The sequence below is a fragment of the Klebsiella sp. KP20-425-1 genome (assembly GCF_025813515.1).
Classification (GTDB): domain Bacteria; phylum Pseudomonadota; class Gammaproteobacteria; order Enterobacterales; family Enterobacteriaceae; genus Klebsiella; species Klebsiella pneumoniae.
Genome location: NZ_CP109614.1, coordinates 283354 through 339357 on the forward strand (window position 1 = coordinate 283354; position 56004 = coordinate 339357).

56 protein-coding genes and 1 riboswitch (2 of these 57 cut by a window edge) are annotated in these 56004 nt (G+C 59.1%); of the genes, 33 read left to right on the top strand and 23 right to left on the bottom strand.

Going from position 1 to position 56004, the window contains the following annotated elements; translation table 11 throughout:
- Nucleotides 1-1129: the 5' portion of a dipeptide/tripeptide permease DtpB gene (gene dtpB / locus OHJ17_RS01295; RefSeq protein ID WP_004219006.1), read on the bottom strand. 320 nt of this gene lie to the left of the window's left edge; the window shows 1129 of its 1449 coding nt (coding positions 1-1129); it begins with the start codon at nt 1127-1129; its stop codon lies beyond the left edge, outside the window.
- A gap of 280 nt (nt 1130-1409) precedes the next feature.
- The gene (gene uspA, locus OHJ17_RS01300) at nt 1410-1847 is read right to left on the bottom strand and encodes a universal stress protein UspA (RefSeq protein WP_004145166.1); all 438 of its coding nucleotides are present in this window, start codon (nt 1845-1847) and stop codon (nt 1410-1412) included.
- A 382-nt stretch (nt 1848-2229) separates the two neighbouring features.
- On the opposite strand from uspA, the gene uspB reads away from it, so the two are divergent.
- Nucleotides 2230-2565: a universal stress protein UspB gene (gene uspB / locus OHJ17_RS01305; protein ID WP_002921203.1), complete on the top strand. Its 336-nt coding sequence runs from the start codon at nt 2230-2232 to the stop codon at nt 2563-2565.
- 55 nt (nt 2566-2620) lie between these two features.
- Here the strand turns inward: uspB and pitA are convergent, their stop codons facing one another.
- On the bottom strand, nt 2621-4117 hold the full coding sequence (gene pitA, locus OHJ17_RS01310; RefSeq protein ID WP_002921200.1) for an inorganic phosphate transporter PitA: 1497 nt from the start codon (nt 4115-4117) through the stop codon (nt 2621-2623).
- Between the two features lie 229 nt (nt 4118-4346).
- Between pitA and OHJ17_RS01315 the strand changes: the two genes are divergently transcribed.
- Nucleotides 4347-5540 (top strand): BaiN/RdsA family NAD(P)/FAD-dependent oxidoreductase, encoded by a 1194-nt coding sequence (locus OHJ17_RS01315; RefSeq protein WP_004150109.1) that lies wholly within the window; start codon nt 4347-4349, stop codon nt 5538-5540.
- Nucleotides 5541-5579: 39 nt separating this feature from the next.
- On the opposite strand, the gene OHJ17_RS01320 is transcribed toward OHJ17_RS01315, so the two are convergent.
- The 8 genes from OHJ17_RS01320 to OHJ17_RS01355 all read right to left on the bottom strand — a co-directional run bounded on the left by OHJ17_RS01320 (nt 5580) and on the right by OHJ17_RS01355 (nt 13210).
- The gene (locus OHJ17_RS01320) at nt 5580-6593 is read right to left on the bottom strand and encodes a magnesium transporter (protein WP_004181490.1); all 1014 of its coding nucleotides are present in this window, start codon (nt 6591-6593) and stop codon (nt 5580-5582) included.
- Nucleotides 6594-6650: 57 nt separating this feature from the next.
- A riboswitch (M-box (ykoK) riboswitch) is annotated at nt 6651-6832 on the bottom strand.
- A gap of 98 nt (nt 6833-6930) precedes the next feature.
- On the bottom strand, nt 6931-7329 hold the full coding sequence (gene nikR / locus OHJ17_RS01325) for a nickel-responsive transcriptional regulator NikR (protein WP_002921188.1): 399 nt from the start codon (nt 7327-7329) through the stop codon (nt 6931-6933).
- Nucleotides 7317-8108 carry a nickel import ATP-binding protein NikE gene (gene nikE, locus OHJ17_RS01330; protein ID WP_032433664.1) on the bottom strand — a complete coding sequence of 264 codons (792 nt, stop codon included), beginning with the start codon at nt 8106-8108 and terminating at the stop codon, nt 7317-7319. Before nikE ends, nikR begins: the two co-directional genes overlap by 13 nt.
- Nucleotides 8105-8869, bottom strand: a complete 765-nt coding sequence (locus OHJ17_RS01335; RefSeq protein ID WP_004186019.1) for a nickel import ATP-binding protein NikD — start codon at nt 8867-8869, stop codon at nt 8105-8107. Before OHJ17_RS01335 ends, nikE begins: the two co-directional genes overlap by 4 nt.
- Nucleotides 8869-9702 (bottom strand): nickel ABC transporter permease subunit NikC, encoded by an 834-nt coding sequence (gene nikC, locus OHJ17_RS01340; RefSeq protein ID WP_004151422.1) that lies wholly within the window; start codon nt 9700-9702, stop codon nt 8869-8871. The genes OHJ17_RS01335 and nikC overlap by 1 nt, the downstream gene beginning before the upstream one ends.
- On the bottom strand, nt 9699-10643 hold the full coding sequence (gene nikB, locus OHJ17_RS01345; protein WP_004150102.1) for a nickel ABC transporter permease subunit NikB: 945 nt from the start codon (nt 10641-10643) through the stop codon (nt 9699-9701). The genes nikC and nikB overlap by 4 nt, the downstream gene beginning before the upstream one ends.
- On the bottom strand, nt 10643-12211 hold the full coding sequence (gene nikA, locus OHJ17_RS01350; RefSeq protein ID WP_004173960.1) for a nickel ABC transporter substrate-binding protein: 1569 nt from the start codon (nt 12209-12211) through the stop codon (nt 10643-10645). Before nikA ends, nikB begins: the two co-directional genes overlap by 1 nt.
- A gap of 138 nt (nt 12212-12349) precedes the next feature.
- Nucleotides 12350-13210 (bottom strand): LysR family transcriptional regulator, encoded by an 861-nt coding sequence (locus OHJ17_RS01355; protein WP_004151421.1) that lies wholly within the window; start codon nt 13208-13210, stop codon nt 12350-12352.
- A gap of 97 nt (nt 13211-13307) precedes the next feature.
- Between OHJ17_RS01355 and OHJ17_RS01360 the strand changes: the two genes are divergently transcribed.
- The 8 genes from OHJ17_RS01360 (at nt 13308) to arnF (ending at nt 21586) form a co-directional block, all read left to right on the top strand.
- Nucleotides 13308-13814, top strand: coding sequence for a phenolic acid decarboxylase (locus tag OHJ17_RS01360; protein ID WP_004181483.1), 507 nt, complete (start codon nt 13308-13310; stop codon nt 13812-13814).
- Nucleotides 13815-14210: 396 nt separating this feature from the next.
- The gene (gene arnB / locus OHJ17_RS01365; protein ID WP_002921037.1) at nt 14211-15350 is read left to right on the top strand and encodes a UDP-4-amino-4-deoxy-L-arabinose aminotransferase; all 1140 of its coding nucleotides are present in this window, start codon (nt 14211-14213) and stop codon (nt 15348-15350) included.
- A gap of 1 nt (nt 15351) precedes the next feature.
- Nucleotides 15352-16335 carry an undecaprenyl-phosphate 4-deoxy-4-formamido-L-arabinose transferase gene (gene arnC, locus OHJ17_RS01370; protein WP_002921035.1) on the top strand — a complete coding sequence of 328 codons (984 nt, stop codon included), beginning with the start codon at nt 15352-15354 and terminating at the stop codon, nt 16333-16335.
- Complete coding sequence (gene arnA, locus OHJ17_RS01375; RefSeq protein WP_023283047.1) at nt 16332-18317, top strand: bifunctional UDP-4-amino-4-deoxy-L-arabinose formyltransferase/UDP-glucuronic acid oxidase ArnA; 1986 nt, start codon at nt 16332-16334, stop codon at nt 18315-18317. The genes arnC and arnA overlap by 4 nt, the downstream gene beginning before the upstream one ends.
- A complete protein-coding gene (gene arnD, locus OHJ17_RS01380) occupies nt 18314-19216 on the top strand; it encodes a 4-deoxy-4-formamido-L-arabinose-phosphoundecaprenol deformylase (RefSeq protein ID WP_009308746.1) in 903 nt (300 codons plus the stop codon). The genes arnA and arnD overlap by 4 nt, the downstream gene beginning before the upstream one ends.
- Complete coding sequence (gene arnT / locus OHJ17_RS01385) at nt 19216-20871, top strand: lipid IV(A) 4-amino-4-deoxy-L-arabinosyltransferase (protein ID WP_032417648.1); 1656 nt, start codon at nt 19216-19218, stop codon at nt 20869-20871. The genes arnD and arnT overlap by 1 nt, the downstream gene beginning before the upstream one ends.
- On the top strand, nt 20868-21206 hold the full coding sequence (gene arnE, locus OHJ17_RS01390) for a 4-amino-4-deoxy-L-arabinose-phosphoundecaprenol flippase subunit ArnE (protein ID WP_002920864.1): 339 nt from the start codon (nt 20868-20870) through the stop codon (nt 21204-21206). Before arnT ends, arnE begins: the two co-directional genes overlap by 4 nt.
- Nucleotides 21206-21586, top strand: coding sequence for a 4-amino-4-deoxy-L-arabinose-phosphoundecaprenol flippase subunit ArnF (gene arnF, locus OHJ17_RS01395; RefSeq protein ID WP_002920863.1), 381 nt, complete (start codon nt 21206-21208; stop codon nt 21584-21586). Before arnE ends, arnF begins: the two co-directional genes overlap by 1 nt.
- On the opposite strand, the gene OHJ17_RS01400 is transcribed toward arnF, so the two are convergent.
- Nucleotides 21583-22632 carry an AI-2E family transporter gene (locus OHJ17_RS01400; protein ID WP_004145147.1) on the bottom strand — a complete coding sequence of 350 codons (1050 nt, stop codon included), beginning with the start codon at nt 22630-22632 and terminating at the stop codon, nt 21583-21585. The two genes, arnF and OHJ17_RS01400, sit on opposite strands and share 4 nt — an antisense overlap.
- Before the next feature lie 133 nt (nt 22633-22765).
- On the opposite strand from OHJ17_RS01400, the gene OHJ17_RS01405 reads away from it, so the two are divergent.
- Nucleotides 22766-23986: an MFS transporter gene (locus OHJ17_RS01405; RefSeq protein WP_032433661.1), complete on the top strand. Its 1221-nt coding sequence runs from the start codon at nt 22766-22768 to the stop codon at nt 23984-23986.
- Here the strand turns inward: OHJ17_RS01405 and OHJ17_RS01410 are convergent, their stop codons facing one another.
- Both OHJ17_RS01410 and OHJ17_RS01415 read right to left on the bottom strand, forming a co-directional pair.
- The gene (locus tag OHJ17_RS01410; RefSeq protein ID WP_002920861.1) at nt 23987-24544 is read right to left on the bottom strand and encodes a DcrB family lipoprotein; all 558 of its coding nucleotides are present in this window, start codon (nt 24542-24544) and stop codon (nt 23987-23989) included.
- A gap of 73 nt (nt 24545-24617) precedes the next feature.
- Nucleotides 24618-25283: a 7-cyano-7-deazaguanine/7-aminomethyl-7-deazaguanine transporter gene (locus tag OHJ17_RS01415; protein WP_002920860.1), complete on the bottom strand. Its 666-nt coding sequence runs from the start codon at nt 25281-25283 to the stop codon at nt 24618-24620.
- A gap of 206 nt (nt 25284-25489) precedes the next feature.
- On the opposite strand from OHJ17_RS01415, the gene tusA reads away from it, so the two are divergent.
- Nucleotides 25490-25735 carry a sulfurtransferase TusA gene (gene tusA, locus OHJ17_RS01420; protein ID WP_002920858.1) on the top strand — a complete coding sequence of 82 codons (246 nt, stop codon included), beginning with the start codon at nt 25490-25492 and terminating at the stop codon, nt 25733-25735.
- Nucleotides 25736-25838: 103 nt separating this feature from the next.
- Here tusA and zntA read toward each other — a convergent pair whose 3' ends face one another.
- Together zntA and OHJ17_RS01430 are read right to left on the bottom strand one after the other, a co-directional pair.
- On the bottom strand, nt 25839-28049 hold the full coding sequence (zntA, locus tag OHJ17_RS01425) for a Zn(II)/Cd(II)/Pb(II) translocating P-type ATPase ZntA (protein WP_032433659.1): 2211 nt from the start codon (nt 28047-28049) through the stop codon (nt 25839-25841).
- Nucleotides 28050-28127: 78 nt separating this feature from the next.
- Complete coding sequence (locus OHJ17_RS01430) at nt 28128-28754, bottom strand: lysoplasmalogenase (RefSeq protein ID WP_004173987.1); 627 nt, start codon at nt 28752-28754, stop codon at nt 28128-28130.
- 150 nt (nt 28755-28904) lie between these two features.
- Here OHJ17_RS01430 and OHJ17_RS01435 point away from each other — a divergent pair, with 150 nt between their 5' ends.
- Nucleotides 28905-29255: a DUF2500 domain-containing protein gene (locus OHJ17_RS01435; protein ID WP_004173989.1), complete on the top strand. Its 351-nt coding sequence runs from the start codon at nt 28905-28907 to the stop codon at nt 29253-29255.
- Nucleotides 29256-29268: 13 nt separating this feature from the next.
- Here OHJ17_RS01435 and OHJ17_RS01440 read toward each other — a convergent pair whose 3' ends face one another.
- Nucleotides 29269-29544 (bottom strand): DUF1145 family protein, encoded by a 276-nt coding sequence (locus tag OHJ17_RS01440; RefSeq protein WP_002920822.1) that lies wholly within the window; start codon nt 29542-29544, stop codon nt 29269-29271.
- On the bottom strand, nt 29534-30130 hold the full coding sequence (gene rsmD, locus OHJ17_RS01445) for a 16S rRNA (guanine(966)-N(2))-methyltransferase (protein ID WP_002920820.1): 597 nt from the start codon (nt 30128-30130) through the stop codon (nt 29534-29536). The genes OHJ17_RS01440 and rsmD overlap by 11 nt, the downstream gene beginning before the upstream one ends.
- Before the next feature lie 182 nt (nt 30131-30312).
- Here rsmD and ftsY point away from each other — a divergent pair, with 182 nt between their 5' ends.
- The 4 genes from ftsY (at nt 30313) to rpoH (ending at nt 34679) form a co-directional block, all read left to right on the top strand.
- Nucleotides 30313-31836 (top strand): signal recognition particle-docking protein FtsY, encoded by a 1524-nt coding sequence (gene ftsY, locus OHJ17_RS01450; RefSeq protein ID WP_004173992.1) that lies wholly within the window; start codon nt 30313-30315, stop codon nt 31834-31836.
- Nucleotides 31837-31838: 2 nt separating this feature from the next.
- Entirely contained in the window at nt 31839-32507 is a 669-nt protein-coding gene (gene ftsE, locus OHJ17_RS01455) for a cell division ATP-binding protein FtsE (protein WP_002920817.1), read from the top strand.
- Nucleotides 32500-33555, top strand: coding sequence for a permease-like cell division protein FtsX (ftsX, locus tag OHJ17_RS01460; RefSeq protein ID WP_004173994.1), 1056 nt, complete (start codon nt 32500-32502; stop codon nt 33553-33555). The genes ftsE and ftsX overlap by 8 nt, the downstream gene beginning before the upstream one ends.
- Before the next feature lie 269 nt (nt 33556-33824).
- Nucleotides 33825-34679, top strand: a complete 855-nt coding sequence (rpoH, locus tag OHJ17_RS01465; protein ID WP_002920815.1) for an RNA polymerase sigma factor RpoH — start codon at nt 33825-33827, stop codon at nt 34677-34679.
- A gap of 52 nt (nt 34680-34731) precedes the next feature.
- On the opposite strand, the gene OHJ17_RS01470 is transcribed toward rpoH, so the two are convergent.
- Nucleotides 34732-36255 (bottom strand): MocR-like pyridoxine biosynthesis transcription factor PdxR, encoded by a 1524-nt coding sequence (locus OHJ17_RS01470; protein WP_023283044.1) that lies wholly within the window; start codon nt 36253-36255, stop codon nt 34732-34734.
- A 118-nt stretch (nt 36256-36373) separates the two neighbouring features.
- On the opposite strand from OHJ17_RS01470, the gene OHJ17_RS01475 reads away from it, so the two are divergent.
- From OHJ17_RS01475 to livJ, 3 genes are all read left to right on the top strand, one after another.
- Complete coding sequence (locus OHJ17_RS01475; protein ID WP_004181475.1) at nt 36374-37639, top strand: 4-aminobutyrate--2-oxoglutarate transaminase; 1266 nt, start codon at nt 36374-36376, stop codon at nt 37637-37639.
- Between the two features lie 147 nt (nt 37640-37786).
- Complete coding sequence (locus tag OHJ17_RS01480) at nt 37787-39031, top strand: aromatic amino acid transport family protein (RefSeq protein ID WP_004150081.1); 1245 nt, start codon at nt 37787-37789, stop codon at nt 39029-39031.
- 257 nt (nt 39032-39288) lie between these two features.
- Nucleotides 39289-40392: a branched chain amino acid ABC transporter substrate-binding protein LivJ gene (gene livJ, locus OHJ17_RS01485; protein WP_032433656.1), complete on the top strand. Its 1104-nt coding sequence runs from the start codon at nt 39289-39291 to the stop codon at nt 40390-40392.
- A 764-nt stretch (nt 40393-41156) separates the two neighbouring features.
- Here livJ and panM read toward each other — a convergent pair.
- Nucleotides 41157-41540 (bottom strand): aspartate 1-decarboxylase autocleavage activator PanM, encoded by a 384-nt coding sequence (gene panM, locus OHJ17_RS01490; RefSeq protein WP_002920810.1) that lies wholly within the window; start codon nt 41538-41540, stop codon nt 41157-41159.
- A gap of 423 nt (nt 41541-41963) precedes the next feature.
- Here panM and livK point away from each other — a divergent pair, with 423 nt between their 5' ends.
- The 12 genes from livK to ugpQ all read left to right on the top strand — a co-directional run bounded on the left by livK (nt 41964) and on the right by ugpQ (nt 52798).
- The gene (gene livK, locus OHJ17_RS01495) at nt 41964-43073 is read left to right on the top strand and encodes a high-affinity branched-chain amino acid ABC transporter substrate-binding protein LivK (RefSeq protein WP_004150079.1); all 1110 of its coding nucleotides are present in this window, start codon (nt 41964-41966) and stop codon (nt 43071-43073) included.
- 61 nt (nt 43074-43134) lie between these two features.
- On the top strand, nt 43135-44061 hold the full coding sequence (gene livH, locus OHJ17_RS01500) for a high-affinity branched-chain amino acid ABC transporter permease LivH (protein ID WP_002920807.1): 927 nt from the start codon (nt 43135-43137) through the stop codon (nt 44059-44061).
- On the top strand, nt 44058-45335 hold the full coding sequence (gene livM, locus OHJ17_RS01505) for a branched chain amino acid ABC transporter permease LivM (RefSeq protein ID WP_004174005.1): 1278 nt from the start codon (nt 44058-44060) through the stop codon (nt 45333-45335). The genes livH and livM overlap by 4 nt, the downstream gene beginning before the upstream one ends.
- Nucleotides 45332-46099: a high-affinity branched-chain amino acid ABC transporter ATP-binding protein LivG gene (livG, locus tag OHJ17_RS01510; RefSeq protein ID WP_002920803.1), complete on the top strand. Its 768-nt coding sequence runs from the start codon at nt 45332-45334 to the stop codon at nt 46097-46099. Before livM ends, livG begins: the two co-directional genes overlap by 4 nt.
- A gap of 1 nt (nt 46100) precedes the next feature.
- Nucleotides 46101-46814: a high-affinity branched-chain amino acid ABC transporter ATP-binding protein LivF gene (livF, locus tag OHJ17_RS01515; protein ID WP_004145133.1), complete on the top strand. Its 714-nt coding sequence runs from the start codon at nt 46101-46103 to the stop codon at nt 46812-46814.
- A gap of 163 nt (nt 46815-46977) precedes the next feature.
- Nucleotides 46978-47199, top strand: a complete 222-nt coding sequence (locus OHJ17_RS01520; RefSeq protein WP_004174006.1) for a type II toxin-antitoxin system Phd/YefM family antitoxin — start codon at nt 46978-46980, stop codon at nt 47197-47199.
- Entirely contained in the window at nt 47196-47564 is a 369-nt protein-coding gene (locus OHJ17_RS01525) for a type II toxin-antitoxin system death-on-curing family toxin (protein ID WP_002920800.1), read from the top strand. Before OHJ17_RS01520 ends, OHJ17_RS01525 begins: the two co-directional genes overlap by 4 nt.
- A gap of 272 nt (nt 47565-47836) precedes the next feature.
- Entirely contained in the window at nt 47837-49153 is a 1317-nt protein-coding gene (gene ugpB, locus OHJ17_RS01530; protein ID WP_004174008.1) for a sn-glycerol-3-phosphate ABC transporter substrate-binding protein UgpB, read from the top strand.
- A 106-nt stretch (nt 49154-49259) separates the two neighbouring features.
- The gene (gene ugpA / locus OHJ17_RS01535) at nt 49260-50147 is read left to right on the top strand and encodes a sn-glycerol-3-phosphate ABC transporter permease UgpA (RefSeq protein ID WP_002920792.1); all 888 of its coding nucleotides are present in this window, start codon (nt 49260-49262) and stop codon (nt 50145-50147) included.
- Complete coding sequence (gene ugpE, locus OHJ17_RS01540) at nt 50144-50989, top strand: sn-glycerol-3-phosphate ABC transporter permease UgpE (protein WP_004145129.1); 846 nt, start codon at nt 50144-50146, stop codon at nt 50987-50989. The genes ugpA and ugpE overlap by 4 nt, the downstream gene beginning before the upstream one ends.
- Before the next feature lies 1 nt (nt 50990).
- Nucleotides 50991-52061 (top strand): sn-glycerol-3-phosphate import ATP-binding protein UgpC, encoded by a 1071-nt coding sequence (locus OHJ17_RS01545; protein ID WP_032433652.1) that lies wholly within the window; start codon nt 50991-50993, stop codon nt 52059-52061.
- Nucleotides 52058-52798 (top strand): glycerophosphodiester phosphodiesterase, encoded by a 741-nt coding sequence (gene ugpQ / locus OHJ17_RS01550; RefSeq protein WP_019704661.1) that lies wholly within the window; start codon nt 52058-52060, stop codon nt 52796-52798. Before OHJ17_RS01545 ends, ugpQ begins: the two co-directional genes overlap by 4 nt.
- A 23-nt stretch (nt 52799-52821) precedes the next feature.
- On the opposite strand, the gene OHJ17_RS01555 is transcribed toward ugpQ, so the two are convergent.
- Nucleotides 52822-53142, bottom strand: a complete 321-nt coding sequence (locus tag OHJ17_RS01555) for a DUF2756 family protein (RefSeq protein WP_004150073.1) — start codon at nt 53140-53142, stop codon at nt 52822-52824.
- Nucleotides 53143-53265: 123 nt separating this feature from the next.
- Here OHJ17_RS01555 and ggt point away from each other — a divergent pair, with 123 nt between their 5' ends.
- Nucleotides 53266-55011: a gamma-glutamyltransferase gene (gene ggt, locus OHJ17_RS01560; RefSeq protein ID WP_004150072.1), complete on the top strand. Its 1746-nt coding sequence runs from the start codon at nt 53266-53268 to the stop codon at nt 55009-55011.
- A gap of 89 nt (nt 55012-55100) precedes the next feature.
- Here ggt and yhhY read toward each other — a convergent pair whose 3' ends face one another.
- Together yhhY and OHJ17_RS01570 are read right to left on the bottom strand one after the other, a co-directional pair.
- The gene (gene yhhY, locus OHJ17_RS01565) at nt 55101-55577 is read right to left on the bottom strand and encodes an N-acetyltransferase (protein ID WP_072145336.1); all 477 of its coding nucleotides are present in this window, start codon (nt 55575-55577) and stop codon (nt 55101-55103) included.
- 239 nt (nt 55578-55816) lie between these two features.
- Nucleotides 55817-56004, bottom strand: partial view of a bactofilin family protein gene (locus tag OHJ17_RS01570; protein ID WP_032433648.1) — the 3' portion only. Its footprint extends 466 nt past the window's final position; the window shows 188 of its 654 coding nt (coding positions 467-654); its start codon lies beyond the right edge, outside the window; its stop codon occupies nt 55817-55819.

Consider the following 56004-nt stretch of genomic DNA (forward strand, 5'->3'; position numbering starts at 1 on the left):
CCAGCACAATAAACCACGGCGAGGTTAACCCCTGGGCGTCGGCGAACCACATCCCGGCGGCTGCGGCGGTCAGGAAGCCCAGCGCGCAGAGGAACATCCCGAGGGTAAATTTCACCGGCATGGTCAGGTCTTTACCCTTATGACCGAGATGGGTGTAGATCGCCGCCAGCACCGGGCTGGCGACCACTACCCAGAAGGGATTCAGCGCCTGGAAGCTGACCGGGTTGATGGTAAAGCCAAGGATCTCATGATGGACGTTGTTGATGGCGAAGAAGTTCAGCGAGGTCGGCATCTGGGCATACAGAATGTAAAACAGCACCGCCTCGATCATCAGAATAAAGGCGACGAACATTTTGTTGCGTCCAGTTTTATCGAGGCGAAACGCCTCACGGAAAAAGAACGCAATAACCACGACCGACAGAACAATCAGCACCAGGTTGGCGATCATCACGTTATGCATCAGCCAGGCGCAGAGAAAAATCATTACCACCGTACCGGCCAGCACCAGCGCCAGATTGCGTAGGCTGAGGGGGCGATGATCCGGCTCGGAGCCAATATCTTTCACCATCCCGCGGCAGGCGAAGTAGACCAGCAGCGCGATAATCAGCCCCGCGCCGCACAGGTTATAGGTTACCGCGTAGCCAAATTTTTCGGCGATCACCGGCGCCAGCGACAGCGACAGCAGCGAACCGATGTTTATCGACATATAGAACAGGGTAAATGCCCCGTCGAGACGGGCATCCTTCGGCGGATAGCATTTGGAGAGCAGGCTCGCCGGGTTGGCTTTAAACAAACCGTTGCCGACGGCGATGGTGCCGAGAGCGATAAAGATCAGCTGCGGTTTCAGCAGCGACATCCCGGTCATAAAGTAGCCGATAGCCAGCACAATGGCGCCGAGCACCAGCGTGCGTTTGGTCCCCAGCAAATGGTCGCCCACGTAGCCGCCGATGGAGATCAGCCCGTAAACCAGCGCCGCGAAGGCGCCGAAGGTGATAAAGGCCTGTTCCTGAGAGAAGCCCAGCTGTTTAACAAAGAAGACCGCCAGGATCCCCTGAACGCCGTAATAGCCAAAACGTTCCCAGAGCTCCACAAAGAAGATCATAAAGAACGGACGAGGTTGCTGCAGCAAGCCCGTAGGTGCAGTTGTATTCATATTCCTTCGCCTTGTATTACTTTCCCAAAAAGTATGAACGCGTATGCCAGAACGCGCCGAAAATGTCTGATAACTCGCCATGCTGCGGTTATTGGCTTATGGAATAGATTATTATATAGATATTTCGCCGAATAACTGGTTGATCACACTAATTGAATGGCGATTTTATGGATTGAAGTTCTGCCGCATGGCGAGGGAAAGCGAAAATAAAAAACGCCCGCATCGGCGGGCGTATTGCGCGGATAAAACGAGACGGTTATTCGTCTTCTTCGTCGCGCAGCGGGACGATCAGCATGTCGACATGAACGGTGTTAATCAGCTGGCGGGCAGAGGACATCAGCTTGCTCCAGAAGTCCTGATGATGGCCGCAGACCACCAGGTCCATATCGTATTTTTTAATCGCATCGACCAGCACCTGGCCAAGGTCGCCGCTGCCGCTCAGGGTCTCGGTGATGGGATAGCCTGCGTTGGTCGAGAGCTCGGTCAGCGCGTGATGGGTCTCTTCGGAGATGCGTTTTTGCATGTCGCCGAGGTTAACGTCAATCAGCCCGGTGTAGAGGTCGGAGTAATTCACATCCACATGGATCAGGGAGACTTTCGCGTTATACGGGCGGGCCATAGAAACGGCTTTTTCAACCAGTACTTTACTCTCCGGGGACAGGTCTACTGCAATCAGAATATGTTTGTAAGCCATAGTGTTACTCCTTCCATAAGTTTGTCGATGACCATTGGACCTGACAGCTGGCGCTGCCGTTTCGCCCGCGTCCTGCGTGCTACATTCGCGGGAGGGTAGCCTTTAAGGACTTCATTGTAGAAGATATTTCCTACCTTATAGCGCCCCCCGCACTCCGTCAATGCACTGGGTTCACCTAAAAGTTAAACAAATTTATCCGTCTTACGTATTGATAACGAATAACCTTGTGGTAAAAAAATTAATGGATCTCCTACACTATTTAATGAGCCGGTCGGAAAAATAAATGTGATCGGAATCGCACTCTTTACGGTATCGTCGTGGGTTATTTGGGGAGCGGTAGCCGCGGAGGTTTTCTCCGTAGGCGGGTCGCCGGGGAGGAGGTATGATCAGCACTATTGCGCTGTTTTGGGCCCTGTGTGTCGTTTGTGTGGTGAATATGGCACGCTACTTCTCATCGTTGCGTGCATTATTGGTGGTGCTACGTGGTTGCGATCCCTTGCTCTATCAGTATGTTGATGGCGGCGGCTTTTTTACCTCGCACGGGCAGCCCAGCAAACAGATGCGGCTGGTGTGGTATATCTATGCCCAGCGCTACCGTGACCATCACGATGATGAATTTATTCGTCGCTGCGAACGTGTTCGTCGCCAGTTTATCCTGACCAGCGCCCTGTGCGGCCTGGTGGTGGTGAGCCTGATTGCGCTGATGATCTGGCACTAACGTTTCAGAATAAAAAAACGGGCCAGCAAGCTGGCCCGTTTTGAACGAATAACGCTTAAATCAGTTTCAGGGAGAGCCAGTAAAGGACGCCTGAAAGGATAATCGCTGCCGGCAGGGTCAGCACCCAGGCCATCAGAATGCTGGTCACCGTCTTTTTCTGCAGACCACCGCCATCCACCAGCATCGTCCCCGCTACCGAGGAGGAGAGTACGTGGGTGGTGGAAACCGGCATCCCGGTGTAGCTCGCCAGACCGATAGAAACCGCTGCGGTCATCTGAGCCGACATCCCCTGAGCGTAGGTCATGCCTTTCTTACCAATCTTCTCACCGATGGTGGTCGCCACGCGGCGCCAGCCGATCATGGTGCCGATACCCAGCGCCAGCGCGACAGCCATGATAATCCAGATTGGCGCGTACTCGATGGTGCTCAGCATATCGGTTTTCAGTTTCTTCAGCAGACGCTGGTCGTCAGCGCTCACATCCGGCAGCTTCGCCACCTTGTCGGTGGTGTCGGAGATGCAGAGCATGATGCGACGCAGCTGGCCGCGCTGTTCCGGTTTTAGCGACTCGTAGTTCTCAACGCCGGTCAGCATGGTTTTGACGCGGTCAAGGGCGTTGATGGTGTTCGCCGGATGGCAGTGGAACTCGCCATTGGCCGCGGTATTGGTATCCGGAGAAGGCACCAGCTGATCGACGCCGGTGGCTTTTTTCAGCAGTTCAGGACGCTGCTGGAAGAAGGTTTCCACGTTGTTGACCGCATCGCGGGTACGGGTGATTTCGTAACCAGAGGCATTCATATTCACCACGAAACCCGCCGGCGCGACGCCGATCAGCACCAGCATCACCAGGCCAATGCCTTTCTGCCCATCGTTAGCACCGTGAGAGAACGACACGCCAATAGCAGACAGGATCAGCGCGATACGGGTCCAGAACGGCGGCTTTTTCTTACCGTCTTTCTTTTCACGCTCTGCGGGCGTGAGGTGGATACGCGCGCGTTTTTTGGTTCCGCTCCAGTAGCGACGCAGCAGGAAAATCAGGCCGCCCGCGATCACCAGACCGACGATCGGCGAGATGATAAGCGAAGCAAAAATACCGATGACTTTCGGGATATTCAGCGCATCAACCACGGAAGTACCGGTCATCAGCGCATTGGTTAAACCAATGCCGATGATGGCGCCAATCAGGGTATGAGAACTGGAAGCTGGAAGACCGAAGTACCAGGTGCCGAGGTTCCAGATGATCGCCGCCAGCAGCATAGAGAACACCATGGCGAGGCCATGTGCGGAACCCATGTTAAGCAGCAGATCGGTCGGCAGCATATGCACGATGGCATAGGCTACGCTGAGACCGCCCAGCAGAACGCCGAAGAAGTTGAAGAGCGCCGCCATCGCCACAGCGAGCTGTGAGCGCATTGCGCGAGTGTAGATAACCGTAGCCACCGCGTTTGCGGTATCATGGAAACCGTTAATCGCTTCGTAAAACAGTACAAAAGCTAAAGCAAGCAATAATAATAGTCCGGTATGTAAATCCAGACCGGCAAATAAATGTAGCATAGGACGTTACGCCATTTTGAGGACATGAACGCGGCGCATTATCAGTGACTTTAGCGGCGCGGGCAAAGTGAAATATAGACTTTTTTTGATTTTCTTCCTGTTTAGGTTTTACCCTGTTGGGAGTAATCCTATATCTTTCAATGATGTATATAATGCGGGATTTTTCCCGCTGGTGTGACCAGAGTGAAATATTTACAAAACCCGACAATTGGGGAACGAGGAACGCGGTGTGGAAAGGTTTGATGCCATTGTCGTTGGCGCCGGAGCGGCGGGAATGTTTTGCGCAGCGCAGGCGGGCCAGCTTGGCTGCCGCGTCCTGCTGCTGGATAACGGCAAAAAGCCGGGGCGAAAAATTCTGATGTCCGGCGGCGGCCGCTGCAACTTTACCAACATGTATGTTGAACCGGCGGCCTATTTGAGCCAAAACCCGCATTTTTGCAAATCTGCCCTGGCGCGCTACACCCAGTGGGACTTTATCGAGCTGGTCGGTAAATACGGCATCGCCTGGCATGAGAAGACCCTCGGCCAGCTGTTTTGCGATGATTCGGCGGAGCAGATCGTCAATCTGCTGCTCGCGGAATGTGAAAAGGGCGGCGTGCAGATCCGTCTGCGCAGCGAAATCCTCAGCGTGGAGCGCGATGAACAAGGCTACCGGCTACAGGTGAACGGCGAAACGCTGGTGACCAAAAAGCTGGTGATCGCCTCCGGCGGTCTGTCGATGCCGGGGCTCGGCGCCTCGCCGTTTGGCTATAAAGTCGCCGAGCAGTTCGGCCTGAAGGTGCTGCCGACCCGCGCGGGGCTGGTGCCGTTTACCCTCCACAAGCCATTGCTTGAGCAGCTGCAGGTCCTCTCCGGCGTGTCGGTGCCGTCGACCATTACCGCCGAGAACGGCACTCTGTTTCGCGAAAATCTGCTGTTCACCCACCGCGGCCTTTCCGGACCGGCGGTGCTGCAAATTTCCAGCTACTGGCAGCCCGGCGAGTTCGTCACCGTTAATCTGCTACCGGACTGCGATCTTGATGACTTCCTTAACGAGCAGCGCAGCGCGCATCCCAACCAGAGCCTGAAGAACACCCTGGCGATGCAGCTGCCGAAGCGGCTGGTGGAGTGTCTGCAGCAGCTGGGGCAGATACCTGATGTGACGCTCAAGCAACTGAACGTTCGCGATCAGCAGACGCTGGTGGAGACGTTAACCGCCTGGCGCGTGCAGCCGAACGGCACCGAAGGCTACCGGACGGCGGAGGTGACCCTCGGCGGCGTGGACACCAACGAACTCTCGTCGCGTACTATGGAGGCGCGTAAGGCGCCGGGTCTCTACTTTATCGGCGAAGTGATGGACGTTACCGGCTGGCTCGGGGGGTATAACTTCCAGTGGGCGTGGTCAAGCGCCTGGGCCTGCGCGCAGGCGCTGGTGGAAGGGTAATCTACGCGTCCGGGCGCCCTGGTGCCCGGACGTATATGATCAGTTCAACCCAAGAAAATACTGGGCGATTTTGAAATAGATAATTAGCCCGGTGCCATCAATCAGCGTGGCGATAAAGGGCGCGGAAACTACCGCCGGGTCAATGCCGATCCGCTTAAGCACCATCGGAATGACCGAGGAGACAATCGCGCTCCACAGGGTAATGCACACCAGCGTCAGGCTGACGATGAGCGTGATTTCCATGCCAATCCCCATCATCCAGGCGCGCAGGCAGCCCGCCAGGCCCAGGGTCAGGGCAATCAGAAACGAAGTCGATACCTCTTTGCGGATCACCCGCCCCATATCGCGCAGTCGCACTTCCCCCAGCGCCATCGAGCGCACCAGCGTCGAGGTGATCTGCGTTCCGCTGTTGCCGCCGGTGCCGATGAGCAGCGGAATAAAGAAGGCCAGCGCGATGGCCGATTCCAGGGCTTCTTCGAAATGCTGCAGTACGCTGCTGGTGTAGGCTTCGGCCACGAACAGCAGCAGCAGCCACACCGAGCGTTTTTTCCACAGCGTCCAGGGGCTGATCTCGAGGTACGGTTTTTCCAGCGGCAGCGTTGCCCCCTGCAGCTGAGCATCTTCGGTGACGTCATCCTCCAGCAGATGGGCGATCTCCTTCTCCATCAGGCAGCCGACCAGCTCGCCTTTATCGACGACGGGGACCAGGTCGAGGCCGCGCTCGCTGAGCTCGGCAATCACCTGCTGGCGCTCATCGTCAGGTTTGACGCGAAACAGGCAGCTGTCCATCAGGTGGCGGATAGACTGGTTGATATCCGTTTCCTGGAGTAGCTTTTTGACCGACAGGCTGCCACGCAGCTTCTTGCCGGCGACGACAAACACCTGCCCGGGAATATCATCGCTGGCCAGCTGGGAGATAAAGTGTTCGCGCGCCTCATGAACGCTGAGATGTTCCTGCAGCGTAATAAAATCGGTACGCATGTACTGGGCGATCGCATCGCCGTCGAAGCCAGAGGTCGCCTGATGGGCGGCGCAGAGTTGAATGGAAGACATGTTTAAAAATCCCTATAAAAAATCACTCATAGGGGCGAACAAGACAGGGTTAGCGCAGGCAGATCCCTACGTCCTGGTTTTAGCACTGCATAACGTATCTGAACGGTCATGACCGCCAGAAGTTACCTTGGCAACACCTTGATTCGATGGAAGCCTGTATTTCCCTGAGTGGTCTCTCTCGATACCAACAGGGCGGTAACTTGTATTTATGCAGGAGCCTCGCCATAACGAGATCGTTAAATGAGGCGCCATTATTGGCGAAGAGGGATAATTCACAAAGCGTATAGTTTATGTGGTTTATCAACTGTTGATAAACCACCCAAGAATTTTCAAATAATTAATCATCCGCTAAACACTGCAAATGCCCATGGCGCACGCCGCGCTGGGCAATCACGTCGTCGGCAAAATGCTGTACCTCGGCCATATCACCTTTCAGCACCGCAATCTCCAGGCAGTCGTCATGACTGATATGTACATGCAGCGTGGCGACGGAGAGATCGTGATGATGATGCTGGGTGGCCACCAGCCGGCTCGCCAGTTCGCGTTTCTCATGTTCATACACGTACGACAGGACGGCATACCCGCGCCGTGATTCCGGCGACGGAGGATCCTGGTTGAGGGCGTCGCGCAGAATATCGCGTACCGCCTCCGAACGGTTGTGGTAGCCGCGGCGGGCGCTTAGCGCATCGAGGGCGGCCAGCAGGTCATCATCAAGGGTCAGGGTTACGCGCTGCATGGCATGGCCTCGTTAAGCAGAGTGGCAGGAAAAGGGGGGAGCACCGCCTGCTGGAGCGCCTGTCCGGCAGGGGAACGCAGGCGTAGCGGTAGACTAACCGTTGCGGTTTCGACGATGCGCCCGTGCTCCATCACCAGCACTCGCTGGCAAAAGCGCTCCACCAGCCGCAGGTCATGGGTGATGAACAGGCAGGCGGTGTCAAACTGCGCCTGTAGACGCTTCAGCAGGGCGATAATCTCCGCCTGCAGCAGCAGATCGAGATTTGAAACCGCTTCATCAAGGATCAACAGCTGCGGCCGTACCGCCAGGGCGCGTGCCAGGCAGACGCGCTGCAGCTGTCCGCCGCTGAGCTGCGCCGGGCGCTTATCGAGCAGCGACGGCGCGAGGTCGACGGCCAGCAGCATCTCTTCCACCCGCCGCGCACGCGCCTCACGCGACAAGCACAACAGATGGCGCAGCGGCTCGCTGACGATCTCGCGCACCGTTTTGCGCGGATTCACCGCGCTGAAGGCATCCTGAAATACCAGCTGAATATCACGGCGGAAGGCGCCGATGGCCTCGCCCTTCAGGGCAGTCAGCGGCGCGCCGCGCCAGGCAATATCGCCGTGCTGCGGCGTTTCCAGACCCACCAGCATCCGCGCCAGGGTGCTTTTCCCACAGCCGCTGCGTCCGAGCAGGGCCACCGTTTCGCCAGGGGCGATGGCGAGATGGATCGCATGCAGGACCCTGCCGTGGTGAGGATAATCGTGACTCACCCCGGTAGCGCTGAGTAAATTCATGGTGTTTTCTCCAGACCGTATAACGCCAGATGCGCGGCCAGCAGGCGCTGGCTGAGCGGGTGCCGCGGGGCGCTAAATAGCGTATTCACATCGCAGTGTTCAACGAGGCGACCGTTCTCCATCACCGTTACGTGATGCGCCAGCCGCGCCACGACGCCCATGTCATGCGTCACCAGCAGCAGTCCCAGACCGCGCCTGGCGACAATATCCGCCAGCAGGTCGAGGATGCGCGCCTGGGCGATGGCATCGAGATCGGTCGTCGGCTCGTCGGCGATGATAAAGGGCGCGCGGCTGAGCAGGGCGAGAGCGACCATCATCCGTTGCAGCATGCCCCCGCTCATTTCAAAAGGGTAGCGCTTCAGCAGCGCCCGCGGATTGTCCAGACCGACCTCCTCCATCGCTGCCAGCAGCACGGCGTCATTCGCTTCACGACCGACTGCCCGGCAGGTTTCCCGGGCGTGCGCGGCCATGGTATGCAGCGGGTTAAAGGCGCTGCGCGGGTTCTGCATGATGGTGGCGATGGTCGCCCCGCGCAGCTGTTCGCCGTGCACCGGAATGCCGTCGAGAAGCACCCGGCCGGCGGTTTGCCTGACGCCGGGCGGCAGCAGGCCCAGCGCGGCGGCGCAGGTCAGCGATTTTCCGCAACCACTGCTGCCGAGCAGCGCCAGCACCTGGCCGCGGCGCAGGGTGAAGGAGACGTCGCTGACCAGCGGTCGGTCAGCGGCAAGCGAGATCTGTTCCAGTTGGATCTTCTGCGGCATCAGTGGCTATGCTCCGCGATCAGGTGGGGATCGAGACGATCGCGCAGCGCGTCGCCCAGCAGGTTAAAAGCCATCACGCTGATGAACAGCGCCAGCCCCGGCCAGACCATTTGCAGCGGCTGGGTCCAGATATACTGCCGGGCGTCGTTGATCATCACCCCCCATTCCGCCGTCGGTGCGCTGACGCCGAGACCGAGGAACGACATGCCGGCTACGTGAAGCATCATATGGCCGATATCCAGCGAGGCGAGCACCAGCAGCGAGGGGATCACCGCGCCGGCCAGATGGTCGCTGAACAGCCGCCACTGGCTGGCGCCGCTCAGACGGGCGGCGAGGATAAATTCGCGCTGGCGCAGGGAAACCACCAGGTTACGCACCATTCTGGCGTACCAGGCCCAGTGTGACAGCGCAATGGCGAGGATCACGTTGGTCAGCCCGGTACCCAGCACTCCCACCATAAAGAACGACAGGATCGAGGTCGGAAAGGTCATAAACAGTTCGGCGATGCGCATCAGGCCGCGGTCGGCGCGGCCGCCCAGCAGTCCGGCGCAGCCGCCGACCGCCAGGCCGATCAGCAGCACCAGCAGCAGACAAGCCATCACCGCCCCCAGCGAAACGCGGGTGGCGGCCAGCAGGCGTGAGAAAATATCCCGGCCGAGATGATCGGTGCCGAGCCAGTGCGCTGCGCCCGGCGGTAGCAGCCGCTGCTGAAGGTCAATCGCCGCTGGATCCCAGGGCAGCCACCAGCCGCTGCCGATGGCGATGACCGCCAGCAGCGCGATAACCAGCATGGCCAGTTTTACCGGCCAGCGAAAGCTTTGTAGCCCTCTCATGCGCTCACCTCCTCGTGGCGGCGCAGGCGCGGGTCGAGCGCCGCGTTAAGCACATCTACCGCCAGATTAGCCAGCACGAACACCGTCACCATCATCAGGGTAAAGCACTGGATCACCGGGTAATCGCGATTGAAAATGGCGGAAACTGCGTAGCGGCCGACCCCGGGCCAGGCAAAGATATTTTCGATAATCATGGTGCCGCCGATCAGCTCGCCAATGTGCATGCCCATGGCGGTCACCACCGGCAGGGTGGCATTGCGCAGGATATGTCGGCGCTCCACCTGGCGCGCGCTCAATCCGCGCAGCCGCGCCCATATCACGTGACGCTGGCTGGCGGCGTCCAGCATGCTGGCGCGCAGCAGGCGGGCGTTGATCGCCAGCGACATAAAGGCGATGGAGACGGCGGGCAATATCAGGTGCTGCCAGTCGCCATACCCCATCGCCGGGAGCCACTGCAGATGCACGGAAAAGAGCATCACCAGCAGAAAGGCCAGCCAGAAGTTGGGCATTGAGACGCCGAGGAAGGCAATCAGCCGTACGATATAGTCCGGCAGGCGATCGCGATGGCGCGCCGCCCAGATGCCCAACGGCAGGGAGGTGACGAGGATCAGCGCCAGCGCCGCGCCGGTGAGCAGCAGGGTGGCCGGCAGGAAGTGCAGCAGGTCGTCCAGCACCGGGCGCTGGGTGGCATAGGAGAGACCGAAATCCAGGTGCAGCGCCCGCCATAGCCAGTGCAGATACTGCATTGCCAGCGGCTGGTTGAGCCCCAGCAGCTCGCGGGTCGAGGCAACCATCTCTTCAGTGGGCGGCAGGTTCGACAGACGTAAATAATCCAGCGCCGGGTCGCCGGTGCCGAGCCGCAGCAGCAGAAAGATGATGGCTGAGGCGGCGAGCAGCAGCGGGATCAGCAGCAGCAGGCGGCGTAAAATATAGCGTAGCATTATGGCGTTACCGGGGTAATCTGGTCGAAAGGGATCTCGCTGGTCACCGGGGCGAACGGGATCTCCCCGACCTCCTGGCGCGCGACCGACATCAGCGAGACATAGCTGATGGGCAGATACACCGCGTCCTGATGCAGACGGGTCAGCACATCATGGTACAGTTTTCTCCGCTGCGCCTCGTCCCCGGTGGTCAGCACTTCACTAATCTCTTTATCAATCAGTGCCTTGTCTGGCAGGCCGCGCTGGGCCTGGTAATCCGCATGCGAAGGGACGCGCATCGAGCTTAAAAAGGCATGCGGATCGTAGGGCGCGCCCCAGGTGCGATTGAAGATCATGCCGAAGCGGCCTTCGCGCTGGCGCGCGTAAATGCTGCTTTCCTCCTCGCCCACCAGGGTGACCTGCACGCCGACCTGCCGCAGATTGGCCTGAATAATTTCGGCCATCGATTTAGCCAGCGCGTCGGTGCCAATAAACGCCAGCTCAATCGCCAACGGTTGCCCGGCTTTTTGTCGCCAGGGCTGGCCCTCCAGCTGCTGCCAGCCGGCCTGTTCCAGCAGGGCGCGGGCTTTTGTCGGGTCGTAACGGCGCGGCGTCAGATTCTGCGGGGCGTAAGGGACGGAGGGGGCAAACAGGGTGTCGGCAACCTGCTGGGTGCCATACAACACGCTATCGACAAGGGTCTGTTTATCGACGGCGTAGTTGAGCGCCTCACGAACCGCCTGCTCGCGGGTCGGGCCCTGGCTGGCGTTTAGCGCCAGCATTACCGTCTCCGCCGGGGCGGACAGGCGCGCCACGTAGCCGGGGTGATGGCGAAAGCGTTCGAAGGTGTCCAGCGGCAGCAGCCCTTCATCGCCGTAGAGCATATCGATTTCCCCGGTTTCGAACGCCACCGCCCGGCTGGTGGCGTCAGGGATCACCTTGATGGTGATTTGCTGTAGCGCGGGTTTGCGACCCCAGTAGCGCTCATTGCGCACCAGCACATCGCGCTGATTGAGCTGCGAGCTTGCCAGCCGCCACGGGCCGGTGCCGATCGGGGCTTTAATGCCCCTGGCGGTGCCGCCATCGATAAACTGCGAGGGGGCGATGAAGCGGAACGGGCGGGGCAGGGCCAGCTCTTGCAGTAAGGGGGCGTAGGCGCTTTTCAGGGTGATCTGCAGCTCGGTGGCGCTGAGGGCCCGCACGTCGGTTATTTGGTTGGCGAGCTCAAGCCAAGCGTGGCGTTGGCGGTTGGCCAGCACCGCCTGAAAATTGGCCGCCGCGGCCTGGGCATTAAACGGTTCGCCGTTGGAGAAGGCCACATCGTCGCGCAGGGTGAACCACCAGGTTTTGCCGTCGGCGGAGTGACGCCAGCGGGTTGCCAGCCAGGGCTGTACGCTGCCGTCAGCCTGATACTTCACCAGCGGTTCATAGACCATGCTTTGGGCAAACATCTGGTTGGGCGTATAGAGATGGGGATTCAGCGGGCCGACGTTAACCGGCCAGGCGGTGGTGAGCTGGTACGGCGCGGCCTGAGCCAGCAGAGGGACGCAGGCGAGCAGCGCCAGCAGGGTGAGGCGGATAATAGACAAGACGGCAATCTCAACGACAGGAAAGTATGACGATTTTAGTGATTCATCATACTTTGGGAGTAACCTGGATCAATATTGCGCCGGAAAGTATAAGAAAATCGTATCATTACGCCCAGGCGACCAGCGCCGCCTTACCCCTCAGGGCGTCCGGAACAACGCCAGCAGCGTGGCCACCTGTTCGTCGATCGGCGCCAGGTCCCGCTTGACGATCAGATGCAGCGGCGTCGCGCGGCGCGCGCCATGGCTGAGGGGCAGCCGCTTCAGCACGCCCTGGTCGAGATGGGGGCGAATGCGCTCCTCCGGCAGCCAGCCGAAGCCGACCTGATACATCACCGCATCAATGGCGGCATCAATGGTGGAGAAGGTCCAGGCGTCTCGCGGCGCCTGGCTATCGCCGCCCTGATCGGCAATGCGCACCAGCGGCCACGGCGCCAGCGCGCTATCCTCCAGCGGTCCGTCCAGCGCGGCGAGAGGGTGGTCGCGGTGGGCGACGGCGATGAAATCAATATTCATCAGCCACTCCCCGCGGCCGGTAATATCCTGGCGGCGGGTCAACACCATCACATCGGCTTCCGTCCGCGCCGCGCTCTCGTCATCCAGGTTTTCCAGCACTTCGGTGAGCCTGACCTGGGTCTGCGGATAGCGCTGCTGAAACTGGCGTAAAATCGCGAACAGCCGCTGGCGCGGGAAAATACTGTCGACCACCAGATCCAGGCGGGTCCGCGCCCCGTTGCGCAGAGTGGCGGCGTGCGTCTCGACGTAGGCGAAGGCCTGCAGCAGCGGCTTGACCTGATTCAGCAGTAGTTCGCCAGCCGGCGTCAGCACCGCCCGCCGGCCGGACGGCGCCAGCAGCGCCACGCCTAAGCGCTCCTGCAGCAGCGCGAGGTTATAGCTTACCGATGACTGACTGCGATTGGTCTCCTCCGCCGCTCTGGCAAAGCTCCCCAATTCCACTACCTTTTCGAGTAACGCCCACTGCTCCAGGGTTGTCTTGTGCATAATCAATCTAAAATTTGAATGTATTTAATCCAAACATAGCGTTATTCATTCATTTTTTAAAGACGTATGCTGTCCTCAACAAAACAGAGGAGAATAAATGATGAGCACTTTCGACAAACATGACCTCAGCGGCTTTATCGGTAAACATCTGGTCTATACCTACGACAACGGCTGGAACTACGAGATTTACGTCAAAAATGGCCACACCCTCGACTACCGTATTCACAGCGGCATCGTCGGCAATCGCTGGGTGAAAGATCAGGAAGCGTACATTGTGCGGGTGGGGGAAAGTATCTACAAAATCTCCTGGACCGAACCGACCGGCACCGACGTCAGCCTGATCGTCAATCTGGGCGACAAACTGTTCCACGGCACTATTTTCTTCCCGCGCTGGATCATGAATAACCCGGAAAAAACTATCTGCTTCCAGAACGACCATATTCCGCTGATGAATTCGTATCGCGATGCCGGCCCGGCCTACCCGACGGAAGTGATTGACGAGTTCGCCACTATCACCTTCATTCGCGACTGTGGCGCGGATAATGACGAGGTCATTAATTGCCCGGCGAGCGAATTGCCTGCGGATTTTCCTGCAAATTTGTAATTCAGCAGAAATAACTTTGTGATCTGCGCTAACTTTTTGTCATTAAGCGTGACAATGACAGAATAATAAATTGTGAACTGGTTTAGTTCTCGTTTAATTTCAACTATTGCGTTCCTGTTCTCTTTTTCGTGACAGGAACGCATCTCCGTCAAATTTCTGCCATAAAAAAACCCTATCATACTGTTTATTAAGAATTTATTTCTTATTCCGAAGAAATATTAATTTCTTAATATTATCCTAAGCAAGGTCGACTACATTAATAGTGGTCGAGATACCCTGAAATGGAATGCCGTGCTGAACTCACTTCATTTTAATTTCGTTTAAGTCCGCAGGCGCAGGATATTTTATTCTAACGACCCAGATTCGTGCGTGGGTCATCTACAGAACAGGATGATGATGAGCGATTTTTTGCCTTTTTCGCGCCCGTCGATGGGCGACGCAGAGCTGGCTGCGCTGCGTGAAGTTTTAGCGTCGGGCTGGATCACCACCGGACCGAAGAATCAGGCACTTGAAGCGGCATTCTGCCAGCTGACCGGCAACCGCCACGCGATTGCCGTCAGTTCAGCGACCGGCGGGATGCATGTGACCCTGATGGCGCTGGGTATTGGCCCCGGCGATGAAGTCATTACGCCGTCCCAGACCTGGGTCTCCACTCTCAATATGATCTGCCTGCTGGGCGCCACGCCGGTGATGATCGATGTCGATAACGACAATCTGATGATTACCCCTGCAGCGGTGGAAGCGGCGATCACCTCGCGTACCAAAGCGATAATTCCCGTGCACTACGCCGGGGCGCCAGCCGACATCGACGCCATTCGCGCGGTGGGCGAGCGCCATGGCATTTCGGTGATCGAAGACGCCGCCCATGCGGCCGGTACCCATTATAAAGGCCGCCACGTGGGCTGGCAGGGGACCGCCATTTTCTCGTTCCACGCGATCAAAAACATGACCTGTGCCGAAGGCGGGCTGATTGTCACCGATGACGACGAGCTGGCCTCCCGCATCCGTAGCCTGAAATTCCATGGTCTGGGCGTGGACGCTTATGATCGCCAGACCCACGGCCGCGCGCCGCAGGCGGAGGTGATCACCCCGGGCTTCAAGTACAACCTTGCCGATATCAACGCCGCTCTGGCGCTGGTCCAGCTGGAAAAACTGAGCCACGCCAATCAGCGCCGGACCGAGATTGCCCAGCGCTACCTGCGCGAGCTGGCGGACACGCCGTTTAAACCGCTGAGCGTCCCGACCTGGGATCACCAGCACGCCTGGCATCTGTTTATCATCCGCGTCGATGAGGCCGCGTGCGGCATCAGCCGCGACGCGCTGATGGAAAAGCTGAAGGCGATGGGCATCGGCACCGGCCTGCACTTCCGTGCGGCCCATACGCAAAAATATTACCGCGAGCGCTTCCCTGAGGTTTCCCTGCCGAATACCGAATGGAACAGCGCCCGCATCTGCTCTCTCCCGTTGTTCCCGGATATGACCGATGACGATGTCACTCGCGTTATCTCCGCACTGCGCCAGTTGTCAGGACGTTGATATGCTTACTTACCCTCCCGTGAAGAAGGTCTCGGTGGTTATCCCGGTTTATAATGAACAGGATAGCCTGCCGGAGCTGCTTCGTCGTACGGATGCCGCCTGCGCCACCCTGGGGCGGCAATATGAAATTCTGTTGATCGACGATGGCAGCAGCGACGATTCGGCGCGCATGCTCACCGAAGCCGCCGAGGCGGAAGGCAGCCACGTCGTCGCCGTGCTGTTAAACCGTAACTACGGCCAGCACTCGGCGATCATGGCCGGCTTCAGCCATGTAACCGGCGATCTGATTATTACCCTCGACGCCGACCTGCAAAACCCGCCGGAGGAGATCCCGCGGCTGGTGGCGAAGGCTGATGAAGGTTACGACGTGGTGGGCACTGTCCGCCAGAACCGTCAGGACAGCATCTTCCGTAAAACCGCGTCGAAGATGATCAACCGCCTGATCCAGCGCACCACCGGCAAAGCGATGGGCGACTACGGCTGCATGCTGCGCGCTTACCGCCGCCATATCATCGACGCCATGCTCAACTGCCATGAGCGCAGCACCTTTATCCCGATCCTGGCGAATACCTTCGCCCGGCGCGCGGTGGAGATCCCGGTGATGCACGCCGAGCGCGAATTCGGCGACTCCAAATACAGCTTTATGCGCCTGATCAACCTGATGTACGACCTGGTGACCTGTCTGACCACCACGCCGCTGCGTCTGCTCAGCATTTTCGGCAGCGTGATTGCCCTGCTGGGCTTCGCCTTCGGCCTGCTGCTGGTGGTGCTGCGTCTGGCCTTTGGCCCGCAGTGGGCGGCGGAAGGGGTGTTTATGCTCTTCGCCGTGCTGTTCATGTTCATCGGCGCCCAGTTTGTCGGTATGGGCCTGCTCGGGGAGTATATCGGCCGCATCTATAACGACGTGCGCGCCCGCCCCCGCTACTTTATTCAACGTGTTGTTCGCCAGCCGGAAACGGCATCTAAAGAGGAAGATCGTTCATGAAAGCCGTAGTCTTCGCTTATCACGATATGGGCTGCACCGGTATCCAGGCTCTGCTGGACGCCGGGTATGATATCGCTGCTATTTTCACCCACCCGGATAACCCTGGCGAAAACCATTTCTTTGGCTCCGTGGCGCGCCTTGCCGCCGAGCAGGGCATTCCGGTGTGGGCGCCGGAAGACGTGAACCATCCGCTGTGGATTGAGCGTATCCGCGAGATGAAGCCGGACGTGCTGTTCTCCTTCTACTATCGCAACCTGCTGGGCGATGAGATCCTCAATCTGGCGCCGAAAGGGGCGTTCAACCTGCACGGTTCGCTGCTGCCAAAATATCGCGGCCGCGCGCCGCTGAACTGGGTGTTGGTCAATGGCGAAAGCGAAACCGGCGTCACCCTGCACCGGATGGTGAACCGCGCAGACGCTGGCGATATCGTCGCCCAGCAGGCCGTGGCGATTGGCGCGGATGACGCCGCCCTGACGCTGCATCGTAAGCTGTGCGCCGCCGCCACTGAGCTGCTGAGCCGGGCGCTGCCGGCGATCCTCGCCGGCACCGCCGATGAGCGTCCGCAGGATCACAGCCAGGCAACCTATGTGGGGCGTCGTACCCCGGAAGATGGCCGGCTGGACTGGGAGCTGCCGGCGCAGACCCTGCACAATCTGGTGCGTGCGGTCTCGGATCCGTGGCCGGGCGCCTTCGGCTACGCCGGAGCGAACAAGTTTATCGTCTGGAAATCCCGCGTTCGCCACGATTTGCCAGCAGCTAAACCGGGCACCGTGCTCTCCATTGCGCCGCTGATCGTCGCGTGCCAGGACGGGGCGCTGGAGATTGTCACCGGCCAGACCGAACGCGGCGTGTACATGCAGGGCGCTCAGCTGGCGCAGGCGCTGGGCCTGGTGTCCGGGGCGGTGATCAGCAGCAAACCGGTGGTGGCGATTAAGCGTCGCACCCGGGTGCTGATCCTCGGCGTCAACGGCTTTATCGGTAATCACCTGACCGAGCGCCTGCTGCAGGACGACAACTATGAGATTTACGGTCTGGATATCGGCTCCGACGCCATCAGCCGTTTTCTCGACTGTCCGCGTTTCCACTTTGTGGAAGGCGATATCAGCATTCACTCTGAGTGGATCGAGTATCACATTAAGAAATGCGACGTGGTGCTGCCGCTGGTGGCCATCGCCACGCCTATCGAATACACCCGCAACCCGCTGCGCGTGTTCGAGCTGGATTTCGAAGAGAACCTGAAAATCATCCGCGACTGCGTGAAATACAATAAGCGCATTATCTTCCCGTCGACCTCGGAAGTGTACGGCATGTGCACCGACAAAAACTTCGACGAAGATAGCTCCAACCTGGTGGTGGGGCCGATCAACAAACAGCGCTGGATCTACTCGGTCTCCAAGCAGCTGCTCGATCGCGTGATCTGGGCCTATGGCGATAAGAACGGCCTGAAGTTCACCCTTTTCCGTCCGTTCAACTGGATGGGGCCGCGGCTGGATAACCTCAACGCCGCGCGTATCGGCAGCTCCCGCGCCATCACTCAGCTGATCCTCAACCTGGTGGAAGGGTCGCCGATCAAGCTTATCGAAGGCGGCAAGCAGAAGCGCTGCTTCACCGACATCAGCGACGGTATCGAAGCGCTGTTCCGCATCATCGAGAACAAAGACGGCCGCTGCGACGGGCAGATCATTAACATCGGTAACCCGGATAACGAAGCGAGTATCAAAGAGCTGGCCGAAATGCTGCTCGCCTGCTTCGAACGTCATCCGCTGCGCGATCGCTTCCCGCCGTTCGCCGGCTTCCGTGAAGTGGAAAGCAGCGATTACTACGGAAAGGGCTACCAGGACGTTGAGCATCGTAAGCCGAGCATCCGCAACGCCAAACGCTGCCTGAACTGGGAGCCGAAGGTGGAGATGGAAGAAACGGTCGAACACACGCTGGACTTCTTTCTGCGCACGGTTGAACTGGTGGACGATAAAAATCCATGAAACAGGTCGGCTTACGCATAGATGTCGATACCTTTCGCGGCACGCGGGACGGCGTTCCGCGGCTGCTGGAGCTGCTGGGCCGGCATGGGATCCAGGCAAGCTTCTTCTTCAGCGTCGGGCCGGACAATATGGGGCGCCACCTGTGGCGCCTGGTAAAACCGAAGTTTCTGTGGAAGATGCTGCGTTCCAGAGCCGCCTCGCTGTACGGCTGGGATATTCTGCTGGCCGGCACCGCCTGGCCGGGGCGCCGCATCGGCGCAGGGAACGAAGCGGTGATCCGCGCCGCCGCCGAATCTCATGAAGTCGGCCTGCACGCCTGGGACCACTACAGCTGGCAGGCGTGGAGCGGCGTCTGGCCGCAGGAAAGGCTGGCGCTGGAGGTTGAGCGCGGCCTGCTGGAGCTCGAGCGCATCATCGGCCGGCCGGTGACCTGCTCGGCCGTCGCCGGCTGGCGCGCCGATCAGCGGGTGGTTAAAGCCAAAGAATCCTTCGATTTTCTCTACAACAGCGACTGTCGCGGCACGCGGCCGTTTCTGCCCCAGCTCGGCAGCGGCGTCTCTGGTACCGTGCAGATCCCGGTCACGTTGCCGACCTGGGACGAGGCGGTGGGCACGGCGGTGGATATCGCCGGCTTTAACCGCTACCTGCTGGATTGCATCCATCGCGATGCGGGCGTGCCGGTCTATACCATTCACGCTGAAGTGGAAGGCATTGCCTACGCCGATCAGTTCAATGAACTACTGACCATGGCGGCGGAAGAAGAAATTCAGTTTTGCCCACTGAGCCAGCTGCTGCCCGCTGACTTTAGCGAGCTGCCCTCAGGCAAAGTGGTTCGTGGTGAACTGGCTGGCCGGGAAGGCTGGCTCGGACGTGAACAATTACTGACTTCGGGTATTTGATGAAAAGCATTCGCTATGGCGTCTCTCTGATTGCGCTGTTTGCGCTGTATTATCTGCTGCCGCTCAATTTCCGTTTGCTCTGGCAACCCGACGAAACCCGCTACGCGGAGATCAGCCGTGAAATGCTGGCCACCGGCGACTGGGTGGTACCGCATTTTCTCGGCCTGCGCTACTTCGAAAAACCGATTGCCGGTTACTGGATCAACAGTATCGGTCAGTGGCTGTTTGGCCATAATAACTTCGGCGTACGCTTCGGGTCGGTCTTCGCCATCACCATGACCGCCCTGCTGGTGGCCTGGCTGGCGTGGCGGATCTTTCGTGATAAGCGGGTAGCTATCATGTCGCCGGTTATCTTCCTCACCGCGATGCTGGTGTATGCGATTGGCACCTATGCGGTGCTGGACCCGATGATCACCCTGTGGCTGGCGCTGGCGATGTGCAGCTTCTGGGGTGCGGCGCAGGCGCAGAGCCGCAGCGGCAAAATACTGGGCTACGTGCTGCTGGGCGTCGCCTGCGGGATGGGGGTGATGACCAAGGGCTTCCTGGCGCTGGCGGTGCCGGTGGTGGGCGTTCTGCCGTGGGTGATCGCCCGTAAACGCTGGCGTGAAGTGCTGACCTACGGCTGGCTGGCGGTAATCGTCTGTACGCTGGTGGTGCTGCCCTGGGGGCTGGCTATCGCTCAGCGCGAGCCGGACTTCTGGCGCTACTTCTTCTGGGTCGAGCATATTCAGCGTTTTGCTGAAAAAGACGCCCAGCACAAAGCGCCGTTCTGGTACTACATCCCGTTCCTGATCGCCGGCAGTCTGCCGTGGCTGGCCCTGCTGCCGGGGGCACTAAAGCGCGGCTGGCTTGAGCGCGATGAGGCCCGCGGCGCGCTGTATCTGTTAGGTTGGGTGGCGATGCCGTTCCTGTTCTTCAGTATCGCCAAAGGCAAACTGCCGACCTATATTCTGCCGTGCTTTGCGCCGCTGTCGATCCTGATGGCCCGCTACGCGCTGGAGGCCGCAAAGACCGGCGCGAAAGCGTTGCGCATCAACGGGATGATCAACCTGGGCGTTGGTTTGCTGGGGCTTATCGCCGTGCTGGTGGTCTCGCCGTGGGGCTTCATGCATAAGCCGGTGTGGACCAAGATTGAGCTGTATAAATGTCTGCTGGCGGCGATCGCTTTTGCCGTCTGGGCGCTGATGGGCTGGCTGGCGATGAAAGACTCTGGCCGCCGCTGGAGCCTCGCCGCGCTCTGTCCGCTTGGCCTGGCGCTGCTGGTGGGCTTCGCCATCCCGGACCGGGTTATCGACAGCAAACAGCCGCAGTTCCTCGTGGATATCGTCAGCGAATCCCTGCAGCCCAGCCGTTACGTCCTGACCAACAACGTTGGGATCGCCGGCGGCCTGGCCTGGGAGCTGAAGCGAAGCGATATTATTATGTTCGACAAACAGGGTGAGCTGAAGTACGGTCTCGACTGGCCGGATGCTCAGGGAAGCTTTGTCAGCCAGGCCGGTTTTGCCGACTGGCTGGCCGCGCATCGTCAGCAGGGGCCGGTCTCGCTGGTGCTGTTGATGGATAAAGGAGAGAGTATGCTCGACTTACCGTTACCGAAACCGGATAACGCCTACGAGCTGGGCCGGGTCGTTTTCCTTCAGTACCTGCCGCAATGAGCGTCTGGATCTGTCTGGTGTGCGCCAGCCTGCTGAGCTGCGCCGGACAGCTCTGCCAGAAACAGGCGACCCGCCCGTCCCGTCGCGGACGGCGGAGTCGCCATATACTCTTCTGGTTGGGGATGGCGCTGTTATGTCTGGGCTGCGGCATGCTGCTGTGGCTGAGCGTCCTGCAGTCTATTCCGGTCAGCATCGCCTATCCGATGCTGAGTCTGAATTTCGTCTGGGTTACCCTCGCGGGCTGGGGCATCTGGCATGAGCCGGTCGCCCGTCGCCACTGGCTTGGCGTCGGGTTGATCGTCGTGGGCATTGTCATTCTGGGGACCAGCGTCTGATGGGCTTTTTCTGGGCATTACTCAGCGTCGGCCTCGTCAGCGCCGCGCAGTTGCTGCTGCGCAGCGCCATGGTGGCCTTGCCGCCGCTGACCGATATTGTGGCATTTCTCCAGCATCTGCTGCATTTCCAGCCCGGGACTTTCGGCCTGTTTTTCGGCCTGCTGGGCTACCTGCTGTCGATGGTCTGCTGGTACTTTGCCCTCCATCGCCTGCCGCTGTCGAAAGCGTATGCGCTACTGAGCCTGAGCTATATCCTCGTGTGGGCCGCCGCCATCTGGCTGCCCGGCTGGCATGAGCCGTTCTACTGGCAATCGCTGCTGGGCGTGGCGATCATCGTCGCCGGCGTATTGACCATCTTCTGGCCGGTGAAACGCCGCTAGCCGGGGAGCCGGCTTTTGGGACGGCCCGGGCCGAGCAGGATCGCCAGCTTGCTGCCTCCGACGGTGGTTTCCATCCAGATTTTACAGACGCTGGTTAACGGCACCGAGAGCAGCATTCCCACCGGCCCCAGCAGCCAGCCCCAGACCAACAACGACAGGAACACCACCAGGGTCGACATCCCCAGCCGGTGGCCCATCATGCGCGGCTCCACCATGTTGCCCAGCACCATATGCACCACCAGAAACAGCGCCCCTACCAACAGGCACTCATAGATGCCGCTGAACAGCAGCGCCTGCAGCATGGGGGGGATAGCGGAGATGGCGGAGCCAATGTTCGGCACATAGTTCAGCAAAAACGCCAGCACCCCCCACATCAGGGCGAACTGTACCCCCATCGCCAGCAGCCCCAGCCAGACAATCAGCCCGGTCCACAGGCTAATCAGCGTCTTCAGCGCCAGATAATGGGTGACGCCTTTCAGCGCCCGGTGCAATCCGGCGATATGCAGGCGCGGGTTATTGAGGGCAAAACGCAGTTTGTAGGGCAGGTGGCGAACCTCAAACAGCATAAAGATCACCGTCATCACCAGCAGCACGATGCTGGCCATCGCCCCGGAAAGCTGGGTCATCAGCGTCGTGGCCCAGGTCATCAGCCGTTCTGAATCCATGCGCCGCAGCATCCGCTCCGGATTGATATGCAGATTAAGGAAGGGGAGATACTCCTGGAGCTGGAGGATCTTGCGCGTCAGGGCGCGGTTGAAATCGGGCAGCATGGCGACAAAGTCATTGAGCGACGCCGCCAGCACGCCGAGCAGCGCGGTGAGCATCACCAGCATCGCCGTCACCACCAGGGTAATGGCGAACGGACGCCGCACCCCGCGGCGAATGAACCAGGTGACCAGCGGGTTGAGAACGATAGCGAAAAACAGCGCCAGCAGCAGCTGCACCAGGATATCGGCGGCGGCGTGGATCCCGGCGAGGATAATCACCAGCGCCGCCAGCTTAAGTAAAATATGAAGCCCGGCTTTATCAGCCTGCGGAGGGGACATAGGTATTCCTTTTATGAGTCGCGCCAGATAAGTGTAGCGGTTCGCCGACTGCCAATATTCCGAAAGGAGGGCTGCTTTTCCGCCGACAGCGTGGTAATAGTGAAAGCTGGTTGTCGAAATCTGGTGGAACCTGATGCCCGAACCCGTCGCCGAACCGGCGCTTAATGGACTGCGCCTCAATCTGCGGATTGTCTCTGTCGTTATCTTTAACTTTGCCAGCTACCTCACCATCGGCCTGCCGCTGGCGGTGCTGCCCGGCTATGTTCATGATGTCATGGGCTTTAGCGCTTTCTGGGCCGGGCTGGTGATTAGCCTGCAATACTTCGCCACGCTGCTCAGCCGCCCGCATGCCGGGCGCTATGCCGACCTGCAGGGGCCCAAAAAGATTGTCGTCTTCGGCCTCGGTGGCTGCTTTTTGAGCGGTTTAAGCTATCTGCTGGCCGCCTGGGGCAGCGGCTGGCCACTGATTAGCCTGCTGCTGTTATGCCTCGGACGGGTGATCCTTGGTATCGGCCAGAGCTTCGCCGGCACAGGCTCGACGCTGTGGGGCGTCGGCGTGGTCGGTTCGCTGCATATCGGGCGGGTGATCTCGTGGAACGGGATTGTGACCTATGGGGCGATGGCGATGGGCGCGCCGCTCGGCGTGCTGTGCTATTCGCACATTGGCCTCAGCGGTCTGGCCGGGGTCATTATGGCGGTAGCGCTGGTGGCTATCCTCTGCGCGCTGCCCCGCGCGGCGGTGAAGGCTGCCAAAGGCAAAGCGATGTCGTTTCGCGCGGTGCTCGGCCGGGTCTGGCCCTACGGCATGGCGCTGGCGTTGGCCTCCGCCGGCTTTGGGGTGATCGCCACCTTTATCACGCTATTTTATGACGCCAAAGGTTGGGACGGCGCGGCTTTCGCGCTGACATTATTCAGCTGCGCGTTCGTTGGCGCGCGGCTGCTGTTTCCCAACGCCATTAACCGACTCGGCGGGCTGAACGTGGCGATGCTCTGCTTTAGCGTGGAGGCGATCGGCCTGCTGCTGGTCGGCTTTGCCGATACGCCGATGATGGCGAAAATCGGTACTTTCCTTACCGGGGCTGGCTTTTCGCTGGTCTTTCCGGCGCTGGGCGTGGTGGCGGTGAAAGCGGTGCCGCAGCACAATCAGGGGTCGGCGCTGGCGACCTATACCGTGTTTATGGATTTGTCGTTGGGCGTCAGCGGGCCGCTGGCCGGATTGCTGATGGCGTGGACCGGGATCGCGATGATTTATCTCGCCGCGGCGGGGCTGGTGATGGCGGCGCTGCTGTTGGGCTGGCGGCTAAAAAAACGGCCCCCGGTTAGCGAACCGGAGGCCAGCGCACCAGGCCAGTAATTACTGGATGGTGAGGGTGTTGATGATGCTTTCCGCTTCGGTCTGCGCCTGCTGCTGGTTATCCGCCGGCAGGGTGACCTGCAGGGTCAGCAGCTTGTCATCCACTTTGCCGAGGATCACGGAAGACCAGGCGGTCTGCCCCTTGGCGGAGATGATGCTGTCCAGCTGCTGCAGGGTATGGCCTTTAATCTCCAGCGGTTTATTGCTCACCACCTGCAGCTGCGGGTCGCGGCTGCGCTGCTGATCTTCCAGGCGTTTCGCCAGCACCGCCAGATCTTCATTGGTGCTGTCGCCGACGATGACGATGACCGCTTTCTGGCCGGTAGCGTCAGAGTAGACGTGCATATTGTTCGCCTGGGTACCCAGTTTGCCGCTCTGGTCGGCCATGCCCGCAGGCAGGGTGAAGCTCAGCTTGCCATCCAGCAGGCTGATTGCCTGGCCGCTGGCATTGCTCTCCGCTGCTGCGCCAACGGTTGGCGCTTTTGAATCGCTGTTATCGCAGGCGGCAAGCCCCATCACCAGCAGGCCAATACCGACATATTTAACCAAATTGCGCATTGACATCTTCCTTTCGATAAACGGCCACTAATGGCTCATCCGGCTATCTTAACACATCAGCCCGCGAGTACCTTTAACTCGGCTGTAATGCCGACAAATCAGATTTATCCGCCAGTCTTTTCAACAGCATATTTAACAGCACGCCGTACATCGGCAGGAAGAAAATGATGCTGATAAGCACTTTAAAGCTGTAGTCGACGAGGGCGATTTCCCCCCAGTGGGCGGCCATAAACGGGTCCGGGCTGCGCCAGAAAGCGATAAAGAAAAACGCCACGGTATCGCTGATGTTGCCGAACAGCGTCGAGGCGGTAGGGGCCAACCACCAGCGGCGGCTCTGCCGCAGGCGGTTAAAGACGTGAACGTCGAGGATCTGCCCCAGCGCATAGGCCATAAAGCTGGCGACGGCGATGCGCGCGACGAAGAGATTAAAGGTGCCCAGCGCGGCAAAGCCCTGCCATTCGCCCATGTAGAACAGCGCGGAGATGCCGTAAGAGATGGCCAGCGCCGGGACCATCACCGCGAAAATGATGCGTCGCGCCAGCGGGGCGCCAAAAATTCGCACCGTCAGGTCGGTGGCGAGGAAAATAAACGGAAAACTAAACGCGCCCCAGGTGGTATGGAAACCAAAGATGGAGATCGGCAGCTGAACCAGATAGTTGCTGGAGGTGATGACCAGCAAATGAAATAGCGAAAGCCAGACGAGCGCTTTTTTGCGCTGTACGGTAGTAAACGGATTCATATTGTGACCTTTTTATGCCCGTCATGCTTCAGGTGAATGAGCAATCGGCAGCGGAACGTTGGGGTGAGGGAACCCAATTAAAAACGGCTGCATGATACTGCGTTGCCGGCGTAATGCAATGGTTGTTTTTCGCGCAAACGTTAACCTGGCTTGCGTACTGGCGAGCAGGGGGTAAACTAGGGCCGTTTTATTGACGTGAGACTAAAATGAGCGAACTTTTCTCCACTCCTGACCACACCCTGGATGCCCTGGGACTCCGCTGCCCGGAGCCGGTCATGATGGTGCGTAAAACCGTGCGGACGATGCCGGTGGGCGAGACGCTGCTGATCATTGCTGACGATCCGGCCACCACCCGCGATATCCCGGGATTCTGCCGCTTTATGGAGCATGAGCTGGTGGCCCAGGAAACCGAAGCCCTGCCGTACCGCTACCTGATCCGCAAAAGCCACTGAGCCTCTCCCGGATGGCGGCGCGTAGCGCCTTATCCGGGCTACCCGACGGTCTGGAACCGTAGCCCTGCTAAGCGTAGCGCGAGCAGGGAAGCCGGTATCGATGCTACAACTTCTTACGCAATAACCGCAGCGCGTTAGCCGTTACCAGCACGGTGGCGCCGGTATCCGCCAGCACCGCCAGCCACAGACCGGTCAGGCCGAGCAGGGTGGTGACGAGGAAAATCCCCTTCAGCCCTAAGGCAATCGCGATGTTCTGGCGGATATTGGCGTGGGTGGCGCGCGCCAGGGAAATCATCTGCGCCAGGCCGGTCAGACGGTTATGGGTCAGCGCGGCGTCGGCCGTCTCCAGCGCCACGTCGGTTCCGCTGCCCATGGCGATGCCGATGGTGGCCGCTTTCATCGCCGGCGCGTCGTTGATACCGTCCCCGACCATCGCCAGCGGCGCGTCGGCATTCAGCGCTATCACCGCGTTGACCTTGTCCGCCGGTAGCAGACCGGCGCGGAATTCCAGCCCCAGTTCGCTGGCGATGGCCGCCGCGGCGCGCGGGTTATCCCCGGTAAGGATCACCCCCTGAACGCCCAACTGATGCAAAGCATCCACCGCCTGACGCGCGTCGTCGCGCAGGGTATCGCGCAGCGCCAGAATGCCGAGCAGCGTCTCGCCGCGCATCACCAGCACTACCGTTTGCCCGGCGCTTTCCAGCTGCTGGATCTGCGCCTCATGCTCTGCCGGGGCGGCTTTGCTGGCGGCGCAGATCAAGATGCGGCAGCCGTTCACCTCGGCTTCGATACCAGAGCCCGCCAGCGCCCGCTGGCCGCTGGCAAGCGGAATACTCAACTGACGCCGCTGTGCTTCACGGACGATAGCCTGCGCCAGCGGGTGGCTGGAGCCTTGCTCCACTGCCGCCGCCAGCGCCAGCAGCGCGTTGTCGTCAACCTCAGCCGTGGCGATCACCGAAGTCACCTGCGGCTGGCCGACGGTCAGGGTGCCGGTTTTATCGAACGCCACCTGGCGCACCTGGCCCAGCTGCTCCAGCGCCGCGCCGCCTTTGATTAGCGCCCCGCGGCGGGCGGCGACCGCCAGGCCGGAGGTGATGGCCGCCGGCGTGGAGATGACCAGCGCGCACGGACAGCCGATCAGCAGCAGCGTCAGCCCTTTATAAATCCACGGCAGCCAGGCGCTGGCGAAGAACAGCGGCGGGACAATGGCGACCAACAAGGCCACCACCATAATGGCCGGGGTGTAGATCCGGCTGAAGCGGTCGATGAAGCGCTCGATCGGCGCCCGACGCTCCTCAGCCTCTTCAATCAGCTTCAGGATGCGGTCGATGGCGCTGTCGCCCGGTTCGGATATCACGGTAAGCTGCACCAGGCGGTCGACGCTGGTGGCGCCCGCCGCTACCCGTTCCCCGGCCTGACGTTCCACCGGCACCGACTCGCCGGTCAGGGCGCTTTCATCAAAGCTGGCAAACGGCGACAGCAGCTGGCCATCCGCCGGCAGACGCCCGCCGGCAGCCACTTCAATCACATCTCCGGGACGCAGGTCGCGCTGGGCGACGGTTTCCCGTACGCCGTTGCGCAGACGGATGGCGGTGTCGGGCTTCAGCGCCATCAGCGCGCTCACCCCCTGCCGTGCGCGGCTGGCGGCCCAGCCTTCGAGACGCTCGCCGATCAGGAACAGCAGCAGGACCATCGCCGCCTCCGCGGTGGCGCCGATAAACAGCGCCCCGATGGCGGCGACGCTCATCAGCGTTTCAATGGCGAACCAGCTCCCGCTCTTGATCAGGCGCAGCGCCTGGCGGGCAACCGGCCACAGGCCAACCAGGGTGGTGGCAATAAAGGCCAACTGACCGGCAGGGTGGTTGGCCTGCTCCAGCCCCCAGCTCAAGGCCATCATGATAACCAGCGTCAGTAACGGCAGATTGTCGCGCAGCAGCGACCCTCGGGTTTGCTCTGCTGCGGGAGCATCGGCATCGCGCAGCGTATACCCCGCCTGGCGGACCGCGTTCTCAACCTGAGCGCGGACATCGCCCTCGGCGTTAACCAGCAGCTTTTCTGTGGCGAACAGCACCTGGACCTGACTGACCCCGGGCACCTGACAGACCGCGGTTTCCACCTTGCGGGCGCAGGCGGCGCAGTCCATGCCATCAACTTGCCAGCTATAGCGGGCGTCGCTAAGCGCTTCGGCGGCAGGGGCGGACTCTGTGGCGCAGGCGTGATCTGTACAGCAGCTCTCCGCCGGGGCGGTTGCTGGCCGCATGGTGAAAGACGAGAATTGTGGAACTTTTTTATCCTGCGCGTCTGGAGTCGACATGGCACCCTCCGGGAAATGATAATTTTCTCATTAGCCGTAGGATACACTCTGGAGTCGACTCCAGAGTCAAGGACTAAATTACAGGTACAGCGCGCGCACGATCAGAAAGTGACCGGCAAAGTAGAACGCGGCGGCGATGGCGTTATCGGCGCGGAAGCGGCGACGATAGTGGCTCACCAGCCACACGGCATTGCTCAGCAGCAGCAGGGCTGCGCCGGCGAAACCGGACAGCGCGGTGTTGGTGGGGCGGGCAAACCACAGCTCACCGGCCAGCCAGACCATTACCAGCGTCATTCCGATAAAGGTCAGCACCGGCATTTTCATCTCTTCCAGCCGACTCCAGATCACCGCCATTAGCAGGGCGCCGAATACCAGCAGCACCAGCGGCAGCGGCCAGAAGAACGACAGCGTCAGCTGGCTGGCGAACCAGATGGTATACAGCAGATGTGACAGGAAGAAAGCGCCCACCGCGTACATCACCCGCTGGCGCGGCAGCAGGGTCAGGGCGTCGCCGAGCAGCGAGGCGCACAGGCCAGCCAGCACCAGATAGCTGATGGCATTGAACATCGGCGCCTGCCAGGCCAGTAACAGCAACAGAATCAGGGTGACAGGTTTAAAAACCCAGCGTCGCCATGCCGGCCCACGATAGGATGCATCGACATAAAGCCATGCGGAGAAACAGACAGCAATAAATGACCAAAGCATAGTAAGTCCCTGTATCTGTTATCATAAAGAAAGTTACGGATGCGTGATGCTACTACTCAGTGTAGTGGTTTGGCGTAGCAGATGACAATGTTATTCCCGACGCAGTATGCTGATTCCTGATATTTTTTATGGGTAACCCTAATGAGTAAAATGCCCCTCTTTTTTGTTCTGGTCGTCGCGGTGATTGTGGTGGCGGCTTCGTTTCGCTATGTCCAGCAGCGCCGTGAGAAACAGGCGAATGACGCCGCGCCGTTGCTACAAAAGCGGGTTATCGTCAGCAATAAACGGGAAAAAGTGATTAACGATCGGCGCTCGCGGCAGCAGACGGTGACGCCTGCAGGCAGTGAGATGCGCTATGAAGCGAGCTTTCGCCCCGAAAACGGTGGGCTGGAGGTGGTGTTTCGCCTTGACGCGCCGCAATATCACGCGCTGAGCGTCGGCGATCGTGGGATGTTGAGTTATAAGGGCACAGCGTTCGTGGCGTTTACGCCCGATCCCTGAGCCCTTTTCAGGACTATTTTTTCAGCGTCGCCTTCAGTTTTTTCTGCCAGGCGACGAGCTCAAACACGCCGAAAATAAAAATGCGGATTTGCTCAAAGCGGCTCAGCGGCGGCGCCTCTTTCGGCTGCGTCGCCTTGAGCAGCGTCAGCTGCAGACCGTGCATCAGGATCATGAAAATCAGCGCGACGTTGACAAAGATATTCAGCGGCTTCGGGAAGGGCTGAAACAGATTCAATAACAGAAAGGCCCAGACGCACAGCATCAGCAGGCGGCCTAAATTAATCAGCATGGTGCTCTCCTTGGGCCTCACGTTGGTAAAGACGGTAGGCGACCTGTCCGGCCACTTTTTCACGATACAATTGCCAGTTAGCCGGCACCGGCGGTAAGCCGTTTTCGACTTCGCTTTCGACGTACACCAAGGCCTCATCGGCCAGCCAGCCTTGTGTCTCCAGCAGACGTAGCGTCTCCTCCAGCAGCCCCTGACGGAACGGCGGGTCGACGAACACGATCTGGTGCGGGGTCCCCGGCTGGCTCAGGAAGCTGAGGGTGTTGGTGGTGATCACCTTGCCGCGATCCGCTTTCAGGGTGGCGAGATTTTTTTGCAGCTGCTGGGCTACGCCGCGCTCCATCTCCAGCAGCGTGGTGCTGGCCGCATAGCGGGACAGCGCTTCCAGCCCCAGCGCGCCGCTGCCGGCAAAGCAATCGAGGCAGTGCGCGTCAACAATGGACGGCGCCAGCCAGTTAAAAAGGGTTTCGCGAACCCGGTCGGTGGTCGGCCGCAGGCCCGGGCTCTCCGGCACCGGTAATTTACGGCCGCGCCATTGCCCGCCGATGATGCGGATCTGACCGCTGCCCGCGTGGTTTGGTTTTTTCATCTCTCTGCTCAAGTCTCAACTTCCAGCCTGCTATTCTAGCGATCGACGGCGGTTGACGAAACCTTAATCCGGGGGCGGTGCTGCGAGTTAAGTTAAGTGATAGACTATCCAACTAATTTCATCATTTTTTCAGCTTCTGATGAAGCTGCGCCATGAATAAACAGCGAGGAGTGTGGTCGCAAATGGCAAAAGAGAAAAAACGTGGCTTCTTTTCCTGGCTGGGCTTTGGACAGAAAGAACAGGCACAGGAAACCGAGACTGAGCAAAAAGTAGAAGAACAGCAAGCGGTTGCCGAAGAGATACCGGCGGTTGAAACCCCTGCTGAGCCGAGCGCGCCGAAAGCAGACCCGGAGGCGTTTGCCGAAGACGTCGTCGAAGTGACCGAGACGGTGGTCGAAAGCGAAAAAGCGCACCTCGCGGAGCCTGCCAGCGCGCAGGAAGAAGAGTGGGTGGAAACGCCTGCTCTGACCGAAGAAACGCCTGTTGTTGAACCGGAGCCCGCGGTCAGCGAACCGCCTGAACAGCCTGCGGTGGTTGAGCCGCTGGCGGAAGAGGTTATCGCCGAACCGGTGGTGGCGGAAGCCGTAGCAGAGCAGCCTGTGGAAGGCATCGTTGTCCAGCCGCAGGAGACAGAAGCGCCCGAAGAGGACGCGCCGTTAAGCGATGAAGAGCTGGAAGCGCAGGCGCTGGCGGCCGAAGCGGCAGAAGAGGCGGCGGTAGTGGTGCCGGCGCCCGAGGACGAGGCGCCGCTTGAAGCGCTGGCTCAGGAGCAGGAAAAACCGACAAAAGAAGGTTTCTTCGCCCGCCTCAAACGTAGCCTGCTGAAAACGAAGCAAAATCTCGGTTCCGGATTTATCAGCCTGTTCCGCGGTAAGAAGATCGACGATGATCTGTTTGAAGAGCTGGAAGAACAGCTGCTGATCGCCGACGTCGGGGTGGAAACCACCCGCAAGATCATTACCAACCTGACGGAAGGCGCCAGCCGTAAGCAGCTGCGCGATGCGGAAGCGCTGTACGGCCTGCTGAAAGAAGAGATGGGCGAGATTCTTGCCAAAGTAGACGAGCCGCTGAACGTTGAAGGCAAAACGCCATTTGTTATTCTGATGGTCGGCGTGAACGGGGTGGGGAAAACCACTACCATCGGCAAGCTGGCGCGTCAGTTTGAACAGCAGGGTAAGTCGGTGATGCTGGCGGCGGGGGATACCTTCCGTGCGGCGGCGGTGGAACAGCTGCAGGTCTGGGGCCAGCGTAATAATATCCCGGTGATCGCCCAGCACACCGGCGCCGACTCCGCCTCGGTGATTTTCGACGCCATTCAGGCGGCGAAGGCGCGCCATGTTGACGTACTGATTGCCGATACCGCCGGGCGTTTGCAGAATAAATCGCACCTGATGGAAGAGCTGAAGAAGATTGTCCGGGTAATGAAAAAGCTGGACGTCGACGCGCCGCACGAGGTGATGTTAACCATTGACGCCAGCACCGGGCAGAATGCTATTAGCCAGGCCAAACTGTTCCATGAGGCGGTAGGTTTGACCGGGATCACCCTGACCAAGCTGGACGGTACCGCCAAAGGCGGCGTGATCTTCTCGGTGGCCGATCAGTTCGGCATTCCGATTCGCTATATTGGCGTCGGCGAGCGTATTGAGGATCTGCGTCCGTTTAATGCGGGCGACTTTATTGAGGCACTTTTTGCCCGAGAGGATTAAGAATGATTCGCTTTGAACAAGTCAGCAAAGCCTATCTCGGTGGGAGACAAGCGCTGCAGGGGGTGACCTTCCACCTGCAGCCGGGCGAGATGGCGTTTCTGACCGGCCATTCCGGCGCAGGGAAGAGTACCCTGCTGAAGCTTATCTGTGGTATCGAACGGCCCAGCGCCGGGAAAATCTTCTTCAGCGGTCATGAAATCAGCCGTCTGAAGAGCCGTGAGGTGCCGTTCCTGCGCCGCCAGATCGGTATGATTTTCCAGGACCACCATTTGCTGATGGATCGTACCGTGTATGACAACGTGGCGATCCCGCTGATTATCGCCGGCGCCAGCGGCGATGATATTCGTCGTCGCGTCTCGGCGGCGCTGGACAAGGTTGGCCTGCTGGACAAAGCGAAGAATTTTCCCATTCAGCTCTCCGGCGGTGAGCAGCAGCGCGTGGGAATCGCTCGCGCGGTGGTCAACAAGCCGGCGGTGCTGCTGGCGGATGAACCGACCGGCAACCTCGACGAGGCGCTCTCGGAGGGGATTTTACGTCTGTTTGAAGAGTTTAACCGCGTCGGGGTGACGGTACTGATGGCCACGCACGATCTGGGGCTTATCTCCAGTCGTCCGTACCGCGTGCTGACGCTTAGCGACGGCCATCTGCATGGAGGCATTCGGGGTGAATAAGCGCGACGCAATGAACCAGATTCGCCAGTTCGGCAGCAAGTTCGATCGCCTGCGCAACGCCGCGGGCGGCGGCGGTGGCGGGCGCAATGCGCCAAAACGGCCGAAAGCGGCGCCTAACCCGGCCTCGCGTAAGAGCAACGTATTCAACGAGCAGGTGCGCTATGCCTGGCACGGCGCGCTGCAGGATCTAAAAAGCACGCCGCTGGCGACCTTCCTGACGGTAATGGTCATCGCCATTTCGTTGACCCTGCCAAGCGTCTGCTACATGGTCTACAAAAACGTCAGCAGCGCGGCGTCCCAGTATTATCCCTCGCCGCAGATCACCGTTTATCTGGAAAAAACGCTGGATGACGATGCCGCGGCGCGGGTGGTGGGCCAGCTGCAGGCGGAGCAGGGCGTCGACAAGGTAAACTATTTGTCCCGTGACGAGGCGCTGGGGGAGTTCCGTAACTGGTCAGGCTTTGGCGGCGCCCTGGATATGCTGGAGGAGAACCCGCTGCCGGCGGTCGCCATCGTGGTGCCGAAGCTGGATTTCCAGAGCACCGAGGCGCTGAATACCCTGCGCGATCGGGTAACGCGGATCCAGGGCGTTGATGAAGTGCGGATGGACGACAGCTGGTTTGCCCGTCTCTCTTCGCTCACCGGGCTGGTAGGACGCGTGTCGGCGATGATCGGCGTGCTGATGGTGGCGGCGGTGTTCCTGGTGATCGGCAACAGCGTGCGCCTGAGCATCTTCGCCCGCCGCGATACCATTAACGTTCAGAAGCTTATCGGCGCCACCGACGGCTTTATCCTGCGTCCGTTCCTCTACGGCGGAGCGATGCTGGGCTTTTCCGGCGCGTTTTTATCGCTGATCCTGTCGGAGATTCTGGTAATGCGCCTCTCGTCGGCGGTGACCGAAGTGGCGAAAGTCTTCGGCACCCAGTTTGAGCTGAGCGGCTTAGGCTTCGACGAGTGTCTGTTGATGTTGATCGTCTGCTCGATGATCGGGTGGGTAGCCGCCTGGCTGGCGACAGTGCAACATTTACGTCACTTTACTCCCGATTAATAAAAGCGTGATATAATCTTTCCCTGCTGCAATGAGTTCCTGTTCGCAGGGAAAGATACCGCAAGCTTGTTCCCCTTTTCCTGCCCTCACTTTTTCATCGTGGTGTCACATTTTGTGCGTAATTTATTCACACCGTTGCATGGAACTTGTGGATAAAATCACTGTCTGATACTAATGTGAGTGATATTCTCGTTGCTCATGAATGCTGGCATGCTTGTTGCCTGATGGGGACAAGAACGCGTCAGAAGATATCAATTGAGAGGATTTGAATGACCAAAGAAATGCAAACTTTAGCTTTAGCCCCCGTTGGTAACCTGGAATCGTACATCCGGGCCGCTAACACTTGGCCGATGCTGTCGGCTGATGAAGAGCGGGAGCTTGCTGAAAAGCTGCATTACCAGGGCGATCTGGAAGCAGCGAAAAAGCTGATTCTGTCTCACCTGCGCTTTGTTGTTCACATTGCTCGTAACTACTCGGGCTATGGCCTGCCGCAGGCGGATCTGATCCAGGAAGGCAATATCGGCCTGATGAAAGCCGTGCGTCGCTTCAACCCGGAAGTGGGTGTGCGCCTGGTCTCCTTCGCCGTGCACTGGATTAAAGCCGAAATTCACGAATACGTGCTGCGCAACTGGCGTATTGTGAAGGTCGCTACCACCAAAGCACAGCGTAAGCTGTTCTTTAACCTGCGTAAAACCAAACAGCGTTTGGGTTGGTTCAACCAGGATGAAGTGGAAATGGTGGCCCGTGAGCTGGGCGTGTCGAGCAAAGACGTCCGCGAGATGGAATCCCGTATGGCGGCCCAGGACATGACCTTCGACATGTCGTCCGACGATGAGTCCGACAGCCAGCCGATGGCGCCGGTCCTGTATCTGCAGGACAAAACGTCTAACTTTGCCGACGGCATCGAAGACGATAACTGGGAAGAGCAGGCGGCGAATAAGCTGACTGACGCGATGCAGGGCCTGGACGAGCGTAGCCAGGACATCATCCGCGCCCGCTGGCTGGACGAAGATAACAAGTCCACGCTGCAGGAACTGGCCGACCGCTACGGCGTCTCCGCAGAGCGCGTGCGTCAGCTGGAAAAGAACGCCATGAAAAAACTGCGTGCCGCTATCGAAGCCTGATACGCCACGCCTGCCTGATACCTGATATCAGGCTCCCCGATAACGCCCCGCCTCAGGTTGGGGCGTTTTGTTTTTCTGCGTCCTCCCGGAGCAGGAGCATCTGCGGGCAGTGCGTCTGCAGGCAGCCGAGTAAGACGCTGAACGCCGACGCCATCTGCTCTTCGGGCTGGCTGGCGAATCCCATCAGTAATCCTTTCTTGCGCGCCGCCGTCAGGTAGTAGCGCGACAGCGGCCGCACCAGAATGTGCCGCGCATTGGCCTCTCTGGCGATCGCCACATCGTCAGCCTCTGCGGGCAAATTGAGGATCAAATGCAGTCCGGCATTATCGCTGAAGTCAGACAGGGCGTACGGCATACAGTGCCGCTGGATAAGCTCAGTTAAAAAGACCCGGCGACGGCTGTAGAGCAGCCGCATACGGCGGATATGGGCCGAATAGTGGCCGGCGGTAATAAACTCCGCCAGCGCCATCTGGATCAGCGAATGGCCGCCGCGGTAAAGCTCGGCATGGGCGTGCTTCAGATCGCTGACCAGCGGCCGCGGGATCACCACGTAGCCCAGGCGCAGGCCGGGATAGAGCGTCTTGCTGAAGGTGCCGATATAGACCACCGGGGCGTCGGCGACCAGACCCTGCAGGGCGGGGATCGGCTGACCGGAAAAGCGAAACTCGCTGTCATAATCATCTTCGACGATCCAGCTCCCCTGCTGACGGGCGAGTGCCAGCAGGCGCTGGCGGCGCTCAAGGCTCATCACCGCGCCCAGCGGATACTGGTGGGAAGGCGTAACGAAGATCAGCCTCGGCGCATCGTCAACCGTCTCCGGCGGGCACAGGCCGTTGGCATCCACGGTCAGGGGCTCTGCCCGAACGTCGTTCATCGCCAGCACGTGGCGGATCCCCCAGTAGGAAGGCTCCTCCACCCACGCCAGATCGCCGTTATCACACAGCATGCGGGTGACCAGATCGATCGCCTGGTGGATCCCCTCGGTGATAAGAATTTGATCTGACTGACAGTGGACGCCGCGCGACACGCGCAGATAATCCACCAGCGCCTGCTGCAGTTCCGGGGTGCCGCCGTTGCAGCTATAGCTGAGCCGCTCCGGTTTGGGCCGACGGCTGATGCGGGCCTGGATCTTACTGAACAGCGGGTGGGGAAAGGCGTTAACGTCCGGCACGCCGGGTATAAACGCTCCCCACTGGCGCGGGCTGGCGCTGACCTGGCCGAGCAGATGCTGGCCTCGGCGTGAAAGATGCGCCGTCGGTGCTGCGATACTGCTGTTTTCTTGCTGACCTTTAGCCGTCAATGAGCTCTCAGGGGCGGTTTGGGCAACGAATGTTCCGCTTCCCCGACGGGAAACCACATATCCTTCCGCCAGCAATTGTTCATAAGTTGTTAATATGGTGTTTCTTGATACGCCAAGTTCGCCCGCCAGGTCCCGCGACGGCGGCAGACGGCTTTGCGGCGCCAGCGAACCGTCGAGGATCGCGCGGCGTAGCGCGTTATATAAGCGTTTGTGCAGAAGAGGATCCCGCTCTTCCTGCAGACGGACCAGCACCAGGTCACCCACCAGCGAACGCAATTGGATCCCTCAGATATTCAAAATTGGTACTCGATTATAGGGCCAACTCCTGTGTAAATAAACGACATCGTTTCTAATTTGTTGCGATAACGTGACATACACGACAGGAGATTCGCAGGTGAAAAGCTCAGAACTGAATCAACGTCGCCAGCAGGCGACGCCGCGCGGCGTAGGCGTAATGTGTAACTACTTTGTCGAGAAGGCGGAAAACGCCACGCTGTGGGATATCGAAGGCAATGAGGTGATCGATTTCGCCGCCGGGATCGCCGTGTTAAATACCGGTCACCGCCATCCGAAAGTGGTCGCCGCGGTTGCCGACCAGCTGCAGGCGTTCACCCACACCGCCTATCAGATTGTGCCGTACGAAAGCTATGTTTCGCTGGCGGAGCGTATCAACGATCTGGCGCCAATTGACGGGCCGGCAAAAACGGCTTTCTTCACCACCGGCGCGGAAGCGGTCGAGAACGCGGTGAAAATCGCCCGCGCTTACACCGGTCGTCCGGGGCTGATTACCTTCGGCGGCGGCTTCCACGGCCGTACCTTTATGACCATGGCCCTCACCGGTAAGGTCGCGCCCTACAAAATCGGCTTCGGGCCGTTCCCGGGCTCGGTGTATCACGGCGTTTACCCCAATGCGGCGCATGGCGTGACCACCGCGGATGCGCTGAAAAGCCTGGAGCGCATTTTCAAAGCGGATATTGCGCCGGACCAGGTAGCGGCCATCATTCTCGAGCCGATCCAGGGGGAAGGCGGCTTTAACGTCGCGCCGGCCGATTTTATGCAGGCGCTGCGCGACCTGTGCGATACCCACGGCATTCTGCTGATCGCCGATGAAGTGCAGACCGGTTTCGCCCGCACCGGCAAGCTGTTCGCTATGCAGCACTATGAGGTGAAACCGGATCTGATGACGATGGCGAAAAGCCTCGCCGGCGGTTTCCCGCTGTCGGGCGTTGTCGGCCGCGCCGAAGTGATGGATGCGCCAGCGCCTGGCGGGCTGGGCGGAACCTATGCCGGTAACCCGCTGGCGGTGGCCGCGGCGCACGCGGTGCTGGATGTGATTGCCGAAGAGCAGCTGTGCCAGCGCGCTGAACAGCTGGGTAGCCATCTGCAGGAAGTGCTCAACCAGGCGCGCGCTACCTGCCCGGCGATCGTTGATGTCCGCGGCCGGGGGTCGATGGTGGCGGTGGAGTTTAACGATCCGCAAACAGGCGAACCGTCGCCGGAATTCACCCGCCAGGTGCAACAGAAAGCGCAGGAGAACGGCCTGCTGCTGCTGAGCTGTGGCGTCTACGGCAACGTGATCCGCTTCCTGTATCCGTTGACTATCCCCGACGCCCAGTTCTCGAAAGCGCTGGATATTCTGGCGCGCGTACTGAAGAGCTAACGTCTCCCCGGCGGGCTGCGGCGGCAGGGAAGCCGAACAGAAACAGGACGCCGCAGCCGGCTGTTTATGCTCAGCGTGAGTGGTTTATCACCCTGATATCACCTTTTTTCCGGCGGTGACAACCGCCGGAGTAAAACGGAAAGTATTATGTCTGAAAACTCCACCTTTTCTCCCGTCCTCACCGGCCGGGAACGTACGGCTGTCCCTGCAAAATCTCTGAGCTTCGTCGAAGGGGTATCGATGATTGTCGGTACCAATATTGGCGCGGGCGTCCTCTCTATCGCCTATGCGTCAAGCAAAGCGGGCTTTTTACCACTGCTGTTCTGGCTGGTGCTGGTGGGTAGTCTGACCACGGTGACTATGCTCTATGTCGCGGAATCCACGCTGCGCACCCGTAAACATCTGCAGCTCAGTGGATTATCGAAGCGCTACGTCGGCGGCTTTGGCGCGCTGATGATGTTTCTCTCCGTCTGCGTCAATAGCGTCGGGGCATTGACGGCGTATATGACCGGCAGCGGTAAGCTGCTGCACTCCCTGTTTGGCATCTCGCCGGCGCTGGGTAGCGTGCTGTTTTTCGTTCCGGCGGCAGGGGTACTCTACCTGGGGCTGAAGGCGATCGGCCGCGGTGAGAAATTTATCAGCATCGGCATGGTGGTGATGATCTCGGTGCTGGTGATTGCCACGCTGTTGAAAGAGACCACCCGCGTCGGCTATCTGCTCGACGGCAACTGGCTGTATATGGTTCCGGTCTTCAACGTCGTGGCATTCTGCTTCTCGGCACAGTATATCGTGCCGGAGATGGCGCGGGGCTTCGCCGACAAACCGGAAAAATTGCCTAAAGCCATCATGGTCGGCATGGCGCTGACCTTTACCCTGCTGGCGCTGGTGCCGTTGTCGGTGATCTCGCTTAACGGTCTGGACAATATCTCGGATGTGGCCACCATCTCCTGGGGGCGGGCGCTTGGCGAATGGGCCTTCTTCTCAGCCAATCTGTTTGCGCTGTGCGCGATGCTGACCTCCTACTGGGGACTGGGCGGCAGCTTTCTGACCAATATCTTCGATCAGTTCCGCCTGGGGAATGACGAACAGCCCGCCCGGCGCCTGATGGTGCTGCTGGTGGTGGCGATCCCGCCGTTCGTACTGGCCTATAGCGGCATGGTCTCCTTCGTCAACGCGCTCTATTTTGCCGGGGTGTTCAGCGGCGTCATTTTATCGATTATGCCGATCCTGATGCTCAAGGGCGCCCGCCAGCGTGGCGATCTGACCCCGGGCTGGACCTGTCCGGCCTGGATGACCCATCCGCTTATCCAATGCTTCATTGTGTTGTTGTATCTTTGCAGCGCCGCCTACGCGATAGCATCCGCGGTGGGCTACCTACCCGCAGGCTGGTAATCAGGCTCTGTTTTGCACCGCGTCCGGTTCATGCTGGCGCGGTTTTTTTATTTGTCACTTATCTGTTACATAGCCCGCAATTTAGTCGTTTCAAATTCCTCAGAATGACGGTATGTTTAGCATAGTGTGCTGCAAAAGCGCGGGCAGCACCCGGTTGATTAGCTATCATATGCTTTTCCTATCGGTATAAACAAAATAATGCGCTAATAAACAACATCACAACAAATGCAAAAACCATAATAATGGGGAGCCTCAGGATGAATATGAAGGGTAAAGCGTTACTGGCAGGATGTATTGCCTTAGTTATGAGCAGCGCGGCGCTGGCGGAAGATATCAAAATCGCGGTAGTCGGGGCGATGTCCGGCCCGGTGGCCCAGTACGGCGACCAGGAGTTTACCGGCGCAGAGCAGGCGGTAGCGGATATCAACGCTAAGGGCGGCATCAAGGGCAATAAGCTGCAGATCGTCAAATATGATGACGCTTGCGACCCGAAACAGGCGGTGGCGGTAGCCAACAAAGTGGTCAACGACGGCATCAAATACGTTATTGGTCACCTGTGTTCCTCTTCCACTCAGCCGGCGTCTGATATCTATGAAGACGAAGGCATTCTGATGATTACCCCGGCAGCGACTGCTCCGGAGCTGACGGCGCGCGGCTATAAGCTGATCCTGCGCACCACCGGTCTGGACTCCGATCAGGGGCCAACCGCGGCGAAATACATTCTCGACAAAATGAAGCCGCAGCGTATCGCAGTGGTACATGACAAACAGCAGTACGGCGAAGGTTTGGCCCGTGCGGTGCAGGATGGCCTGAAAAAAGGCGGGGCAAACGTGGTCTTCTTCGACGGGATCACCGCCGGTGAGAAAGATTTCTCCACCCTGGTGGCGCGCCTGAAGAAAGAGAATATCGATTTCGTCTACTACGGCGGCTATCACCCGGAAATGGGCCAGATCCTGCGTCAGGCGCGCGCCGCCGGTCTGAAAACCCAGTTTATGGGCCCGGAAGGCGTAGCGAACGTCTCCCTGTCTAACATCGCCGGCGAGTCGGCGGAAGGCCTGCTGGTAACCAAGCCGAAGAACTACGACCAGGTGCCGGCGAACAAACCGATCGTGGATGCGATCAAGGCGAAGAAACAGGATCCGAGCGGCGCCTTCGTGTGGACCACCTACGCGGCGCTGCAGTCGCTGCAGGCAGGCCTGAATCAGTCTGACGATCCGGCGGAAATCGCTAAATACCTGAAAGGCGCGACAGTAGACACCGTGATGGGCCCGCTGTCGTGGGATCAGAAAGGCGACCTGAAAGGCTTTGAGTTCGGGGTCTTTACCTGGCATGCGAACGGTACGGCGACCGACGCCAAATAATTTAACCGGCGCCTTTCACGCTGCAAATGCGTTGTCTGCGGCCCTCAACCCCGGTCACTTACTGATGTAAGCTCCCGGGGATTTCGGGTCTTGACGCCTTTTTGCAACGCGAAATGCTGGGTTAAATGGGGGGCGCCTTTCCCACTGCAAATGCGTTGTCTGCGGCCCTCAACCCCGGTCACTTACTGATGTAAGCTCCCGGGGATGTCGGGTCTTGACGCATTTATGCAACGCGAAATGCTGGGTTAAATGGGGGGCGCCTTTCACGCTGCAAATGCGTTGTCTGCGGCCCTCAACCCCGGTCACTCACTGATGTAAGCTCCCGGGGATTTCGGGTCTTGACGCATTTATGCAACGCGAAATGCTGGGTTAAATGGGGGGCGCCTTTCACGCTGCAAATGCGTTGTCTGCGGCCCTCAACCCCGGTCACTCACTGATGTAAGCTCCCGGGGATTTCGGGTCTTGACGCATTTATGCAACGCGAAATGCTGGGTTAAATGGGGGGCGCCTTTCACGCTGCAAATGCGTTGTCTGCGGCCCTCAACCCCGGTCACTTACTGATGTAAGCTCCCGGGGATTTCGGGTCTTGACGCCTTTTTGCAACGCGAAATGCTGGGTTAAATGGGGGCGCCTTTCACGCCGCAAATGCGTTGTCTGACCCCGGTCGCGCTGCGCTTACCGGGGCTACAGTCGCCAGGTAGCCCGGCTAAGCGAAGCGCCGCCGGGTTCTTCCTTGGGCATGCTCCGCTTATTGGGGCTACGGCTTAATGCTTTTCCCAACCATTCTGCTGGGCGCTAAAGCCGAGCGCCTGCATAAAGGCCGCCATCACGCCGCGGTCCTCCACCCCATGGTCGGCGACGCGCCAGCTATTGATCGCCGGGTTATCACGCAATGTCTCTTCCACTAAGTATTGCCCGACGCCGCGGCGGCGGGTCACTTCACGCACGCACAGATCGCTGAGCTCACCTTCGACGCCGCGCAGGGTAACGCGCACGGCGCCCAGCAGGCGCTCGTTAAAGCGGGCGGCGTAGAGACGATGGTTTTCATCAAGGGTCAGCGTCGACAGATCCTGTGACGGCCAGATTTTCCCCAGATCAATGCGATCCTGATCGCTGAAGTGCTGTAAACGGATAATGGTCAGTTTCATGGGCGGCAAATCCAGTGCAAAACAGAGGCGCCAGTGTACCCAAAATTGCTGTCTGGCGGAGCGCTGTTTTTTGCGCGTACATCAGGGGATTCGTTTTCCTGGCGTTGTCAGGGTAGCGCAATCCGTCATGGATCGAAAAATAAGCAGAATTTTAACCTAATGTGCAGCGTTTTATTCCGCCTTATGTATCGTTATTTTATGCTGCAGGATGGACTTTTTTTTGTTTATCTTCACCAAAATACAGAATATTATCTTTGCTTAATCGACTGAAAAATAGAGGTTTTAATCTGTTTTTTAGTGAAAAACTGCGCTAAACCATTAAACTCAATGGTAAAAATGGCGTTGTTTAATAAAAGCACAGAATGCTTTTTAACCATAAAAATACAAAACATTTACACCACATCACGAACGGGGTTCTGCAGCATGAAAAGGAACGCGAAAACCATCGTCGCGGGCATTGTCGCATTAGCGATGTCGCACGCGGCGATGGCCAAGGATATTAAGGTCGCCGTGGTCGGCGCGATGTCGGGTCCGGTGGCCCAGTGGGGCGACATGGAGTTCAATGGCGCGCGTCAGGCGATTAAAGACATCAACGCCAGCGGCGGCATTAAGGGCGACAAGCTGGTGGCCGTCGAATATGACGACGCCTGCGATCCGAAGCAAGCGGTCGCGGTGGCCAACAAAATCGTCAACGACGGCATTCAGTACGTTATCGGCCACCTGTGCTCCTCTTCCACTCAGCCGGCTTCCGACATCTATGAGGATGAAGGCATCCTGATGATCTCCCCCGGGGCGACCAATCCGGAGCTGACCCAGCGCGGATACCAGTACATCATGCGTACCGCCGGCCTCGACTCCTCGCAGGGGCCGACCGCGGCGAAATATATCGTCGAGAAAGTGAAACCGCAGCGTATCGCCATCATTCATGACAAGCAGCAGTACGGCGAAGGGCTGGCGCGTTCGGTGCAGGACAACCTGAAGAAAGCCGGGGCCAACATCGTCTTCTTCGATGGCATCACCGCGGGGGAAAAAGATTTCTCCGCCCTGCTGGCGCGCCTGAAGAAAGAGAACATCGACTTCGTCTACTACGGCGGCTACTACCCGGAAATGGGCCAGATGCTGCGCCAGGCGCGCTCCGTCGGGTTGAAAACCGTGTTTATGGGGCCGGAAGGGGTCGGCAACGCCTCGCTGTCCAATATCGCGGGCGCCGCGGCGGAAGGCATGCTGGTGACAATGCCAAAACGCTACGATCAGGACCCTGCCAACAGCGCCATCGTCAACGCGCTGAAAGCGGAGAAGAAAGATCCGAGCGGACCGTACGTCTGGATCACCTATGCCGCCGTTCAGTCGCTGGCGCAGGCGATGGACAGAACCGGCAGCCAGCAGCCGCTGGATTTAATCAACGATTTGAAAGCGCACGGGGCGAAAACCGTGATTGGGCCGCTGACCTGGGATGAAAAAGGCGATCTGAAGGGATTTGAGTTTGGTGTCTTCCAGTGGCACGCCGATGGCTCTTCGAGCGCGGCGAAATAAGCGCTGAAGACGAGTTATCCCTCCGCCCGCGAACCGCGGGCGGTTTGAAAAAGGTTACCTTATGTCCGAGCAGTTTCTCTATTTTCTGCAGCAGATGTTTAACGGCGTCACGCTGGGCAGTACCTATGCGCTGATCGCCATCGGCTATACGATGGTGTACGGCATTATCGGCATGATCAACTTCGCCCACGGCGAGGTCTATATGATTGGCAGCTATGTCTCCTTCATGATCATCGCCGCGCTGATGATGATGGGCATTGACACTAGCTGGCTGCTGGTCGCCGCCGGATTCGTGGGCGCCATTGTGATTGCCAGCGCCTACGGCTGGAGCATTGAGCGCGTGGCCTATCGGCCGGTGCGTAACTCCAAGCGCCTGATTGCGCTGATCTCCGCCATCGGGATGTCTATCTTCCTGCAGAACTACGTCAGCCTGACCCAGGGCTCCCGCGACGTGGCGCTGCCGAGCTTGTTTAACGGCCAGTGGGTCGTCGGCCACAGCGACAGCTTCTCCGCGACGATCACCACCATGCAACTGGTGATCTGGGTGGTGACCTTTATCGCCATGCTGGCCCTGACGCTGTTTATTCGCTACTCGCGGATGGGGCGCGCCTGCCGCGCCTGCGCGGAAGATCTGAAAATGGCCAGCCTGCTCGGGATTAACACCGACCGCGTCATTGCCCTGACCTTTGTCATCGGCGCAGCGATGGCGGCGGTGGCCGGCGTACTGCTGGGGCAGTTCTACGGCGTGATTAACCCCTACATCGGCTTTATGGCCGGGATGAAGGCGTTCACCGCCGCCGTGCTCGGCGGGATCGGCAGCATCCCTGGCGCGATGATCGGCGGCCTGATCCTGGGTATTGCCGAGGCGCTCTCTTCCGCCTATCTCAGCACCGAATATAAGGACGTCGTTTCCTTCGCACTGCTGATTCTGGTGCTGTTAGTGATGCCGACCGGCATTCTGGGCCGCCCGGAGGTGGAAAAAGTATGAAACCGATGCAAATTGCAATGGCGCTGCTGTCTGCCGTGATGTTCTTCATTCTGGCGGGCGTCTTTATGGGCGTGCAGCTGGAGCTGAACGGCACCAAACTGGTGGTCGATACCGCCGCCGATATTCGCTGGCAGTGGATCTTCATCGGTACCGCGGTGGTCTTTTTCTTCCAGCTGCTGCGGCCGCTGTTCCAGAAAGCGGTTAAGAACGTCTCCGGGCCGAAATTTATTATGCCGGCGATTGACGGGTCGACGGTGAAGCAGAAGCTGTTCCTGATCGCCCTGCTGGTGATTGCCGTGGCCTGGCCGTTTATGGTGTCGCGCGGCACGGTGGATATCGCCACCCTGACGATGATCTATATCATCCTCGGCCTCGGGTTGAACGTGGTGGTCGGCCTTTCCGGCCTGCTGGTGCTGGGCTACGGCGGGTTCTATGCCATCGGCGCGTATACCTTTGCGCTGCTGAACCACTATTATGGTCTCGGCTTCTGGACCTGTCTCCCGCTGGCCGGCCTGGTCTCCGCGGCGGCCGGTTTCCTGCTGGGCTTCCCGGTGTTGCGTTTGCGCGGCGACTATCTGGCGATTGTGACCTTAGGCTTCGGCGAGATCGTGCGCATTCTGCTGCTCAACAATACCGAGATCACCGGCGGGCCGAACGGTATCAGCCAGATCCCGAAACCGACCTTCTTTGGCCTCGAATTTAGCCGCAGCGCCCGCGAAGGCGGCTGGGATACCTTCAGCAACTTCTTCGGCGTCAAATACGATCCCTCCGACCGGGTGATTTTCCTCTACCTGGTGGCGTTGCTGCTGGTAGTGCTCAGCCTGTTCGTCATCAACCGCCTGCTGCGAATGCCGCTGGGCCGGGCATGGGAAGCGCTGCGTGAAGATGAGATCGCCTGTCGTTCGCTGGGCCTGAGCCCGACGCGCATCAAGCTGACCGCCTTTACCATCAGCGCCGCGTTTGCTGGCTTCGCCGGCACGCTGTTCGCCGCGCGCCAGGGCTTCGTCAGCCCGGAATCCTTTACCTTCGCCGAGTCAGCCTTTGTGCTGGCGATCGTCGTGCTGGGCGGGATGGGCTCGCAGTTCGCGGTGATCCTCGCGGCTATTCTGCTGGTGGTCTCGCGCGAGTTGATGCGTGACTTCAACGAATACAGCATGTTAATGCTCGGCGGCCTGATGGTGCTGATGATGATCTGGCGTCCGCAGGGGCTTCTGCCAATGACGCGCGTGCAGTTGAAGCTGAAAAACGGTCAGGCGAAAGGAGAGCAGGCATGAGTCAGCCATTATTATCCGTTAGCGGCCTGATGATGCGTTTCGGCGGTCTGCTGGCCGTCAACAATGTGTCGCTGGAGCTCAGAGAGCGCGAGATCGTCTCGCTGATCGGCCCCAACGGCGCCGGGAAGACCACCGTCTTTAACTGCCTGACCGGTTTTTACAAACCCACCGGCGGCACTATTCTGCTGCGCGACCAGCACCTGGAAGGGCTGCCGGGTCAGCAGATTGCGCGGATGGGCGTGGTGCGGACCTTCCAGCACGTGCGCCTGTTCCGCGAAATGACGGTGATTGAAAACCTGCTGGTGGCGCAGCATCAGCAGCTGAAAACCGGGCTCTTCTCCGGCCTGCTGAAAACGCCGGCCTTCCGTCGGGCGCAGAGCGAAGCGCTGGACAGGGCCGCCACCTGGCTGGAGCGTATCGGCCTGCTGGAGCATGCCAACCGTCAGGCCAGCAACCTGGCCTACGGCGACCAGCGTCGGCTGGAGATTGCCCGCTGCATGGTGACCCAGCCGGAAATTCTGATGCTCGATGAACCGGCGGCGGGGCTGAACCCGAAAGAGACCAAAGAGCTGGACGAGCTTATCGCCGAGCTGCGTAACCATCACAACACCACCATCCTGCTTATCGAACACGATATGAAGCTGGTGATGGGCATTTCCGATCGCATCTACGTCGTGAACCAGGGAACACCGCTGGCCAACGGGACGCCGGAAGAGATTCGTAATAACCCGGATGTGATCCGCGCATACCTTGGTGAGGCATAAGATGGAAAACGCGATGTTAACTTTTGACAACGTCAGCGCCCACTACGGCAAGATTCAGGCGCTGCACAACGTCAGCCTGCATATCAAACAGGGCGAGATCGTCACGCTTATCGGCGCCAACGGCGCGGGGAAAACCACCCTACTTGGTACGCTGTGCGGCGACCCGCGCGCCTCCAGCGGGCGCATTGTCTTTGACGGTAAGGATATTACCGACTGGCAAACCGCGAAGATCATGCGCGAGGCGGTGGCGATCGTTCCGGAAGGGCGGCGCGTCTTTTCGCGTATGACGGTGGAAGAGAACCTGGCGATGGGCGGTTTTTTTGCCGACCGCGATCAGTTCCAGACCCGCATCAAATGGGTGTATGAGCTGTTCCCGCGTCTGCATGAACGCCGTATTCAGCGCGCCGGCACCATGTCCGGCGGCGAGCAGCAGATGCTGGCGATCGGTCGCGCCCTGATGAGCCAACCGCGCCTGCTGCTGCTGGATGAACCGTCGCTGGGGCTGGCGCCGATTATCATTCAGCAGATTTTCGACACCATCGAGCAGCTGCGCGAGCAGGGAATGACGATCTTCCTGGTTGAGCAGAACGCCAACCAGGCGCTGAAGCTGGCCGATCGCGGCTACGTACTGGAAAACGGTCACGTGGTGCTGGAGGATACCGGCGACGCGCTGTTGGCCAACGAGGCGGTGCGCAGCGCCTATCTCGGCGGTTAATTCATCGCAACCCGGCGTCGTTCACTTCGCCAGTTTGTAGCCCGGGCGAGGCGCTTGCGCCGACCCCGGGAGCCGATCGCACGAATACATTTAAAAGAGCCTGTTGGCTCTTTTTTTGTACATGTATGTTGTACAATAAAAGAGTACAGCTTTGGAGGTTTTTATGAGAACGGTTAACTATAGCGAAGCCCGGCAAAATCTGGCCGATGTGCTGGAAAGCGCAGTGACAGGTGTACCTGTGACCATTACCCGTCGTGGGCATAAATCTGCAGTCATCATTAGTGCAGAAGAGTTTGAACGCTACCAGGCGGCCAGAATGGATGATGAGTTCGCGGCTATCATGGCGGTTCATGGTGATGAGATCAGGGAGCTTGCGGATAAATGACGCTGCAGATTATCTCAGCGGAAGAGATAATACAGTTTCACGACAGGCTGCTCCGCGTCACGCCTGGCGTTGCCGGTATGCCCGATCCGGGGCGTGCCGAAGCGATAATGTATAGGGTGCTAAACAAAATTGAATATGAAGGTGTGACAGACGTGTGGCGACTCGCTGCGATGCATCTGCTGGCGATTTCTCGCGGTCATATATTTAATGATGGTAATAAGCGTACGGCACTGTTTATCACCCTGCTTTTTTTAAAGCGAAATGGAATTATATTGCCAGCGAATCCAGACTTCGTCGGCATGACCGTCGAGGCAGCAGCAGGACAACTTACCCTGGAACAGATTGTCGCGCGTTTGCGTGGATGACGGTTAACTCGTTGCAACCCGGCGGCTTCGCCGGTTTGTAGCCCGGGCGAGGCGCTTGCGCCGACCCCGGGAGCCGACCGCACGAATATTATCCGTGTCTCAGCTCCCACTTTACTTCCCCCGTCCTTTCATCGGCTTGTCATCTCTCTGACCCGTTACTATCTTTTTTTTGTAATAAAAAAGTTATTTTTCTGTAATTCGAACATGTCATGTTACCCCGCGAGCATAAAACGCGTGAAATCGCGCATCCGGCACAACAAGAGAGATAACCGATGATATCGTTACGACATACAGCTTTAGGACTGGCGCTGAGCCTGGCTTTTGCCGGTCAGGCCCTGGCGGTTACCACCATCCCATTCTGGCACTCAATGGAAGGCGAGCTGGGTAAAGAAGTGGATTCTCTGGCGCAACGCTTTAACGCAGCCAATCCTGATTACAAAATCGTTCCGGTATACAAAGGCAACTACGAGCAGAGCCTGAGCGCCGGTATCGCCGCCTTCCGTACCGGCAACGCGCCGGCTATCCTTCAGGTGTATGAAGTCGGCACCGCCACCATGATGGCGTCAAAAGCCATTAAGCCGGTCTACCAGGTGTTTAGCGAGGCGGGCATCAAGTTTGATGAATCGCAGTTCGTACCGACGGTGGCCGGGTATTACACCGATTCGAAAACCGGCCATCTGCTCTCCCAGCCGTTTAACAGCTCTACCCCGGTGCTCTACTACAACAAAGACGCCTTCAAAAAAGCCGGCTTAGATCCGGAGCAGCCGCCGAAGACCTGGCAGGATCTGGCGGCCTATACCGCGAAGCTGAAAGCCGCCGGGATGAAGTGCGGCTACGCCAGCGGCTGGCAGGGCTGGATCCAGATTGAAAACTTCAGCGCCTGGCACGGTCTGCCGGTGGCCACGAAGAATAACGGCTTCGACGGTACCGACGCGGTTCTTGAGTTCAACAAGCCGGAGCAGGTGAAGCATATCGCGCTGCTCGAAGAGATGAACAAGAAGGGCGATTTCAGCTACTTCGGGCGTAAAGACGAGTCTACCGAAAAGTTCTATAACGGCGACTGCGCCATTACCACTGCCTCGTCCGGCTCGCTGGCCGATATCCGCCAGTACGCCAAATTTAACTACGGCGTCGGCATGATGCCTTACGATGCCGACGTGAAAGGCGCGCCGCAGAACGCCATCATCGGCGGGGCCAGCCTGTGGGTGATGCAGGGCAAAGACAAAGAGACCTACACCGGCGTGGCGAAGTTCCTCGACTTCCTGACCAAACCGGAAAACGCCGCCGAGTGGCACCAGAAAACCGGCTACCTGCCGATCACTACCGCGGCCTACGATCTGACGCGTCAGCAGGGCTTCTATGATAAGAACCCGGGCGCCGATATCGCTACCCGCCAGATGCTGAACAAGCCGCCGTTGCCGTTTACCAAAGGTCTGCGCCTGGGCAACATGCCGCAAATCCGCACCATCGTCGATGAAGAGCTGGAGAGCGTGTGGACCGGCAAGAAAACCCCGCAGCAGGCGCTGGATTCCGCCGTGCAGCGCGGGAACCAGCTGCTGCGTCGCTTCGAGCAAGCGACCAAATCGTAATCTGTAACTTGCCCGGTGGCGCTGCGCTTACCGGGCCTACGATGTGCCCTATGTAGGCCGGGTAAGGCGTAGCCGCCACCCGGCATTGTTCAGGAACCCAATCTCAATGTCATCATCCCGTCCGGTATTCCGCTCGCGCTGGCTGCCCTATGTGCTGGTCGCGCCGCAGCTGATTATCACGTTGATTTTCTTTATCTGGCCCGCAGGCGAAGCGCTGTGGTACTCGCTGCAGAGCGTCGATCCCTTTGGCCTTTCCAGCCAGTTCGTCGGCCTGGATAACTTCGTTGCGCTGTTCCACGATCCGTACTACCTGGACTCGTTCTGGACCACCATAAAATTCAGCGCCCTGGTGACCGTCAGCGGCCTGCTCATTTCACTGTTTTTCGCCGCGCTGGTCGACTATGTGGTGCGCGGCAGCCGCTTTTATCAAACGCTGATGCTGCTGCCGTACGCCGTGGCCCCCGCCGTCGCGGCGGTGCTGTGGATCTTCCTCTTTAACCCTGGGCGCGGGCTGATCACCCATTTCCTCGGCGAGCTGGGCTATGACTGGAACCATGCGCAGAACAGCGGCCAGGCGATGTTTCTGGTGGTCTTCGCCTCGGTGTGGAAGCAGATAAGCTACAACTTCCTGTTCTTCTTCGCCGCGCTGCAGTCGATTCCGCGTTCGCTGGTTGAGGCCGCCGCCATCGACGGCGCCGGGCCGATTCGTCGCTTCTTTAAGCTGGCGCTGCCGCTGATTGCGCCGGTGAGTTTCTTCCTGCTGGTGGTCAATCTGGTTTATGCCTTCTTCGACACCTTCCCGGTGATCGATGCCGCCACCGCCGGCGGCCCGGTGCAGGCTACCACCACTCTGATCTACAAAATCTATCGCGAAGGTTTCGCCGGGCTCGATCTATCCGCTTCCGCCGCGCAATCGGTGGTGCTGATGTTCCTCGTCATTATCCTGACGGTGGTGCAGTTCCGTTACGTTGAAAGTAAGGTGCGTTACCAATGATTGAGAACCGTCGCGGGCTGACGATTTTCAGCCACACCATGCTGATCCTGGGTATCGCCGTCATTTTATTCCCGCTGTACGTCGCCTTCGTGGCGGCGACGCTGGATAACAAATCGGTATTTGAAACGCCGATGACGCTGATCCCCGGCGGACATCTGCTGGAGAACATGAAGACCATCTGGGTGAACGGCGTCGGCGTCAACAGCGCGCCGTTCTGGCTGATGATGCTCAACAGTTTCATCATGGCGTTCGCCATTACGGTCGGCAAAATCGTGGTGTCGATGCTTTCGGCGTTCGCCATCGTCTGGTTCCGCTTTCCGCTGCGTAACCTGTTCTTCTGGATGATCTTTATCACCCTGATGCTGCCGGTCGAGGTGCGTATTTTCCCGACGGTGGAGGTGATCGCCAACCTCAACATGCTCGACAGCTATGCCGGGTTAACGCTGCCGTTGATGGCTTCGGCTACCGCCACCTTCCTGTTCCGCCAGTTCTTTATGACCCTGCCGGACGAGCTGATTGAAGCGGCGCGTATCGATGGCGCTTCGCCGATGCGCTTCTTTCGCGACATCGTGCTGCCGCTGTCGAAAACCAACCTCGCCGCGCTGTTCGTCATCACCTTTATCTACGGCTGGAACCAGTATCTATGGCCGTTGCTGATTATTCAGGATGTGAATCTTGGCACCGCCGTCGCCGGTATTAAAGGCATGATCGCCACCGGCGAAGGTACTACCCAGTGGAATCAGGTGATGGCGGCGATGCTGCTGACCCTGATCCCGCCGGTCGTCATCGTTTTAGCCATGCAGCGCGCGTTTGTGCGCGGCCTGGTCGATAGTGAGAAATAAAATGGCTGGTTTAAAACTACAGGCAGTAAGCAAAAGCTGGGATGGCAAAACCCAGGTAATTCAACCGCTGACGCTGGACGTGGCGGACGGAGAATTTATCGTCATGGTTGGCCCGTCGGGGTGCGGGAAATCAACGCTGCTGCGGATGGTCGCCGGACTTGAACGGGTGACCAGCGGCGATATCTGGATCGATCGTAAACGGGTGACCGAGATGGAGCCGAAGGATCGCGGCATCGCGATGGTGTTCCAGAACTATGCCCTTTATCCGCATATGAGCGTGGAAGAGAACATGGCGTGGGGGCTGAAGATCCGCGGCATGGGTAAGGGATTGATCGCCGAGCGGGTGCAGGAGGCGGCGCGCATTCTTGAGCTGGATGGTCTGCTCAAGCGCCGCCCGCGGGAACTGTCCGGCGGTCAGCGCCAGCGCGTGGCGATGGGCCGCGCTATCGTGCGTGACCCGGCGGTATTCCTCTTCGACGAACCGTTGTCAAATCTCGACGCCAAGCTGCGCGTGCAGATGCGTCTGGAACTGCAGCAGCTGCATCGCCGCCTGAAAACCACCTCGCTGTACGTCACCCATGACCAGGTGGAGGCGATGACCCTCGCCCAGCGGGTGATGGTGATGAACAAAGGCGTTGCCGAGCAGATCGGCACCCCGGTGGAAGTGTATGAGAAGCCAGCCAGCCGCTTTGTGGCGAGCTTTATCGGCAGCCCGGCCATGAACCTGCTGGAAGGGCGCATCAGCGATGACGGCGGTCGCTTTGAGCTGGCGGGCGGCATGCAGCTGCCGACGAATCATGAGCACCGGCGCCACGCTGGGCGTAAAATGACGCTCGGTATCCGTCCGGAGCATTTTATCTTAAGCTCGCAGGCGCAAGGTGGTATTCCGCTGCTGATGGACACCCTGGAAATTTTAGGTGCCGATAACCTCGCTCACGGGCGCTGGGGCGAACAGAAGCTGGTGGTCAGACTGCCGCACCAGCAGCGCCCGACGGCAGGCAGCACGCTATGGCTGCATCTGCCTTTGGAACATCTGCACCTCTTTGATGGTGAAACAGGAAAACGCGCATGAGTAACTGGCCTTATCCCCGCATCGTCGCCCATCGCGGCGGCGGTAAACTGGCGCCGGAGAACACCCTGGCGGCTATCGACGTCGGCGCCCGCTACGGGCACACGATGATTGAATTTGACGCCAAGCTGTCGAAGGACGGGCAGATCTTTCTGCTGCATGACGATAATCTCGAACGCACCAGCAATGGCTGGGGCGTGGCGGGCGAGCTGGCGTGGGACGATCTGCTGAAGGTCGATGCCGGTAGCTGGTTCAGCCGTGAATTTAAGGGCGAGCCGCTGCCGTTGCTCTCCCAGGTGGCGGAGCGCTGCCGTCGTCACGGCATGATGGCGAATATCGAAATTAAGCCGACCACCGGGCTGGGGCCGCAGACCGGCAGAGTGGTGGCGCTGGCCGCGCGCGATCTATGGCAAGGCATGACCGCGCCGCTGCTCTCCTCTTTTGAAATCGACGCCCTGGAGGCGGCGCAGGAAGCCGCGCCCGAGCTGCCGCGCGGGCTGCTGCTGGATGAGTGGCGCGATGACTGGCGCGAATTGACCACCCGGTTGGGCTGCGTGTCGATTCACCTCAATCACAAACTGCTGGATGCGGCGCGGGTGGCGAGCCTGAAACAGGCCGGCCTGCACATTCTGGTGTACACGGTCAATAAACCCCAGCGCGCCGCCGAACTGCTGTGCTGGGGCGTAGACTGCATCTGCACCGATGCCATTGATGTTATCGGGCCGAATTTCCAGCCTTAAGACGGATTTGCGGCGGACGACCTTTACGGATTAGTCTGCCGCAGCATCCCACCGTTGTTATTTGGCCGCACCTGCTGCGGCGCATTCAGATTGCCGCCCTGGGCCGCGCGCTGCTGATTAGTCTGCAGCTGGTTTTGCAAATGCTGCTGCTGCGAGCGGGTCTGATTGTTCAGATCCTGCTTCAGCATGCTCTGCTGCTGCTGTTGCTGGATCTTCATCTCATTTTGCATGCGCTGCTGGCTGGGGACCACGTAACCCGGCTGGTTAGGGTTGTTATTAATATTGATCGGCTGGGCTAATACGCCAAGCGGCATCAGCGCCGCCAGAAACAGAATCGCTTTCATGGTTTTCTCCTCCCGTGCGTGGGATCACTTAAGTGTACCTCGAATCTGCCATAACAATGATTTTTTAGGAGTTATCAACCAGGCTTAAGCGGGGAATGAAACCTACCTTTCAGGAGTAAGACAATGATAAAAACAACAATATGGCGTCAGGTGGTCATCGCTGCGTTGCTGGCGGGGGGCAGCTTTACCGTCGCCGCCAATCCGCCACCGCCGCCGCCGGTCTCTTATGGCGTAGAGGAAGATGTGTTCCACCCGGTACGCGCCCGGCAGGGGATGGTGGCCTCGGTGGACGCGCTGGCGACCCGCGTCGGCGTGGATATCCTGCGCCAGGGCGGTAACGCTGTCGATGCGGCGGTAGCGGTAGGCTACGCGCTGGCGGTCACCCATCCGCAGGCCGGGAATATTGGCGGCGGCGGTTTTATGATGCTGCGGACTAAAGACGGCAAGACCACGGCGATCGATTTCCGCGAAATGGCGCCAGAGCAGGCCACCCGCGACATGTTCCTTGACGACCAGGGCAACCCGGACAGTAAAAAATCACTGACTTCGCATCTGGCCTCCGGCACGCCAGGCAGCGTCGCCGGTTTCTCCCTCGCGCTGGAAAAGTATGGCACCATGCCGTTGAACAAAGTGATCCGTCCGGCGATTAAGCTGGCGGAAGAGGGGTTTATCGTTAACGATGCGCTGGCGGACGATCTGAAGACCTACGGCAGCGAAGTGATCCCGCAGCATGAAAATAGTAAAGCGATCTTCTGGAAGAACGGCGAGCCGCTGAAGAAGGGCGATCGGCTGGTGCAGAAGAACCTCGGTAAGAGCCTGGAGCTGATTGCCGAGCACGGCCCGGACGCCTTCTATAAAGGGGCCATCGCCGACCAGATCGCTGACGAGATGAAAAAGCACGGCGGGCTAATCACCAAAGCCGATCTCGCCGGCTATAAGGCTGTGGAGCGTACGCCGGTTAGCGGCGAGTATCGCGGGTATGAGGTTTACTCTATGCCGCCGCCGTCCTCCGGCGGGATCCATATCGTGCAGATCCTCAATATCCTCGAAAACTTCGATATGCAGAAATATGGTTTTGGCAGCGCCGACGCCATGCAGGTGATGGCGGAGGCAGAGAAACACGCCTACGCCGACCGCTCTGAATATCTCGGCGACCCTGACTTCGTCAACGTGCCGTGGCAGGCGCTGACCAGCAAGGCTTACGCCAAAGCGATCGCCGCCGAGATTGATGTCAACAAGGCGAAGCCTTCCAGCCAGATCCGTCCGGGCAAGCTGGCGCCCTATGAAAGCAACCAGACCACCCACTTCTCGGTGGTCGATAAAGACGGCAATGCGGTGGCGGTGACCTATACACTGAATACGACCTTCGGTACCGGCATTGTGGCCGGTGATTCCGGCATTCTGCTCAATAACCAGATGGATGATTTCTCGGCGAAGCCCGGCGTGCCTAACGTCTATGGTCTGGTGGGCGGCGACGCCAATGCGGTGGAGCCGAAAAAACGCCCGCTGTCGTCAATGTCGCCGACCATTGTGGTGAAAGATGGCAAAACCTGGCTGGTGACCGGCAGCCCGGGCGGCAGTCGGATCATCACCACCGTACTGCAGATGGTGGTCAATACCATCGATTTCGGGATGAACGTCGCGGAAGCCACCAACGCGCCGCGTTTCCACCATCAATGGCTGCCGGATGAGCTGCGGGTGGAGAAAGGCTTTAGCCCGGATACCCTGAAGCTGCTGGAGGCGAAGGGGCAGAAAGTGGCGCTGAAAGAGGCGATGGGCAGTACCCAGAGCATCATGGTGGGGCCGGACGGCATGCTGTATGGCGCCTCCGATCCGCGTTCGCCGGATGATTTAACGGCGGGGTATTGATGTGTTGCCCGGTGGCGCTGCTGCGCTTACCGGGCCTACAACGGTGCGAACGCAGGCCGGGTAAGGCGAAGCCACCACCCGGCAACACGCTACTTCATTCTCGCCATATAATACGCATCCACATACTCACCGTTGCGCAGCGCGTAACGCCTGCCGGTGCCTTCGATCTCAAAGCCGTACTTCTTATACACCGCAATCGCCGGGGCATTATCGGCGAACACCGTCAGCTCAATACGCTCGACGCGCAGCCAGTTGTCGCACAGGTCGATCATCTCGCGCATCAGCGCGCTGCCGATGCCGCAACCCTGATGGCCGGCGGCAACCGCCATGCCAAAGGTTGCGACGTGGCTGCGCCGAGGGCGCGGCTCAACATGGAGAGACAGATGTCCGGCGACCTGCTCGTCCAGTGTCGCCACCAGATGAAAGGTATGGGGTCTGGGCTGTAGCTTCTCCTGCCAGGCTTCCATCGATGGATAGGGGATCTGTAGCGTGTCATGATAGACCTCCGGGTGCGCCATCAGCATACGTAAAGGTTCAGCATCGCGCGGTTCGGCATGGCGTATCACTATGTCACTCATTCCCTTATCCTCTTTTTGGTTACTGATTCCCCTTCACAATCTCTGACGGCGGCCGGGGAGTCAATGTTGTTTTTTGCAAAAAAAAGTAGACAAGTGCGAATGAGAATGATTATTATTGTCCTGCATTCAGGGAGACCCTTGCGGAAAGCCTGAAAGCACGACATTGCTCACATTGCTTCCAGTATTACTTTAGCCAGCCGGGTGCTGGCTTTTTTTTTGCTGCTATCTCAGGCGCTCTGCGGCCTGACGGGCTCCGCGTCGGCTTTGGAGGGTGCGTCTGCTACCAGACCGAGAATATGACTTTTGTTCTCCGCGGCGGCCAGCAGTTCAGCGCGACCGCTAAAAACGCCGCCTTTCTTGATCGCCAGCGCGCGATAGGCGAGGGTACCCTCCAGATGGCCGTGCTCCTCAATGG

Coding starts and splice junctions, on each gene's coding strand:
- livG (WP_002920803.1), top strand. CDS start 45,332: ATGAGTCAGCCATTATTATCCGTTAGCGGCCTGATGATGCGTTTCGGC.
- arnB (WP_002921037.1), top strand. CDS start 14,211: ATGAGCGATTTTTTGCCTTTTTCGCGCCCGTCGATGGGCGACGCAGAG.
- OHJ17_RS01480 (WP_004150081.1), top strand. CDS start 37,787: ATGTCTGAAAACTCCACCTTTTCTCCCGTCCTCACCGGCCGGGAACGT.
- OHJ17_RS01320 (WP_004181490.1), bottom strand. CDS start 6,593: ATGTCTTCCATTCAACTCTGCGCCGCCCATCAGGCGACCTCTGGCTTC.
- OHJ17_RS01360 (WP_004181483.1), top strand. CDS start 13,308: ATGATGAGCACTTTCGACAAACATGACCTCAGCGGCTTTATCGGTAAA.
- zntA (WP_032433659.1), bottom strand. CDS start 28,049: ATGTCGACTCCAGACGCGCAGGATAAAAAAGTTCCACAATTCTCGTCT.
- nikB (WP_004150102.1), bottom strand. CDS start 10,643: ATGCTACGCTATATTTTACGCCGCCTGCTGCTGCTGATCCCGCTGCTG.
- OHJ17_RS01520 (WP_004174006.1), top strand. CDS start 46,978: ATGAGAACGGTTAACTATAGCGAAGCCCGGCAAAATCTGGCCGATGTG.
- pitA (WP_002921200.1), bottom strand. CDS start 4,117: ATGCTACATTTATTTGCCGGTCTGGATTTACATACCGGACTATTATTA.
- ggt (WP_004150072.1), top strand. CDS start 53,266: ATGATAAAAACAACAATATGGCGTCAGGTGGTCATCGCTGCGTTGCTG.
- OHJ17_RS01405 (WP_032433661.1), top strand. CDS start 22,766: ATGCCCGAACCCGTCGCCGAACCGGCGCTTAATGGACTGCGCCTCAAT.
- arnE (WP_002920864.1), top strand. CDS start 20,868: ATGAGCGTCTGGATCTGTCTGGTGTGCGCCAGCCTGCTGAGCTGCGCC.
- OHJ17_RS01545 (WP_032433652.1), top strand. CDS start 50,991: ATGGCTGGTTTAAAACTACAGGCAGTAAGCAAAAGCTGGGATGGCAAA.
- livJ (WP_032433656.1), top strand. CDS start 39,289: ATGAATATGAAGGGTAAAGCGTTACTGGCAGGATGTATTGCCTTAGTT.
- OHJ17_RS01410 (WP_002920861.1), bottom strand. CDS start 24,544: ATGCGCAATTTGGTTAAATATGTCGGTATTGGCCTGCTGGTGATGGGG.
- OHJ17_RS01435 (WP_004173989.1), top strand. CDS start 28,905: ATGCCCCTCTTTTTTGTTCTGGTCGTCGCGGTGATTGTGGTGGCGGCT.
- OHJ17_RS01355 (WP_004151421.1), bottom strand. CDS start 13,210: ATGCACAAGACAACCCTGGAGCAGTGGGCGTTACTCGAAAAGGTAGTG.
- OHJ17_RS01440 (WP_002920822.1), bottom strand. CDS start 29,544: ATGCTGATTAATTTAGGCCGCCTGCTGATGCTGTGCGTCTGGGCCTTT.
- panM (WP_002920810.1), bottom strand. CDS start 41,540: ATGAAACTGACCATTATCCGTTTACAGCACTTCAGCGATCAGGATCGC.
- livK (WP_004150079.1), top strand. CDS start 41,964: ATGAAAAGGAACGCGAAAACCATCGTCGCGGGCATTGTCGCATTAGCG.
- ugpE (WP_004145129.1), top strand. CDS start 50,144: ATGATTGAGAACCGTCGCGGGCTGACGATTTTCAGCCACACCATGCTG.
- arnA (WP_023283047.1), top strand. CDS start 16,332: ATGAAAGCCGTAGTCTTCGCTTATCACGATATGGGCTGCACCGGTATC.
- OHJ17_RS01555 (WP_004150073.1), bottom strand. CDS start 53,142: ATGAAAGCGATTCTGTTTCTGGCGGCGCTGATGCCGCTTGGCGTATTA.
- rsmD (WP_002920820.1), bottom strand. CDS start 30,130: ATGAAAAAACCAAACCACGCGGGCAGCGGTCAGATCCGCATCATCGGC.
- tusA (WP_002920858.1), top strand. CDS start 25,490: ATGAGCGAACTTTTCTCCACTCCTGACCACACCCTGGATGCCCTGGGA.
- livF (WP_004145133.1), top strand. CDS start 46,101: ATGGAAAACGCGATGTTAACTTTTGACAACGTCAGCGCCCACTACGGC.
- arnD (WP_009308746.1), top strand. CDS start 18,314: ATGAAACAGGTCGGCTTACGCATAGATGTCGATACCTTTCGCGGCACG.
- nikE (WP_032433664.1), bottom strand. CDS start 8,108: ATGAATTTACTCAGCGCTACCGGGGTGAGTCACGATTATCCTCACCAC.
- OHJ17_RS01525 (WP_002920800.1), top strand. CDS start 47,196: ATGACGCTGCAGATTATCTCAGCGGAAGAGATAATACAGTTTCACGAC.
- livM (WP_004174005.1), top strand. CDS start 44,058: ATGAAACCGATGCAAATTGCAATGGCGCTGCTGTCTGCCGTGATGTTC.
- livH (WP_002920807.1), top strand. CDS start 43,135: ATGTCCGAGCAGTTTCTCTATTTTCTGCAGCAGATGTTTAACGGCGTC.
- arnF (WP_002920863.1), top strand. CDS start 21,206: ATGGGCTTTTTCTGGGCATTACTCAGCGTCGGCCTCGTCAGCGCCGCG.
- OHJ17_RS01335 (WP_004186019.1), bottom strand. CDS start 8,869: ATGCCGCAGAAGATCCAACTGGAACAGATCTCGCTTGCCGCTGACCGA.
- nikC (WP_004151422.1), bottom strand. CDS start 9,702: ATGAGAGGGCTACAAAGCTTTCGCTGGCCGGTAAAACTGGCCATGCTG.
- nikR (WP_002921188.1), bottom strand. CDS start 7,329: ATGCAGCGCGTAACCCTGACCCTTGATGATGACCTGCTGGCCGCCCTC.
- arnC (WP_002921035.1), top strand. CDS start 15,352: ATGCTTACTTACCCTCCCGTGAAGAAGGTCTCGGTGGTTATCCCGGTT.
- OHJ17_RS01430 (WP_004173987.1), bottom strand. CDS start 28,754: ATGCTTTGGTCATTTATTGCTGTCTGTTTCTCCGCATGGCTTTATGTC.
- ugpA (WP_002920792.1), top strand. CDS start 49,260: ATGTCATCATCCCGTCCGGTATTCCGCTCGCGCTGGCTGCCCTATGTG.
- OHJ17_RS01415 (WP_002920860.1), bottom strand. CDS start 25,283: ATGAATCCGTTTACTACCGTACAGCGCAAAAAAGCGCTCGTCTGGCTT.
- ftsY (WP_004173992.1), top strand. CDS start 30,313: ATGGCAAAAGAGAAAAAACGTGGCTTCTTTTCCTGGCTGGGCTTTGGA.
- rpoH (WP_002920815.1), top strand. CDS start 33,825: ATGACCAAAGAAATGCAAACTTTAGCTTTAGCCCCCGTTGGTAACCTG.
- ugpQ (WP_019704661.1), top strand. CDS start 52,058: ATGAGTAACTGGCCTTATCCCCGCATCGTCGCCCATCGCGGCGGCGGT.
- uspA (WP_004145166.1), bottom strand. CDS start 1,847: ATGGCTTACAAACATATTCTGATTGCAGTAGACCTGTCCCCGGAGAGT.
- uspB (WP_002921203.1), top strand. CDS start 2,230: ATGATCAGCACTATTGCGCTGTTTTGGGCCCTGTGTGTCGTTTGTGTG.
- ftsE (WP_002920817.1), top strand. CDS start 31,839: ATGATTCGCTTTGAACAAGTCAGCAAAGCCTATCTCGGTGGGAGACAA.
- OHJ17_RS01400 (WP_004145147.1), bottom strand. CDS start 22,632: ATGTCCCCTCCGCAGGCTGATAAAGCCGGGCTTCATATTTTACTTAAG.
- arnT (WP_032417648.1), top strand. CDS start 19,216: ATGAAAAGCATTCGCTATGGCGTCTCTCTGATTGCGCTGTTTGCGCTG.
- ugpB (WP_004174008.1), top strand. CDS start 47,837: ATGATATCGTTACGACATACAGCTTTAGGACTGGCGCTGAGCCTGGCT.